Annotated in this window: 39 protein-coding genes, 1 tRNA gene and 1 pseudogene (1 of these 41 only partly in view); 15 read left to right on the forward strand and 26 right to left on the reverse strand. The window is 63.2% G+C overall.

Annotated elements, in window-relative coordinates; translation table 11 throughout:
• The 3 genes from PCJ49_RS22970 to PCJ49_RS22980 all read left to right on the forward strand — a co-directional run.
• On the forward strand, positions 1-1317 hold the 3' portion of the coding sequence (locus tag PCJ49_RS22970; RefSeq protein ID WP_269913010.1) for a DUF885 domain-containing protein. 552 nt of this gene lie to the left of the window's left edge; only the last 1317 of its 1869 coding nucleotides appear in the window; its start codon lies off the left edge, out of view; its stop codon occupies positions 1315-1317.
• A gap of 61 nt (positions 1318-1378) precedes the next feature.
• Positions 1379-2311 carry a 5'-methylthioadenosine/S-adenosylhomocysteine nucleosidase gene (locus tag PCJ49_RS22975; RefSeq protein ID WP_269913011.1) on the forward strand — a complete coding sequence of 311 codons (933 nt, stop codon included), beginning with the start codon at positions 1379-1381 and terminating at the stop codon, positions 2309-2311.
• A gap of 116 nt (positions 2312-2427) precedes the next feature.
• Positions 2428-3564 carry an ABC transporter substrate-binding protein gene (locus tag PCJ49_RS22980; protein WP_269913012.1) on the forward strand — a complete coding sequence of 379 codons (1137 nt, stop codon included), beginning with the start codon at positions 2428-2430 and terminating at the stop codon, positions 3562-3564.
• A gap of 11 nt (positions 3565-3575) precedes the next feature.
• On the opposite strand, the gene PCJ49_RS22985 is transcribed toward PCJ49_RS22980, so the two are convergent.
• The 6 genes from PCJ49_RS22985 to PCJ49_RS23010 form a co-directional block, all read right to left on the reverse strand.
• Entirely contained in the window at positions 3576-3875 is a 300-nt protein-coding gene (locus PCJ49_RS22985) for a DUF6429 family protein (RefSeq protein ID WP_269913013.1), read from the reverse strand.
• Complete coding sequence (locus tag PCJ49_RS22990) at positions 3875-4462, reverse strand: Uma2 family endonuclease (protein WP_269913014.1); 588 nt, start codon at positions 4460-4462, stop codon at positions 3875-3877. The genes PCJ49_RS22985 and PCJ49_RS22990 overlap by 1 nt, the downstream gene beginning before the upstream one ends.
• 78 nt (positions 4463-4540) lie before the next feature.
• A complete protein-coding gene (locus PCJ49_RS22995) occupies positions 4541-5446 on the reverse strand; it encodes a peptidylprolyl isomerase (protein WP_269913015.1) in 906 nt (301 codons plus the stop codon).
• 62 nt (positions 5447-5508) lie between these two features.
• Positions 5509-6783, reverse strand: a complete 1275-nt coding sequence (locus PCJ49_RS23000) for a hypothetical protein (RefSeq protein WP_269913016.1) — start codon at positions 6781-6783, stop codon at positions 5509-5511.
• Positions 6777-7580 (reverse strand): hypothetical protein, encoded by an 804-nt coding sequence (locus PCJ49_RS23005; protein WP_269913017.1) that lies wholly within the window; start codon positions 7578-7580, stop codon positions 6777-6779. Before PCJ49_RS23005 ends, PCJ49_RS23000 begins: the two co-directional genes overlap by 7 nt.
• A 39-nt stretch (positions 7581-7619) precedes the next feature.
• Positions 7620-8231: a TetR-like C-terminal domain-containing protein gene (locus tag PCJ49_RS23010; protein WP_269913018.1), complete on the reverse strand. Its 612-nt coding sequence runs from the start codon at positions 8229-8231 to the stop codon at positions 7620-7622.
• Positions 8232-8475: 244 nt separating this feature from the next.
• On the opposite strand from PCJ49_RS23010, the gene PCJ49_RS23015 reads away from it, so the two are divergent.
• The 6 genes from PCJ49_RS23015 to PCJ49_RS23040 all read left to right on the forward strand — a co-directional run bounded on the left by PCJ49_RS23015 (position 8476) and on the right by PCJ49_RS23040 (position 19041).
• Entirely contained in the window at positions 8476-11427 is a 2952-nt protein-coding gene (locus PCJ49_RS23015) for a 2-oxoglutarate dehydrogenase E1 component (protein ID WP_269913019.1), read from the forward strand.
• Between the two features lie 58 nt (positions 11428-11485).
• Positions 11486-12703 (forward strand): 2-oxoglutarate dehydrogenase complex dihydrolipoyllysine-residue succinyltransferase, encoded by a 1218-nt coding sequence (gene odhB / locus PCJ49_RS23020; protein WP_269913020.1) that lies wholly within the window; start codon positions 11486-11488, stop codon positions 12701-12703.
• 215 nt (positions 12704-12918) lie between these two features.
• Entirely contained in the window at positions 12919-15165 is a 2247-nt protein-coding gene (locus PCJ49_RS23025; RefSeq protein ID WP_269913021.1) for an ATP-binding protein, read from the forward strand.
• Between the two features lie 136 nt (positions 15166-15301).
• On the forward strand, positions 15302-15958 hold the full coding sequence (locus PCJ49_RS23030; RefSeq protein WP_269913022.1) for an OmpW family outer membrane protein: 657 nt from the start codon (positions 15302-15304) through the stop codon (positions 15956-15958).
• Between the two features lie 192 nt (positions 15959-16150).
• Positions 16151-17273 (forward strand): peptide chain release factor 2 gene (gene prfB, locus PCJ49_RS23035; protein ID WP_269913023.1). Its coding sequence is split into 2 segments (ribosomal slippage): positions 16151-16219 and positions 16221-17273, totalling 1122 coding nucleotides; the frame shifts between segments, so codons are not numbered across the junction.
• Positions 17274-17475: 202 nt separating this feature from the next.
• Positions 17476-19041, forward strand: a complete 1566-nt coding sequence (locus PCJ49_RS23040) for an ATP-binding protein (protein ID WP_269913024.1) — start codon at positions 17476-17478, stop codon at positions 19039-19041.
• A 12-nt stretch (positions 19042-19053) separates the two neighbouring features.
• Here PCJ49_RS23040 and PCJ49_RS23045 read toward each other — a convergent pair whose 3' ends face one another.
• The gene (locus PCJ49_RS23045) at positions 19054-20883 is read right to left on the reverse strand and encodes a DUF885 domain-containing protein (protein ID WP_269913025.1); all 1830 of its coding nucleotides are present in this window, start codon (positions 20881-20883) and stop codon (positions 19054-19056) included.
• A gap of 201 nt (positions 20884-21084) precedes the next feature.
• Between PCJ49_RS23045 and PCJ49_RS23050 the strand changes: the two genes are divergently transcribed.
• Positions 21085-21627, forward strand: coding sequence for a peptidoglycan-binding protein (locus tag PCJ49_RS23050; RefSeq protein WP_269913026.1), 543 nt, complete (start codon positions 21085-21087; stop codon positions 21625-21627).
• 22 nt (positions 21628-21649) lie between these two features.
• Here PCJ49_RS23050 and PCJ49_RS23055 read toward each other — a convergent pair whose 3' ends face one another.
• The 7 genes from PCJ49_RS23055 to PCJ49_RS23085 all read right to left on the reverse strand — a co-directional run bounded on the left by PCJ49_RS23055 (position 21650) and on the right by PCJ49_RS23085 (position 28729).
• Complete coding sequence (locus tag PCJ49_RS23055; RefSeq protein ID WP_269913027.1) at positions 21650-22690, reverse strand: TOBE-like domain-containing protein; 1041 nt, start codon at positions 22688-22690, stop codon at positions 21650-21652.
• A 13-nt stretch (positions 22691-22703) separates the two neighbouring features.
• The gene (cysW, locus tag PCJ49_RS23060) at positions 22704-23576 is read right to left on the reverse strand and encodes a sulfate ABC transporter permease subunit CysW (RefSeq protein WP_269913028.1); all 873 of its coding nucleotides are present in this window, start codon (positions 23574-23576) and stop codon (positions 22704-22706) included.
• 1 nt (position 23577) lies between these two features.
• Positions 23578-24432, reverse strand: coding sequence for a sulfate ABC transporter permease subunit CysT (gene cysT / locus PCJ49_RS23065; RefSeq protein WP_269913029.1), 855 nt, complete (start codon positions 24430-24432; stop codon positions 23578-23580).
• A 164-nt stretch (positions 24433-24596) separates the two neighbouring features.
• Positions 24597-25604 (reverse strand): sulfate ABC transporter substrate-binding protein, encoded by a 1008-nt coding sequence (locus PCJ49_RS23070; RefSeq protein WP_269913030.1) that lies wholly within the window; start codon positions 25602-25604, stop codon positions 24597-24599.
• Between the two features lie 354 nt (positions 25605-25958).
• Positions 25959-26945: a hypothetical protein gene (locus PCJ49_RS23075; protein ID WP_269913031.1), complete on the reverse strand. Its 987-nt coding sequence runs from the start codon at positions 26943-26945 to the stop codon at positions 25959-25961.
• A gap of 174 nt (positions 26946-27119) precedes the next feature.
• Positions 27120-28331, reverse strand: a complete 1212-nt coding sequence (locus tag PCJ49_RS23080) for a hypothetical protein (RefSeq protein WP_269913032.1) — start codon at positions 28329-28331, stop codon at positions 27120-27122.
• A 323-nt stretch (positions 28332-28654) separates the two neighbouring features.
• Positions 28655-28729: transfer RNA gene (locus PCJ49_RS23085), tRNA-Gln, on the reverse strand.
• A 243-nt stretch (positions 28730-28972) separates the two neighbouring features.
• On the opposite strand from PCJ49_RS23085, the gene rbfA reads away from it, so the two are divergent.
• On the forward strand, positions 28973-29497 hold the full coding sequence (gene rbfA, locus PCJ49_RS23090) for a 30S ribosome-binding factor RbfA (RefSeq protein WP_269913033.1): 525 nt from the start codon (positions 28973-28975) through the stop codon (positions 29495-29497).
• Positions 29487-30416 carry a tRNA pseudouridine(55) synthase TruB gene (truB, locus tag PCJ49_RS23095; protein WP_269913034.1) on the forward strand — a complete coding sequence of 310 codons (930 nt, stop codon included), beginning with the start codon at positions 29487-29489 and terminating at the stop codon, positions 30414-30416. The genes rbfA and truB overlap by 11 nt, the downstream gene beginning before the upstream one ends.
• A 170-nt stretch (positions 30417-30586) precedes the next feature.
• Here the strand turns inward: truB and PCJ49_RS23100 are convergent, their stop codons facing one another.
• The 10 genes from PCJ49_RS23100 to PCJ49_RS23145 form a co-directional block, all read right to left on the reverse strand.
• Positions 30587-31603 carry a DUF6607 family protein gene (locus PCJ49_RS23100; RefSeq protein WP_269913035.1) on the reverse strand — a complete coding sequence of 339 codons (1017 nt, stop codon included), beginning with the start codon at positions 31601-31603 and terminating at the stop codon, positions 30587-30589.
• A 17-nt stretch (positions 31604-31620) separates the two neighbouring features.
• Complete coding sequence (locus PCJ49_RS23105; RefSeq protein ID WP_269913036.1) at positions 31621-33801, reverse strand: TonB-dependent hemoglobin/transferrin/lactoferrin family receptor; 2181 nt, start codon at positions 33799-33801, stop codon at positions 31621-31623.
• Positions 33802-34080: 279 nt separating this feature from the next.
• The gene (locus PCJ49_RS23110; protein ID WP_269913037.1) at positions 34081-34437 is read right to left on the reverse strand and encodes a lysozyme inhibitor LprI family protein; all 357 of its coding nucleotides are present in this window, start codon (positions 34435-34437) and stop codon (positions 34081-34083) included.
• 224 nt (positions 34438-34661) lie between these two features.
• Complete coding sequence (gene rpmG, locus PCJ49_RS23115; protein WP_029012212.1) at positions 34662-34829, reverse strand: 50S ribosomal protein L33; 168 nt, start codon at positions 34827-34829, stop codon at positions 34662-34664.
• Between the two features lie 141 nt (positions 34830-34970).
• Complete coding sequence (locus tag PCJ49_RS23120) at positions 34971-36530, reverse strand: S41 family peptidase (RefSeq protein WP_269913038.1); 1560 nt, start codon at positions 36528-36530, stop codon at positions 34971-34973.
• A gap of 125 nt (positions 36531-36655) precedes the next feature.
• Positions 36656-38938: a ribonuclease R gene (rnr, locus tag PCJ49_RS23125; RefSeq protein WP_269913039.1), complete on the reverse strand. Its 2283-nt coding sequence runs from the start codon at positions 38936-38938 to the stop codon at positions 36656-36658.
• A gap of 116 nt (positions 38939-39054) precedes the next feature.
• A complete protein-coding gene (locus PCJ49_RS23130) occupies positions 39055-39984 on the reverse strand; it encodes an alpha/beta fold hydrolase (protein WP_269913040.1) in 930 nt (309 codons plus the stop codon).
• 170 nt (positions 39985-40154) lie between these two features.
• On the reverse strand, positions 40155-41033 hold the full coding sequence (locus PCJ49_RS23135) for an ROK family protein (protein ID WP_269913041.1): 879 nt from the start codon (positions 41031-41033) through the stop codon (positions 40155-40157).
• Between the two features lie 31 nt (positions 41034-41064).
• Positions 41065-42903, reverse strand: coding sequence for an alpha-amylase family glycosyl hydrolase (locus PCJ49_RS23140; protein WP_269913042.1), 1839 nt, complete (start codon positions 42901-42903; stop codon positions 41065-41067).
• Positions 42904-43163: 260 nt separating this feature from the next.
• Positions 43164-45623: a TonB-dependent receptor gene (locus tag PCJ49_RS23145; protein ID WP_269913043.1), complete on the reverse strand. Its 2460-nt coding sequence runs from the start codon at positions 45621-45623 to the stop codon at positions 43164-43166.
• Between the two features lie 307 nt (positions 45624-45930).
• Here PCJ49_RS23145 and PCJ49_RS23150 point away from each other — a divergent pair, with 307 nt between their 5' ends.
• Positions 45931-47523, forward strand: a complete 1593-nt coding sequence (locus PCJ49_RS23150; RefSeq protein WP_269913044.1) for a sodium:solute symporter — start codon at positions 45931-45933, stop codon at positions 47521-47523.
• A gap of 47 nt (positions 47524-47570) precedes the next feature.
• On the opposite strand, the gene PCJ49_RS23155 is transcribed toward PCJ49_RS23150, so the two are convergent.
• Both PCJ49_RS23155 and PCJ49_RS23160 read right to left on the reverse strand, forming a co-directional pair.
• Positions 47571-49775 (reverse strand): TonB-dependent receptor, encoded by a 2205-nt coding sequence (locus tag PCJ49_RS23155; RefSeq protein WP_269913045.1) that lies wholly within the window; start codon positions 49773-49775, stop codon positions 47571-47573.
• Positions 49776-50590: 815 nt separating this feature from the next.
• Positions 50591-51130, reverse strand: a pseudogene (locus tag PCJ49_RS23160) (HNH endonuclease); the annotation flags it as partial.
• Positions 51131-51463: 333 nt separating this feature from the next.
• On the opposite strand from PCJ49_RS23160, the gene gluQRS reads away from it, so the two are divergent.
• Together gluQRS and PCJ49_RS23170 are read left to right on the forward strand one after the other, a co-directional pair.
• Complete coding sequence (gene gluQRS, locus PCJ49_RS23165) at positions 51464-52360, forward strand: tRNA glutamyl-Q(34) synthetase GluQRS (protein WP_269913046.1); 897 nt, start codon at positions 51464-51466, stop codon at positions 52358-52360.
• 76 nt (positions 52361-52436) lie between these two features.
• Positions 52437-52928: a hypothetical protein gene (locus PCJ49_RS23170; RefSeq protein ID WP_089290675.1), complete on the forward strand. Its 492-nt coding sequence runs from the start codon at positions 52437-52439 to the stop codon at positions 52926-52928.
• Positions 52929-53299 lie beyond the last annotated feature (371 nt).

Here is a 53299-nt window from a genome sequence, read left to right on the forward strand (position 1 = left end):
CGGCTGATCCAGCAGACCATCGATCGTGGCTATGACAGTGCCGCCAAGGGCATCATCCCGCCTAAATTCTCCCTGACCCGGATGCGGCCGGATATCCGGTCGATCATCAGCGGCGTGCCCTTCGATGACAGCGGCGACGACAATATGCTGTTCATCGATTTCAAGGCCAAGGTGGATGCGCTGAGCATTCCCCAGGCGGAGAAAGACAAGCTGGTGGCCGATTGCCGCCGCATCCTGGTGGAAAAGGTCAAGCCCGCCTATCAGGCGCTGGATGTGGCCGCCGGCAAGCTGGAGGAACAGGCGACCCAGGAAGACGGTGTCTGGAAGCTGCCGGATGGCGATGCCTATTACCGGCTGGCCGTGAAGCTGCAGACCACCACCGACATGACGCCGGACCAGATCCACGCGCTGGGTCTGAAGCATGTCGGCCTTTTGCAGGCGGAAATGCGCGGCATCATGGAGAAGGTCGGCTTCAAGGGCAGTTTGCAGGAATTTTTCCAGCATCTGCGCACCGATCCGAAATTCTATTTCAGCAATGATGAAGCCGGCCGCGCCCTCTATCTGGCCCATTGCGAGAAGGTGCTGGCCGATTTCACCGCCCGGCTGGATGAATGGTTCATCACCAAGCCCAAGGCCCCGCTGGTGGTGAAGGCGGTGGAGCCCTACCGGGAAAAGACTTCCCCGCCGGCCTTCTATAACCAGCCCTCGCCTGATGGCAAACGGCCCGGCATCTTCTATGCCAACCTGTCCAACATGCAGGAAATGGCCAAATGGCAGTCCGATGCCATCATCTATCATGAAGGCATTCCTGGCCATCACATGCAGATCGCCATTTCCCAGGAACTGGGCGATGTGCCCAGCTTCCGCCGCTTCAGCCTCTATGGCGCCTATGTGGAAGGCTGGGGGCTCTATTCGGAAATGCTGCCCAAGGAGGTGGGGTTCTATCAGGACCCCTATGCCGATTTCGGGCGGTTGACGACGCAGATCTGGCGGGCGGTGCGGCTGGTAGTGGATAGCGGTATCCATGCCAAGAAATGGACTCGCCAGCAGGCCATCGATTATTTCGTCGCCAACACCCCGCTGAACCGCGATCAGGTGGAGCGGGAGGTGAACCGCTATATCGTCAGCCCCGGTCAGGCCACCAGCTATTATGTCGGCATGTTGCGCATCATGGAACTGCGCGAACAGGCCAAGCGGGAACTGGGCAAGAAATTCGACCTGCGCCAGTTCCACGATCTGGTCCTGCGCACCGGGGCCGTGCCGCTGGAAATATTGGCCGAACAGGTGAAAGACTGGATCAAGACGCAGAAAGCGTAAGGATTGAACCAGACGCGGCGGGCATCAGATTGCCCGCCGTTTTTCTTCTATGGGGTATGGGATGCGACGTCTGCTTGCTTCTGTTCTTCTGCTGGCGGCCCTTTTCCTGCCGACAACCGGCTTTGCCGCCCCGGCACTGGACACCACACCGCGCATCGCCGTGATGTCGGCCTATGCGCCGGAACTGGTGGTGCTGTTGGCGGCGACCCGGGACAAGCAGACCTACAGCGTCAATGGCATCGACTTCACCACCGGCACGCTGGGCGGCAAAAAGGTGGTGCTGGTGCTGTCCGGCATCAGCATGGTCAATGCCGCCATGACGACGCAGATGCTGGTGGACCGGTTCGATGTGCGGGCCCTGCTGTTCAGCGGTGTCGCCGGCGGGGTGGATGGGGGCCTGCATATTGGCGATGTGGCCGTGCCCGGCCGCTGGGGCCAGTATCTGGAAACCCATATCGTGCGACAGACGGCGGATGGTTCCCTGGCGCCGGTGCCCTGGGCCAGCCTGCCCTATCCGCCGATGGGCGTCTTCCAGCCCTCCAACGCCTATGTAAGGCGGGAAGGCAAGGCGGAACCGGAGCGCAAATTCTGGTTCGCCGTTGACCCCGCCCTGTTGGCACTGGCGGAAAAGCTGGTGCCGACGGTGGTGCTGGATCGCTGTGCCGCCAACAGAACCTGCCTGGAAACCACGCCCAAGGGTGTGGTGGGCGGCGATGCCGTCTCCGGCCCCGCCTTCATGGATAATGCGGCCTGGCGGGACTATCTTTCCCGCACCATGCAGGCGCGGGTGGTGGATATGGAGACGGCGGCCGTGGCCCTGGTGGCCGAACAAAACCGGTTGCCCTTCATCGCCTTCCGCAGCGTCTCCGACCTGGCGGGGGCAGACCCGGATACCAATCGGATCAACACCTTCCTGGGGCTGGCGGCCAGCAATGCCGCCAAGGTATTGATCAGCTTCCTGGCAGAAATGCCGCTGATAGACCGTAAGAATTAATCCGTAAAGATGTGCCTACCTATCCGATTGGGTGGGAAAACCCGGCTTCAAACCGGGCGGGAACGGTCTACAGTCAATCAACGAAGCTATGGTGACAAATAGCGAAGCTGGTTGAATTGTTGCGATCCGTCCTCTCCCGCCGTTTTTTTCTCGCCATGGGCGCTGCAGCCGGAATTTGTTCCGGTCTGCCAGCCCGGGCCAATGTGGGCCGCCTGCGGGTGGCCCTGGCTGCACCGGGCCGGCAGTCCGACCCGTTCTGGCAGATGTCCGCGTCCATCATGCGGGCGGCGGCCCGCGATCTGGATATTGACCTGATCATCGAATGGGGGGAACGCGACCGCAGCCAGATCATCGCCCTGGGCGAAGCACTGGTCGATCAGCAGCCCGATTATCTGCTGGTGGTCAATGAATATCGCACGGCCGTCCCCCTCATCCAGGCGGCCCAGCGCCGTAACATCCCCTGCCTTCTCACCTTCAGCGGCCTGATGGAAGAAGATGTTGCCATGCTGAATAATGGCGGTGGGATTCACTATCTGCTGGGCTCCCTGATGCCGGATAATCTCGGGGCTGGCCGTTTCATGGCCCGTGCCCTGATCGAAACAACACGGCGGGCCGGCCTGTCCAGGGATGGCAAGGTGCCGCTGATTGCCATCGGTGGCGCACGTTCCGCCGTTGCCGCCCTGGATCGGCTGGCCGGGCTTTATCAGGTGTTGCGCGCGGATCCCGCCGCCCAGCTGCTGGATGAGGTATCGGTGAACTGGAGCCGGGAGGAGGCCTATCAGCGCACCCTGGCCCTGCTGCGCCGCCAGCCGCAGGTCACCGCTGTTTGGGCGGCCAATGATGATATGGCGCTGGGGGCCATGCAGGCCGCCATTGATCTGGGCCGGCGCCCCGGCGGCGATATTTTCTTCGTTGGCCTGAACTGGCAGCGGGAAGCGCTGGATGCCGTGGCCGACGGGCGGATGCGCCTTTCCATGGGCGGCCATTTCCTGGTCGGCGCCTGGGCGCTGGCTTTGCTGCGCGACCATTATGACAGTGGGCAGGCCCCGATCACCGGCGTGCGTGAAGTGGTGAAGCTGGCCGTGATGGATCGGGAACGGGTGGCCCTTTACCGCCAGCATTTCGGGGGCGGCGGCTGGGAAAGGCTGGATTACCGGCGTTTCCGCCAGGGCGACGCCGCCCCCGGCTTTGCGGTGGAGCCGCTGCTGGCCCAATTGCCCCCGGCCAAACCGCTGGGCGATTTCCGCGGCTGAACGGGCTGGGGTCAGCCGCGGCGCTGAAACAGCGCCGCCACCGCCGCCTTGCCCTGTACCAATCCCTCATTGGTCAGGTACAGGCTTTTACTTTTGTTGCGGGCATCATCAATCAGCCCCATGGCGTGCAGCTTATCCAGCACCGACCAGTCATAGCCTTTCCAGGTCTGATGCAACCCCTCCCGCCCCAGATAAAGCAGGGCCAGGGCGGCCTTGGCCACCGCCTCCTCATCAATCTGGTCCCAGTCGATGCGGTGCTGATCGACCAGCGCCTGTATTTCCGGTGTCATCCAGGGCTCTGAGTGGGACATCAGGCTTCTTCCTCTGCGGTAAGCAGGCTGGTGCCTGCATAGATATCGGCCAGGGACAGCTGAACATCCAGCAGGGCCAGGGGCAGCAGCGGCTGGCGGCTTGTCACCAGATCAATATGCCAGGGGCCGCCCGCTTCGGCGCGGTGATAATGGGTGATGCGGGCAGCCTTGGTATCCAGCACCAGATAATGCCGCAGCTCCGGCATTTCCCGGTACAGTTCCCATTTCCAGCTGTAATCATCCTCTGCCGTGGATTTTGACAGAACCTCCGCCACCAGCCCGGCGCCGCCGATGAATTGGTCTTCATCGCGCACCGGGCGACAGGTGACAAATACATCCGGATAGACGACATCCTGGGCGTGATCGGGGGCCAGCTTCTGGTTCTGCTGGAACGCCTCGCAGCTGTGCTGGCGGGCGGCAGGGGCCAGCAGCAGGAACAGGTTGCCGGCGATGCGGTTATGCACCACCTGCCCACCCGCCATCATGCGGATGATGCCGCCCAGAAATTCGTAACGATCCTCCGCCTGGGCTTCCCAGGCCAGGAACTCATCACGGCTGTTGATGCGGTAGCGTCGTGCCTCGGCCATGCCAGCCTCCCTCATCCTCGCCCCATCATAGGCCGAAACCGGGCCGGGATGAAGGGAGGCTGAAGGGCGCCAGGTGCGTTACCCCGGTATCCGGCGCACCGGCGGCAGGGCGTTGCACAGGTCGATATGGCCGGCGGGGCGGATGAAGAAATCATCCTGCCGTTGCCGCCGTGCCTCCAGCCACTGGCCATAGCTGGCGCTTTGGCCGGACAGGACGTGGATTTTCTCCCGCGCTGCCGCCGGCACATCGGCGGCCAGTGTCACGGATTTGATCGGCGTGCGCTGTTCCGGCTTCTCATAGAAGCCCAGATTGCCGGTGCCGCGGGGCAGGGCCGTCAGATGTTCCATCCCCCACAGCACCCTTCCCACCACGGTGATCACCCGGTCCAGCGCGCGGGGGCTGTGGCCAATGACGGTGTAAAGCTCTGCCCCGCTGCCGCTGTCCACCGCCATGTCGCGGCCCACGCCGACAATGCCATAGCAATGGGTCATCCAGGCTTCGCCGGTCTGCCGGTCGCGGGCGGCGGGGAAAATATCGGAAATCCCAACTTCCGGGGCGAAGGCATCCGGGTCGGGCAGGGGGGTGAAGGGCAGGCTTGCCACGCCGCCGGGTACGGTGAATTCTGGCGCCAGCTTGTCCTTGGCCGTTTTCATCGGGCGCGGGGTTTCTTCCGGCATCCCCCATTGGGTGACGTAATTATCCTGCACCCGCACCACGGCGGTGCCGTCATACCAATGTTCACGCGCCAGCTTGCGCATATTCTCCACATGTGCCGGCGCGAAGCCGGGGGCCAGCTCCACCACCACCCGGCCCGTTGGCAGCTCTATATAGAAGGTGTTCTCCGGCACCGGTTCGCGCCAGTCCGCCAGGGGGGAGGCGTCCAGCACCTCCTTGGGCGTGGGGTGGCGCGTTTCGGCGGCCTGGGCGGGGGCCGCCAGTGCCAGGGCAAGGGCCAGCAGGGGCAGGCAACGGGCGAGGTGCATTTTGATTATTCTTTCCGTCGGGATTGCTGTGCTGTCCACTGTCCCAGAAGCGGCGGTTTCCCTCAAGGTTCCAGCTTCTTGCCGGTGAAGGGGTTCCAGCCCTTGGCCGCCAGCACGGCCCAGGCGGTGGCCCCCAGATGCGGTTGGCGGAAATAGAAGAAATCCGCCTCCTTGCTGTCCGGCCCGATGGCAAAACCGGTGCTGAGCTTCGCCCCGCGCGTGGCCCAGAGATAGCCGCCGGGGCTGATATCCCCGGTCAGGCTTTCCAGCAGCGCGGCCGCCTTTTCCGCCTGACCGGTGGCGCGATAGGCAAGGGCTGCCTGTGCCGTGCCCTCCACCCACACACCATCGCGGTCGGCGTTGAAATCAAACCCGCCTGCCACCCCATGGGCCTGTTCGGCATAGGTGAGCGCGCGTTGCCATTCCGCCGGCGCCTCGGCCAGCAGCAGGGGCCAGAGCTGGGCATCCAGGCCGGAATTGCCCTCATTCACTGTGGCGCCATCCTCCAGCGTGCCGGTGGGGAACCAGCCCTTGTCCGCCCGCCAGAGGACATCCAGAAAACCGCGCGCCCTGGCGGTGCCATCCGCCCAGGGGCCGGGGGTGCCGGCGCGTTGCAGCCAGCCGAACAGGGCCAGCAGATCGGTATTATGCTCGGTCGATTTCCAGGTCAGCTTCACCGGCTGGGCGTCATAGCCATGCAGCCCGCCGGTAAAACCCCCTTGGCCGCGCGTATCAGCAGCATTGTCCAGCACCCAGCGGCCCAGCTTGGCGGCCCCTTCCTGAAACCGCTGGTCGCCCGTCGATTCCGCCAGCGTCAGCAGGGCCAGCCCGGCCCAGGCGACATTGCCGGTGCTGGTGCCCACCTGATAGGCATCCTCCGCCCAGCGGCCCGGCTTTTCCTGCCACCAGCCATTGGGCGGGATGGGCCGTTCCTGCTGTGGCCCGGCGCGATAGGCGGTGCGCAGCCGCCCCGCCACCGGCCCGGCCCGGTCGTCCAGCGTGGCGGCCAGCAGCGCCTCCCCGATGCGTTTGGCCTGGGCGCGTTCACCGCAGGCGGTCAGCGCGATGACGGCCAGGGCATTGTCATAGGTGAAGGCGGCGGTTTTCAAGGCCGGTTCCGCCGGCGCGCCGCTGCCGCTGGCGGCATCATAGCTGCGCAGGAAGGCGGGGCCTTTGCCGGGGATGCTGTCCACAGCGATGGACAGCGACCCGCACAGCCGGTTGGAGAGCAGTTTGGCCGCATCCACCGGCCGTTCAGCCGCCATCACCGGCAAAGCCGCCGCCAGGCTGATGCCACAGGCCAGCGCCCGCGCCAGAGATTGCCGGAACCTCACCATGCCTCTTCCTTCTGCAAGGCTGAACTGGCGCAATCATAGTCGCGGATCGTCACGGAAATCTGCCCCTTCTGTGCCGACAGCCGATAGGTCTGGCGGATGTCCGACCCGTGATCGTCGCAGGCCCAGAAGGGGACTTCCACGGCCGACCCGCCCTTGGCCAGGGCCTGCCATGCCGCCTTGCTCATCACCAGGGCCCGGTCAGGCCGGGCGGTGGAGTGCAGCAGGTGCAGCCGGCCCGTTGCCGGGTCGATGCCGGCAGCGGCGTAATATTGTTTGGCGGTGGGCAGCACATTGGTCTGGAACAGGAATTCCAGCGCCTTGCCATCGCCGTCATAATCACCCAGCGCCATGATGCGGACCGGCGGGCGGGCCTGGACGCGGGCGGTGAAGGCGGCGATTTCCGCCGCCCCGGCCTTTGCCATATCCCCATCCCGGTCTTGCACTGGCCAGCGCTGCAGGGCGGCATTGCCACTATCCAACCCTGCTAGGTCGCTGTCCCGGAAGGCAGGGGCAAGGTCCAGCCGGTCCAGCAGGGTGCCATCCGCCCCACGCCGTTCCAGAAACAGCGCCCCTTGCTCGCCATAGGCAAAGCCGTTGCAGGGGCCGGTATCGGCCGTTGCCAGATCATCCAGCCCGCAGAAGGGCCGGGTCGGCCCGTCCCAGACCAGCCGCCATGTCTCCGATCTTCCATCCACGGAAACCTGAATTTCCTCCCGCACAGTTGGCGTCTGCGCCAGGGTGGCGGGTGCCGCCAGCAGCGACAGCAGCAGGGCAAGCCGGGTGATCATGGGGCGCATCAACGGCAATCCTTCAGCAAGGCAAGGGCCTGTCTGCCATTATCCCCGCGCCCGCAGCCCGGCGGCAAGGGTGGCGACCAGTTCTTCCATCAGCAGGTCGGGATCGGTGCGGGAGACACGGGCCAGGTTGCCGGACACGATCCCCTCGCACAGGCCATTCACGGAGGCCCAGATGGTGGTCGCCGCGCGTTCCAGCCGCGCCTCGTCCCCATCGGGGATCAGCGGCGCGATGGCGGCCTCCACCCCGCGCCGGAGTCGGGCCACTTTTTCCAGAAACCAGTCGGGTACCGGTTCGTCCGTCGTTGGTGGACGGTTATCGATCAGGGCCAGATACAGGTTCAAATGGGTAGAGGCGAAGGCCAGATAGGCCCGCGCCTGGGCCAGCAACCGCTGTTCGGGGCTGGCCTGGGGGCCGCCGGCCGCCAGATCCGCCGCCCCCACCGCCACGGCCAGCCGTTCCAGCAGCTCTGCATTCAGATGCAGCTTTACCGTGTCCAGGTTGGGATAGAGATTATACAGCGTGCCGACGGAACAGCCGACGGAGAGTGCCAGTTGCCGTGCCGTCAGGGCACCCAGACCTTGGTCGGCCACCAGACGCCTTGCCTCATGCAACACAACCTGGGCAAGTTCGGCACGCGGCTGACGGCTCATGTGATTTTTTCCTGAAAATCCTGGACCTTCTGGGAAACGATCTTATCTGTACTGCGTGACGCTGGCAGCAAGGATTAAAGAAAATTGTCGTCGCGCTGACCGTGCTACAGACAGAAGGCAGACACCGCAGAGCTGCATATTGAAGCCACGCGAACCCTGACGTAAAACCCATCGCAGAATTTTACGCTACTGCACCCGGCCCGGCATTCACGAAAAATGTCGGGCGCATCGACCGGAACTCCCAATGGCCCCCTACGATCAAGCCCCGAGCGAGCGCTATTCCTTCCTTTTCGGCGCCAACGGCACCTTCATCGCGGAACTGTACGCCCGGTATCAGCAGGACCCCAACAGCGTCGATGCCAGTTGGCAGCGCTTCTTCGCCGAACTGGGCGATGAAGGCCAGGCCATCCTGGCAGAGCTGAATGGTGCCTCCTGGGCGAAGAATACCGCCAAGGTCATCGGCGCCGCCGATCCGGATGCGCCCGTTGCCAAGCCGGGCAAGGGGGATGCGAAGGGTGACAAGGCTGCCGCTACTGCCCCGGCCCCGGCCCCGGCCCCGGTTGCCGGCATCAGCCCGGCGCAGGTCCGTCAGGCCCAGCTGGACAGCATCCGCGCCCTGATGCTGATCCGCAATTACCGCGTCCGTGGCCATCTGTTGGCCAAGCTGGACCCGCTGGGCATGGACAAGCGCGCCGAGCACGCGGAGCTGGATTACCGCCATTACGGCTTCACCGATGCCGACCTGGACCGCCCCATCTTCATCAACAACGTGCTGGGGATGGAAACGGCGACGCTGCGCCAGATCGTGGATGCGCTGCAGCGCACCTATTGCGGTCATATCGGCGTGGAGTTCATGCATATCCAGGATCCGGAGCAGAAGGCCTGGATTCAGGAACGCATCGAAGGCATCCGCAACCAGACGGATTTCACGACCCTGGGCAAGAAGGCCATTCTGCAGCGCCTGACGGCAGCGGAAGGGTTCGAGAAGTTCCTGCAGCTGAAATATACCGGCACCAAGCGTTTCGGCCTGGAAGGTGGTGAGGTGCTGGTGCCCGCCATCGAGCAGGTGATGAAGCGCGGCGGCCAGCTGGGCCTGAAGGAGATTGTGCTGGGCATGGCCCATCGCGGTCGCCTGAACGTGCTGACCAACGTGCTGGGCAAGCCGTTCAAGGCCGTGTTCAGCGAGTTCCAGGGCAACCCGGCCAACCCGGAAGATGTGCAGGGTTCCGGCGACGTGAAGTACCATATGGGGACTTCCAGCGACCGTGACTTTGATGGCAACACCATCCACCTGTCGCTGTCGCCCAACCCGTCGCATCTGGAAGTGGTGAACCCGGTCGTCTGCGGCCGCGTGCGCGCGAAGCAGTGCCAGATTTCCGGCCAGGTGCCGCCGTCGGACGAAAGCCGCAACCAGGTTCTGGGCGTGCTGCTGCATGGCGATGCCGCCTTTGCCGGCCAGGGTCTGGTGCCCGAGACGCTGTTGCTGTCCGAACTGAAGGGCTACCGCACCGGCGGTATCATCCACTTCATCATCAACAACCAGATCGGCTTCACCACCGCCCCGCAGTACAGCCGTTCCGGCCCGTACCCGACGGAAGTGGCCAAGTCGATCCAGGCGCCGATCTTCCATGTCAATGGTGACGATCCGGAAGCCGTCATCCATGTCAGCCGTATCGCCATCGAATTCCGTCAGAAGTTCCTGAAGGATGTCGTGGTCGACGTGGTCTGCTATCGCCGCCAGGGCCATAATGAAGGCGACGAGCCGGCATTCACCCAGCCGCTGATGTACAAGACCATCGCCAAGCAGGAGACGACGCGCCAGCTCTATGCCAAGCAGCTGGTCGCCGAAGGCGTGGTCAGCCAGGAAGAATCCGACGGCATGGTCAATGAATTCATGGGCCATATGGACCAGGAATTCCAGGCCAGCACCTCCTTCAAGCCCAACAAGGCCGACTGGCTGGAAGGCAAGTGGTCGGGCCTGACCGCTGCCGGTGCCCAGTATAACCGTGGCAGCACCGCCGTGCCGGTGGATGTGCTGAAGGAAGTGGGTCTGGCCATTTCCCGCACGCCGGACGGCTTCAACACCAACACCAAGGTTGCCCGCCAGCTGAAGGCCAAGCAGCAGGCGATTGAAACCGGTGAAGGCATTGACTGGGCCACCGGCGAAGCCCTGGCCTTCGGCACGCTGGCCGTGGAAGGCAACCCGGTGCGCCTGTCGGGCCAGGATGTGGGCCGTGGCACCTTCTCCCAGCGCCATTGCGTGCTGACCGATCAGGTCAACGAGGAGAAGTATGTCGCGCTGAACCATATCCGTCCGGGCGAGCAGGCGACGTTTGAGGTGCATGACAGCCCGCTGTCCGAAGCCGCCGTGCTGGGCTTCGAATATGGCTTCTCCCTGGCTGAACCGCACGCGCTGACCATCTGGGAAGCTCAGTTCGGTGACTTCGTGAACGGCGCGCAGGTCATCATCGACCAGTTCATCAGCTCGGCCGAATCGAAGTGGCTGCGCATGTCCGGTCTGGTCATGCTGCTGCCGCACGGCATGGAAGGCCAGGGTCCGGAACACAGCTCCGCCCGTCTGGAACGCTTCCTGCAAAACTCGGCGGAAGATAACTGGCAGGTCTGCAACATCACCACCCCGGCCAATTATTTCCACGCCCTGCGCCGTCAGCTGCGCCGCGATTTCCGCAAGCCGCTGATCGTGATGTCGCCGAAGTCGCTGCTGCGTCACAAGCTGTGCGTCTCCCCGCTGGCCGATTTCACTGGCGACAGCACCTTCCACCGCGTGCTGGGCGATGCCGCCCCGGATCTGGTGGCGGGCGCACAGGTGCGCCGCGTCGTGCTCTGCTCTGGCAAGGTCTATTACGACCTGTTCCAGGAACGCGAAGCGCGCGGCATCAAGGATGTGGCCATCGTCCGCCTGGAACAGCTCTATCCCTTCCCGCATGAGGCGCTGGCGGTGGAACTGGCCAAGTATCCGAACGCTGATGTGGTCTGGTGCCAGGAAGAATCGGAGAACCAGGGCGCCTGGAACTTCGCCGACCGTCGTATCGAAAAGGTGCTGACGGCCATCGGGCACAAGGCTGGCCGGCCGAAATATGCGGGCCGCGCGGAATCGGCGGCACCGGCCACCGGTCTGCTGCGCCGTCATAACCAGGAGCAGGCGAAGCTTCTGAACGACGCGCTGTCGGTCTGATCGATCCCAATCAACCTATCCAACATATTTTCACGGCAAACGACAAAGGTCCGCAGTCATGGCGACGGAAATCAAGGTGCCGACCCTCGGCGAATCGGTGACGGAAGCAACCGTCGCCCGCTGGCTGAAGAAGGTCGGCGACACGGTTCAGGTGGATGAGGCGCTGGTTGAACTGGAAACCGACAAGGTTACCCTGGAAGTCAACGCCGCCGCCGCCGGTACCCTGACGGAGATCGTGGCCGGCGAAGGTGCCAACGTCGCCGTTGGCGCCCTGCTGGGCACCATCAGCGAGGGCGGTGCCGCCGCTGCGCCGAAGCCGGCTGCCGCCGCTGCTCCGGCACCGGCCCCGGTCGCTGCCCCGGCCCCGGTTGCGGCCCCCGCCGCCGCCGGCGTGATGCCGGCCGCCCGCAAGGTGGCCGAGGATAACGGCGTCGACCCGACCACGCTTGCCGGCACCGGCAAGGATGGCCGCGTCACCAAGGGCGACGTGATCCAGCATCTGGAAACCCCGAAGGCTGCCCCGGCTCCGGCCCCGGCACCCAAGGCTGCCGCCCCGTCCGGTCCGCGCAGCAAGGCCGACCTGGAAGAGCGCGTGCGCATGAGCCGCCTGCGCCAGCGCATCGCCGAGCGTCTGAAGGAAGCGCAGAACACCGCCGCCATGCTGACCACCTTCAACGAGGTGGACATGACGAACGTGATCGCCATGCGCAACCAGTTGAAGGACGCTTTCGAGAAGAAGCATGGCGTGAAGCTGGGCTTCATGTCCTTCTTCGTGAAGGCCTGTCTGGTGGCCCTGAAGGAGCTGCCGGCGGTCAATGCGGAGATCGACGGCACCGATCTGGTCTACAAGAACTATTACGACATCGGTGTCGCCGTCGGCACGCCGCAGGGTCTGGTGGTTCCGGTGGTCCGCGATGCCGACAAGCTGTCCTTTGCCGGCGTGGAAAAGACCATTGGCGAGCTGGGCAAGAAGGCCCGTGACGGCAAGCTGTCGATGGAAGACCTGTCGGGCGGTACCTTCACCATCTCCAACGGTGGTGTCTATGGCTCCCTGATGTCCACGCCGATCCTGAATACCCCGCAGTCGGGTATCCTGGGGATGCACAAGACCATGGACCGCGCGGTTGTCGTCAATGGCAAGGTCGAAGTGCGCCCGATGATGTATCTGGCGCTGTCCTACGATCACCGCATCATCGATGGCCGCGAGGCCGTGACCTTCCTGGTGCGCGTCAAGGAATGCATCGAGAACCCGGAACGCATCCTGCTGGATGTCTGACCGGGCGCTTTGTGCCGTTGATCCTGGAAAGGGCCGCCCGCACAGGCGGCCCTTTTCTTTTGCCTCTTCTTTTATGCTGGGCTCCCGATCATTTTGTCCCCGTGACATTCATGCGTTAACATGATTGAAGCATCGATGAGGGTTAGATGGACCCGCCCGCCTTCGGGCGACCCGCTTTATCGGCAGGATGATTTCAGGGGAAGGCCAGCGGCATCATGGAACTGCTGAAGCAGCTGCATGTCCCGACATTGATGCTGGTGTTCATCGCCACCAGCCTGTCGCTGACCTTTGTCATGGCCGTCTATTGGTGGCGGCAGCGCAATATCCCCGGCCTGGGCTATTGGACCTTGTCCAGCATCGTTGGCTGTCTGGGGTTCAGCTTCCTCATCGCGCGCGGCTATATCCCGCTCTGGCTCTCGGTGATGCTGGGCAACCTGCTGGTGGGGTTCGCCCTGGTGCTGGTGCTGGTGGGCATCCGCCGTTTCTCCGGCCGACCGCCGGGCTGGGCCACACCGCTCTGGACCCTGTTCATGCTGGTGGGCGTGCTGGTTTATGATGTGCTGACGCGGGACGATCTGGTGCTGCGCTCCATCCTGGCCTCCATCTGGCTGTGTGGGATCAACAGCGCCAATGCCTGGGAAAGCTGGCGCTCCGGCCGCCGTACCCGTCAGCATCTGTGGATTTTGCCGACCGGCATTTTCGTCATCATGGCCCTGGTGATGGTGGCGCGGCTGACCGACCTTGTCTTCAGTCCCCGTCAGCTCTTCTATTTCTCACCCAGCCCCAGCAATGGGCTGAACCTGCTGCTTTCCACCGTCGGGGCCAATCTGGGCTGTCTGGCGATGATGGGGGTGACCAATGAATGGCTGCAGCGACGCCTGCAATTGCAGGTCTCGGCCTCGGCCCGCTATGCCCGCCAGCGCGATCAGGCGGCCCAGCGGGCCGAAGCGGCCAGCCGGTCCAAATCGGTGTTCCTGGCCACGGTCAGCCATGAAATCCGCACCCCGATCAATGCCATGATGGGGGGGCTGGAAATTCTGAACGGGGCCGGGGGTGACCGGCTGGCCACCCGGCGCGCGCTGTCGGTGATGGAAAAGGCCGGGCAATCCATGCTGTCACTGCTGGAGGATCTGCTGGATCTCAGCCGGATGGAAGCGGGGCATCTGTCATTGTCCAGCGAACCGGTCGACCTGCACCAGCGGCTTTATGATGCGGTGGAGCTGATGGCCGGGCGGGCGGCAACCGGCGGGCTTTCGCTGGATATCGCCATCGCGCCCGATGTACCGCGCTATGTCAGCACCGATCCGGCGCGACTGCGCCAGATTCTGCTGAACCTGATCGGCAATGCGGTGAAATTCACTGAAGAAGGCGGCATCCATGTCGCTGTGACCCGCCAGCCCCTGCCGGTGGGCGACAAGGCTGGGGCGCATGGCGTGCCGCTGCGCATCACCGTTGCCGATACCGGCATCGGCATCGCCCCGGAAAAGCTGGCCCATGTCTTCGAGCCCTTCTATCAGGCCGAAGCGGGGGACAGCCGCCGCCATGGCGGCGTCGGCCTGGGCCTGTCGATCTGCCATAAGCTGATCCGCATGATGGGGGGCAATATCAGCGTGGACAGCAGCCTTGGCCACGGCACCGTTTTCACGGTCGATCTGCCGATGCCGCTGGCCATGATGCCGCAACAGGGTGGCGCCACGGCGCGCAGCCTGCCCCGCTGGACCCGGCGGCCCCAGGTGATGCTGGTGGAAGATGATGAGGTGAACCGCTTCGTCGCCCAGCAATTGCTGAACCGGCATGGGGTGGAGGTGATCCAGGCCCCTGATGGGGAAACGGCGCTGGCGCTGCTGCGCCAGCAGCCCGTTTCCGCCGTGCTGATGGATATCGGAATGCCGGGGCTGGACGGGTTCGAAACCACGGCCCGGCTGCGGGCCGGCGGTGGGCCCATGGCGCATGTGCCGGTGATTGCGCTGACCGCCAATGTACTGCCGGAAACCGTGGCCCGCAGCCGCATTGTCGGGATGCAGGGCTTCATCGCCAAGCCGATCCGGCTGGAGGAGCTGTTGACGGCACTGGCCGGGGTGATGCCGCCGGACGGGTTGGGGCCGGTGGAGACACCGGCCCCCATGGTGGCCCCGCCACCGGCTTCCATGGCCGCCCTGCGTGGCCGTCTGGGCGATGGCGCCACCGACCAGCTGCTGGCACTCGCCGGGGAACAGGTGGCGCAGGCCCGCCGGGCACTGGCCTTCGATGCCACACCCGATCGGGTGGAACTGCAAGGCATCGCCCTGCGGCTGGCCGATGCGCTGGATGTGGTGGAACTGGCCACCGACGCCCAGGCCCTGCGCGATTGTCTGGCCCTGCTGCGCGGCGATCAGCCGCTGGGCACGGGGCAGGCCGCCATGGATGCCATCCTGGCCGGCGCCCAGGCACGGCTGCCCCGGCCGCAACAGGCAGCCGCATAAACAAACGCCGAATTGATCCAAGTCAGAGAAACAGCGTTCATGAAGTTATAGAAAAGCTCCTGTAGGACGCGCCAAGGAGAGCGCGCCGCTGGGAAGATGAAATATTCGCCCGGCACATGATATAGGAGCCTCTGTTATGAAAAAGACTGCCCTGGCTGCCGCCATTGGTGGCGCCGCCCTCCTGATGTCCGCCGCCACCCCCGCCATGGCGGAGAAGGCCGCCGGGGATTTGCTCGTTCGTGGCCGCGTGATTTTCGTGTCGCCGGATGAAAGCAGCGACCTGAAGCTGGGTAACACCGCCATTCCCGGTCATGCCTCCCTGGACCTGTCCGTCGTGCCGGAACTGGATTTCAGCTATTTCTTCACCGACAATATCGCCGCTGAGCTGATCCTGGGCACCACCCATCACCATCCGAAGGCCAAGGCCACCCCGCTGGGCGCCTCGGTTGATCTGGGCGATGTCTGGCTGCTGCCGCCGACGGTGACCCTGCAGTACCATTTCAACCCGAAGGGCCAGATCAGCCCCTATGTCGGCGCCGGCCTGAACTACACCTTCTTCTATGGCGAAGATCCGGGCCAGGCCCTGGATACCAAGTATGACAACGGCTTTGGCTATGCCCTGCAGGCCGGCGTGGATGTGGAGCTGACCAAGAAGTGGTCGCTGAACCTCGACGTCAAGAAGCTGTGGCTGAACACGGACGTGAAGGTCAATGCCGGCCTGCCGGCCCTGATCAATGCCGATGTTGATATCAACCCCTGGATCATCGGCGTCGGCGTCGGCTACCGCTTCTGATTTGGCTGGGTTAAGCCATGTGAAGGGCCGCAGGGGCTTTCCCTGCGGCCTTTTTGCATTCAGGGCAGCGGCTATGCCCGGCCACGGATGTGATAGGGCTTGGCGTGGCGGGCGTGCGCCGCTACATACAGTGCTCCCTAAATGTTGGCCGCCCCCCGGGTGGTCCACCCTTGTGATCATCAGGAGCCGCCCATGCGTGCCGAGATCCAGGCGGTGATCGAGGCTGTTGAACAGTCCTTGGTCCTGCTGAGGAGGCATCTTTGACTGGGAGAAATCCCTTTTCCGCCTCGACGAACTGACCGCCCTTTGTGAAGACCCCAACCTCTGGAACGATGCTGAGCGTGCCCAGAAGCTGTTGCGGGAAAAGAACCAACTGGATTCGGGCCTGAACGGCACCAGGCAGTTGGAACGCGACATGAAGGATAATCTGGAACTTCTGGAGATGGCCGAGGCCGAGGGCGATCAGGATATGATCACCGAGGCGGAGACCGCTCTGCTGGGCCTGAAGGACCGCGCCGCCAAGATGGAGCTGGAAAGCCTGCTTTCCGGTGAGGCGGATGCCAACGACGCCTTCCTGGAAGTCAATGCCGGTGCCGGTGGCACAGAGGCCCAGGATTGGGCCCTGATCCTGCTGCGTATGTATACGCGCTGGGCCGAACAGCATGACTATAAGGTGGATTTGCTGGACGAGACGAACGGCGAAGAAGCCGGCATCAAGTCCGCCACCATCCAGATCAAGGGGCACAATGCCTATGGCTGGCTGAAGTCGGAAACGGGCGTTCATCGTCTGGTGCGCATTTCCCCGTTCGACAGCCAGGCGCGGCGCCACACCTCCTTCTCCTCCGTGTCCGTCACCCCGGTGATCGACGACAAGATCAATGTCGAGATCAATGAGAAGGATGTGAAGGTTGATACGTTCCGCGCCAGCGGGGCCGGCGGCCAGCACGTCAACAAGACCGACTCGGCGGTGCGCTTCACCCACATTCCCACCGGGATCGTGGTGTCGTGCCAGCAGGAACGCAGCCAGCACAAGAACCGCGCCAAGGCGTGGGACATGCTGCGCGCCCGCATCTATGAGATGGAACTGCGCAAGCGCGAAGAGGCGGCCAACGCCCTGGAAGCCACCAAGACCGATATCGGCTGGGGCCACCAGATCCGCTCTTACGTGCTGCAGCCCTATCAGATGGTGAAGGATCTGCGCACGAATGTGGAAACCAGCGACAGCGCCGGCGTGTTGAACGGCGATCTGGACCGGTTCCTGCAGGCGGCCCTGGCACAGCGCATCCAGGGCCATGGGGATCAGCAGGCCGGCTGACGGTCCCTGATTCCGGCGGCCATAATCCGATATGATGGTCACCCGGCAACAAAATGTTGCCGGGTGACTGTTTTTGCCGCACAACATTTGACAGTTTCCCGGGGAATCTGTCGGTTTCCGTTCCCGGTCCGGAAAATTTCAAACGAAATTCATCGAATGTCGCCCCTGGCGGGCGTCTTCGGCTTTGCGCAGGGATTGCCGCATGATCGCAGCGGATACGAGCGGGTTTCCTGACCCGACCGGGTTCGGCCTGGGTGACGGGCGGTTGATGGCTGCCTATTTCGAATCGACCCAGCAGATGCTGATCCTGCTGGACCCGGACGGGCTGGTGCTGTCTGCCAACCGGGCTGCCCTGCGCAGCGGCGGCCTGCTGCTGCAAAGCCTGATTGGCCGCCCCCTCTGGTCTACGCCCTGGTGGCAGGGGGCGCCGTTGGAACAGGAACGGCTGCGTGCCGCCATTCTGGCCTCTGCCCGGCGCGGCGCCACCATCCGCATGGATTTGCAGACCGGCCCCGGCTTCATGGCGCCGCTGATCTTCGATCTGGCGCTGACCCCGATCCTGGATGAACGCGGGCGCGTCCATCGCCTGATGGTGGAAGGCCGCGACGTGACGGAGGCGCGGGAGATTGAGACCGCCCTGCGCACCAATGAACAGCGCCTGCGCGACATGGTGGAAGGCTCGGTGCAGGGCATTGTGGTGCATCAGGGCGGGCATATCCTGTTCGCCAACCCGGCCTTTCTGGAAATGACCGGCTATGCCGATCTGGGCGCGCTGCGGCGCGCCGGTATTTCCAGCATCATCCTGAGCAGTGAGCTGGAAACCGCGCAGATGGAATGGGATCGGCTGCTGGCGGGCGATCAACTGCCGGTGCAGCGCAACCGGATGCTGCGCTGTCAGGATGGTGCGCTGATCTTTGTCGATGTGCTGGCCCGTGCGGTGGATTGGGATGGGCATAAGGCCATCCAGGCCACGCTGGTGGATGTGACGGCGCAGACCCAGGCGGCCACGGCAGAGGCGGCGCGGCTGGCGGCGGAGGAGGCATCGCGCGCCAAATCCGCTTTCATCGCCACCATGAGCCATGAGCTGCGCACGCCGCTGAACGCCATTCTCGGCTTTGCCGGGATGATCGCCGCCGATGCCGGGCCGGATGATCCCCATGCCGAATATGCCGACGATATCATCATGGCGGCCCGGCATCTGCTGTCCCTGATCAATGACATGCTGGACCTGTCGAAGATCGAGGCGGGGCGGCTGGTGCTGGACCTGTGCTGGATTCCGCTGGAACATGAATTGCGCCAGGTGCGCCGCATCGCCCAGGGGCTGGTCCGCGCCAAGGAACTGGCCTTTGATCTGGAGATGACCGGGGCGGAGGGGGTGCAGCTGCTGGGCGATGAACGGGCGGTGCGCCAGCTGCTGCTGAATATCGTCGGCAATGCGGTGAAATTCACCCCCGATGGTGGTTCCATCCGCATCAAGGTGGGGCTGGAGGCGGATGGCGACCTGACCATCGTGGTGGCTGACAGCGGGGTGGGCATCCAGCCCGATGATCTGCACCGCATCTGGCGGCCGTTCGAACAGGTGGGCCGGGTGCAGGACCATCAGCATGGCACCGGGCTGGGGCTTTCCATCGCGCGGGCGCTGGCGGAACTGCACGGCGCCAGCGTTTCCGTGGAGAGCCGACCCAATGAAGGCACGGCCTTCAGCTTCCGCTTCCCGGCCAGCAACGTTGCCATCGCCCAACCGCCGGGCGAGCGCCCGGCGGATTGATAGAAATTTCCCTCAGGCGCTCTTGCGGCTGTCCACCCACTGCGCCACCACCTCTTCCAGGATGGGCAGGGTAACGGGGCCGTTTTTCAGCACGGTGTCGTGGAAGCCGCGGATGTCGAACTTGTCGCCCAAGGTGGCCTTGGCCTGTTCGCGCAGCTCCAGAATCTTGTTCATACCGATCTTGTAACCCAAGGCCTGACCGGGCCAGACGAAATAGCGCTCGATCTCGTTTTCATTGTCGGCAATGGGGTTGGCGGTATTCTCGCCCATCCAGGCAATGGCCTGTTCGCGCGTCCATTTCTTGGCATGGATGCCGGTATCCACCACCAGCCGGCCGGCGCGGAACAGTTCGGACACAATGCGCCCGGCCTCTGACAGCGGTTCCTTGTAGAAGCCGAAATCCTTGGTCATGCGCTCCGTATACATGGCCCAGCCTTCGCCATAGGCGGTGTCCCAGGTGAAGCGGCGGAAGGTGGGGATGCCGTCGGTTTCCTGGGCGATGGCGATCTGCATATGGTGGCCGGGCAGCGCCTCGTGGTGGCACAAAGCCTCCAGATCATGCCGCGTCTGCACCGACATGTCGGACAGGTTGGCATAGAAGACGCCGGGGCGGGAGCCATCGGGGGAGGATTGTTCATAAAAGGCGCTGGGCGTGGCCTTTTCCCGATAGGCCTCCACCGGCTTCACCACCACCTTGGCCTTGGGCAGGGTGCCGAACATCTCCGTCAGGCGGGCGGCCACACCCTCAATATAGCCGGTGGCGGTGGCCAGATACTCCTTGCGCCCCGCCTCGCTGTCGGGGAAGCGCATGGCAGGGTCGGTGCGCAGATGCTGGAAGAAATCCTGCACGCTGCCCTTGAAGCCCAGCTTGGCCATGGCCTGCTGCAGCTCGCCATGCAGGCGGGCGGTTTCCGACAGGCCCAGCGCGTGGATTTCATCCGCTGTCATCAGCAGACCGGTATGGAAGCGGATTTGGGCGCGGTAATATTCATCGCCTTCCGGCAGGGCCCAGGCGCCGTTATTGGCGGTCTGCTGCTTTTGGAACTTTTCAATGGCCGCGATGAAGCGGGCATAGGCGGGCTTCAGCTTATCAGCAAGCGCCGCGCGGCCGGCGCGGATCAGCGCTTGTTTCTCCGCGGCGGGGATGGCGAGCTTGGCCACCTTCTCCGTCAGGTCGGCCAACAGCGGGCTGTCCGGCCCCTTGGTGAAGGGGGCCCCTTCCGCCACGCTGCGGGCAGCCGTCAGGATGCGGGGGAAGCTGAAGGCGGGCGGCAGCACGCCCTTTTCCGCCTGCCGGCCCATCTGGTCGATGGTGATATCGATCAGCGTGGCGGCCCCGTTCAGGCGGGTGACATAATCCTCCGCATCCTGTTTCTTCTCCACGGCGTGATAGCCGATCAGGAAGGAGGGGATGTTGGTATGCACGCCTTCCAGATGGCTGACGGCGAACTGGTGGAAGCGCCAGCGATAAAATTCAATGCCGGTGGTCAGCTTCTGTTCGAGCAGCCGGTGGCTGATCCGGGCCGACGGCGACAGGCTGTTAATGTCAAAGCCGCGCAGTTCCTTCAGCGTCGCGGCGGCGATGCGCAGGCTTTCCTGTTGATAGCCCTCATCGGGCAGGGTCCAGGCATCGTGGCGGCCGGGCAGGCCCAACCGGGTGCGCATTTCCGGGCTGCGCGCCAGTTCATCCTGCCAGGCCTTTTCCAGAAAGGCGTTGAACGCCTTGTCCGTGGCCGGTTCCGGGGCAGCGGCAAAGGCCAGACGCGCCATCACCCCATCCAGGGCGGCAGCGGTGGCGGACAGGGCGAACAGACCGGCAAGGGTGGCGCGGCGGCTCAACATCGGCGGTTTCACTCCAAGAAACGGCGGCCAGCGGCGCCGGTGGCTGAACAGATGCCGCCCATCCTAGCCGGATCGGGTTTTACGCCAAGCCTGCTGTTGTAACGGGCCTGTAACGGCGGGGTGTTTCTTCGCCATTCTCTTGCCACCCTTGGCGGCCAGCATGGGCACCATCGGATGTCACAATATGCCGGACCCCATCCCATGCGCCGCCTCTCCCTTGCCCTGATGGCCCTGTTCGCCGCCCCCCTGCTGGCTAGCCCCGCCCTGGCCGCCCCCCAGCCGGAATGGCACCGCGCCTGCGCTGCGGATGGGGTGGTGCCGCTGCAATCGGCGCCGGTGATCAAACAGATTCAGACCGAACTGGCCATTGCCGGCTTTGATGCCGGCAAGCCCGATGGCGCCGTCGGCCGGGGCACCCGCCAGGCCATCCGGGATTATCAGAAGCTGGCGGGCCTGAAGCCGGATGGCTGCCCGTCAGAGGCGCTGTTGCAGCGCCTGTCCTTTGGCCTGCCCAAGGTCTATAGCGACCGCCGCCCGGCCATGCCGACGGAAACGGTACAGGTGCAGGAGGAATTGCTGCGCCGGGGCTATTGGGCTGGTCCGGCGGATGGGCGGCTGGGCAAGACGACGGTGGAGGCAATCCGCCAGTTCGAACTGGATAATGACCGCCCGCTGACGGGGGAGGTCAGTTCCACCCTGTTGCGGGATCTGAAGACGGGCGACCTGTCCAAACGGCGGAATTGAGCCTCATTACCACCGCCCGGTATTACCCCGCATAAACATTGGCTTGCCGCAGCCGCAGCCCCACCAGCTGGCCCGGCACCGGGGCGGTCTGGGTGCTGTCGCGGTCAAGGACGGCTTCCACCACCTGGCCCTGGAAATCCAGGTCCAGGCGCAGCTGCGGGCCGACCGGTTGCACCAGCCGGACCCGGGCCTGCAGGATATCCGGGCCGGCCTCGGCCAGTTCGATATCGTGGGCGCGGATATAGGCGATGGCCTTGCCGCCTGCCGGGGCGGCGTTGACAATCGGCACGCGGGCATTGCCGATCAGGGCGGCCCCGCCCTCCACCTGGCAGTCCAGCCGCGTGCCGCCGCCCAGGAAGTCGCAGACGAAGGCGGATGCCGGACGGTCATAGACCTCTGCCGGGGTGCCGACCTGCTCAATCCGACCCTTGTTCAGGATGGCGACGCGGTCGGCCAGTTCCAGCGCTTCTTCCTGGTCATGGGTGACGAAAACCGTCGTCACCCCCATGCCCTTATGGATATCGCGCAGCCAGCGGCGCAGTTCCTTGCGCACCTTCGCATCCAGGGCGCCGAACGGTTCATCCAGCAGCAGTACACGCGGCTCCGTGGCCAGCGCGCGGGCCAGGGCCACGCGCTGGCGCTGGCCACCGGACAGCTGGTTGGGGTAGCGCCCGGCCAGCGGGGCCAGTTGCACCAGTTCCAGCAGGTCCATCACCTTCTGCTTGATGGTGGCCTCAGCCAGCTTGGGCTTGCGCCGGGCCACCCGCAGGCCGAAGGCCACATTCTCGAACACGGTCATGTGCCGGAACAGGGCATAATGCTGGAAGACAAAGCCGACGCGCCGGGCGTGCGGTGCCGTCACTGTGGCTTCCTCGCCTTCGATCAGCAGGGTGCCCTCATCGGCGAAATCCAGCCCGCCGATCATGCGCAGCAAGGTGGTCTTGCCTGATCCGCTGGGGCCCAGCAGGGCCATCAGCTCCCCATTGGCAATATCCAGATCGATGCCGTCCACGGCGGCAAAACCACCGAAACGCTTGGTCAGGCTCTTGATTGAAATGCTCATGATGCGTTTCCGGTCAATGGCGGCGGGTGGTGGCGGCCAGCTCGGCGCCATGGCGCCATTCCAGCAGCGACTTGGCGAGCAAGGTCACCAGCGCCAGGATGGCCAGCATCGAGGCCACGGCGAAGGCGGCCACGAAATTATACTCGTTATAGAGAATTTCCACATGCAGGGGCATGGTGTTGGTCTCCCCCCGAATATGGCCGGAAACCACGCTGACGGCCCCGAATTCCCCCATGGCGCGGGCATTGCACAGCAGCACGCCATACAGCAGACCCCAGCGGATATTGGGCAGGGTGACGCGGCGGAAGGTCTGCCAGCCGGAAGCCCCCAGGGTGATCGCCGCCTCTTCCTCGTCATTGCCCTGCGCCTGCATCAGCGGGATCAGTTCGCGGGCCACGAAGGGGAAGGTGACGAACATGGTGGCCAGCACCAGTCCCGGCACGGCAAAGACGATCTGGATGCCATGGTCGCGCAGCCAGGGACCAAAAATGCCATGCGCGCCGAACAGCAGCACATAGACCAGACCGGAAATCACCGGGCTGACGGAAAAGGGCAGGTCGATCAGGGTCAGCAGCAGCGACTTGCCGGGGAATTTATGCTTGGTGATGGCCCAGGCGGCGGCGATGCCGAACACCATATTGGCCGGCACGGCGATGATGGCGACCAGCAAGGTCAGCTTGATGGCGGCCAGCGCGTCGGGCTCAATCATGGCCTCCCAATAGGTGGCAAGGCCGCGGCGCAGCGCTTCGGTAAAGACCCCCGCTAACGGCAGCAGGATGAAGAAGCCCAGGAAGCCCAGGGCCACCAGCATCACCAGCGCCTTCACCCACCAGGGTTCGGCCAGGGCAGGGCGGCCGGCCCGATTCTGTGTCACAGGTCCACTCATCTTACATCCCCGCCCAGCGACGGCTCCAGCGCTGGAGCAGGTTGATCACAAGCAGCATGATGAAGGAAATCAACAACATGGCGACGCCAATGGAGGCTGCACCAGCATAATCATACTGCTCCAGCTTGATGACGATCAGCAGGGGCGTGATTTCCGACACCATCGGCATATTGCCGGCAATGAAGATGACCGAGCCATATTCACCGACCGCGCGCGCCAAGGCCATGGCGAAACCGGTCATCAAAGCCGGCAGGATGACGGGGAAAATGACGCGGATGAAGGTTTCCAGCCGCGTTGCCCCCAGACAGGCGGCCGCCTCCTCCAGCTCCGTATCCAGTTCCTCCAGCACCGGCTGCACGGTGCGGACCACGAAGGGCAGGCCGATGAAGGTCAGCGCCACCACGATGCCCAGCGGCGTGAAGGCCACCTTGATGCCCAGCGGGTCCAGATATTGGCCGATCCAGCCATTGGGGGCATAAAGCGCCGTCAGTGCAATGCCGGCCACAGCGGTGGGCAGGGCGAAGGGCAGGTCGACAATGGCATCCACCACCTTCTTGCCGGGAAATTCATAGCGCACCAGCATCCAGGCCACAGCCAGCCCGAACACGGCATTGATGGCAGCCGCGAAGAAGGCGGTGGTGAAGCTGAGCTTCAGCGCCGCCAGCACGCGCGGCTGGGTCACCGCCGCGAAGAAGCCGGAAAAGCCCAAATCCATCGGCCGCAGGGCCAGGGCTGCCAGTGGGATCAGCACGATGATGGTGAGATAGAAAAGGGTGATACCCAGCGTCAGCCCAAAACCGGGGATGATCGACCGGTCCCGCCGGGGAAAGACGGAGAAGAAAGAACGTCCCGTCACTGGCCAAACCTTTCAAACGTCACGCTGGCACTTCCCTGTTCGTTGGGCCCAACTCTGTGGTTTTCGGCCCCGGTTGTAAAGGCAACATAGAAACGCCCGCCCCCAGTTATCTGCCGGGGGCGGGTTTGTTCAGGATGGGGCGCTGTTGCTTGCCAAGGCCCCGCTTACTGGCCGGGCTTGTAAATCTGGTCGAAGACACCGCCATCAGCGAAATGGGTCTTCTGGGCCTGCTGCCAGCCGCCGAACTTGGTGATGTCGAACAGCGTCAGCTTGGGGAAGCGGTCGGCATATTTCTGGGCCAACTGCGGCAGACGCGGGCGGTAATAATGCTTGGCCGCCAGTTCCTGGCCCTCCGGGGTGTAGAGATAGGTCAGGTAGGCTTCGGCCACCTTGCGGGTGCCCTTGCGATCGACATTCTTGTCCACCACAGCCACTGGCGGTTCCGCCAGGATGGAGACGGAGGGAACGACGATTTCCAGCTTGTCCGGCCCCAGTTCATTGATGGCCAGGAACGCCTCGTTCTCCCAGGCCAGCAGCACGTCACCAATACCGCGCTGCACGAAGGTGGTGGTGGCGCCGCGCGCCCCGGTATCCAGCACCGGCACATTCTTATAGAGCTTGGAGACGAAATCCTTGGCGGCATCCTGGCTGCCGCCGGCCTTGCCCTCGGCATAGCCCCAGGCGGCCAGATAGTTCCAGCGCGCCCCACCGGAGGTCTTGGGATTCGGGGTGATGACCTGGATACCCGGCTTGATCAGATCATCCCAATCCTTGATACCCTTGGGGTTGCCCTTGCGCACCAGGAAGACGATGGTCGAGGTATAGGGGGAGGAATTATAGGGCAGCTTGGCCTGCCATTCCTTGGACAGCAGATTGCCGTTTTCCACCAACGCATCAATGTCATAGGCCAGCGCCAGGGTCACCACATCGGCATCCAGCCCATCAATGACCGAACGCGCCTGCTTGCCCGACCCGCCATGGGAGGCCTTGATCTCCACCGCCTCGCCCGTCTGATCCTTCCAGTGCTTGGCAAAAGCGTCGTTGAATTCCTTGTAGAATTCACGGGTCGGATCATAGGAGACGTTCAACAGCTGGCTGTTGCCCCAGACGGGGCTGACCGCCAGCGTTGCCAGGGCGGCAGTGGCGATGGCGACGCGCTTGAACCATTTCATGGTGGCCAATTCCTTCGATTCCTTGGCCGGCGATGCCGGCGGGTGGCGGGCCCACGAAGGTTATTCGTGGCGCTTTAGCGTTTGGTGCGCGGCGCAAGCTGCCCGATCAAATTGCCGCGGCCGGTCGGTATTTCCTACCGGTGATATGGAGATTGTGCTAGCTTAATTTTGCTGTCAATAAAAAATTTAAACATATAAAAAATGTTAAATACCAAAACAACGGTTTGCCAGCGCAGTGCCAGGGCGTGCCGTCGCTGCCAACAGCCAGCCAAAGCACATCCTTCATCGATACCCGACGGTATGATGACACGAACTACGACGATGTGACGGTGAAATATTGCCGCGATGGGGCGGTCAGCCGCCGCGCTGCCAGACCTTGCTGATCAGGAAATTCTTGGCCAGGAACTGATAAGTGCGCTTCAGGCGGTTCTCGGTTTCGGTATCCCGTTCCGGATCGTGACCGTTCCACATGTCGATCATCTCATCCCACAGCATCAGCAGGGTGTGCAGTTCGTCGCGCATATGGCGGATGAAGGTGACCTGGGCATCAAAGGTGCTGAGCATGGCCATCACCTCGGCGGTCTGGCCGTCCACCTGATTGAACAGATCGTCAAAATGCCCCAGCGGTTGTTTGGCCAGGGCGACCATGCGGGCAATGTCATTGGCCAGTTGCTGATCGCTGCGGAAAATTCGCTTCGACTGGGCCAGCTTGACCATCATCTTCTGGATATGGCCGTAACGTTCGCGCAATGCCTCGATATAGGACATTTCGCGGGCCAGATTATCCACCTTGTCGACGATTTCCTGCTTGCGCTCCTCAGGAATACCGAACTGCTTGGCCAGCTTGCTGAAGGCTTCCTGCACGCGGACCTTGGTCTGCGGATCCTCGACGATCTTTTCCAGCTCGTAAGGATCGTTGACCATCTCCTCCTTGCCGCTGATCCAGGAGACGAGCTGCAAAGTCAACCGGCCACGGGCAATGGTCAGATGGCGTTCTTCCACCCGCCACGACGCGGTGCCATCCAGCAGTTCACGGGGGATGCTGTCGCCGGGACGGATTTCTTTGACATATTTCAGCCCCTTCTCGACGATGCCCAGCAGGCGCGCATCCTCGCTCCGGTCGTCGATATAGAAGGATTCGCGCAGGGTGCGGAACGGGATCTTGCCCCAGACATCGCCCAGATGCACGGCGAACACCGGCTCGGTATGTTCATGCAGGGAGAAATAGCCACCGGGAAGGGAGAAGACCTTGCTTTGAAACAGGAAATGGGTGCTGGTGCTCGGCTCCTCCCCAGCTCCTCCTGTTGCCCTTCCTGTGGCCGCCAATTCCCGTTCAGACACTGACCATTGCCGGATTTCCCCGGTCCCTACTGCTTGGCAACAGAGGCACCATAGCAGAAGCAGCGCCGGGTTCGCAGTAGTCCTTTATGTCCTTAAGGATGAACCGCCCCGATAGGGTGCGCGATATTCCAGGGTGCCAAGGGGAAACCCTAAGGTGCAGCCCGCGGCCCCGCCTCAATCATTCATCATTTTGGCGCTTTTGATCGCGTCGCGGATCAGCACGCCTTTGCGCAGGATATTATCGACAATCCGGCCCTGCACCAGATCAATGCCGGCCTTTTCCGCAAACATCAGGCCCGAAACGCTGCCGCAGCGGGCCAGGATGAAGCGGCAATTGCTTTGCCCCCGGATCTTGTCGGCGAACACTTCATATTCATGGTCCGACATCGCTTCCATTTCGTCGGTCCAGAAAATTTTGGCATAGTCACAGGCCATATATTCCAGGTCCATATGGGTGACCCAGAAATCATTCAGCCCGTCGATACAAATCTGGTAGCCCTTGGCGGTGGCGAAATCCACCACCTCCTTATAGGTGTCGATATTCTCCACCAGATCGGCCTTGTTGATTTCCAGCACGACATTGCCGCGCAGGTCGGCCGTCAGCTTTTCGTCGAACTTCACAAAGGATGCTGACATGATGGTGGAGAGATTGAGATTGAGGCCGATGCGGCGGCCGCGCAGGAAATCCACCCCGTAATTCAGGGCCTTCAGGACCGAATTGTCCAGATTGGCCGTGAAATAGCTGAACAGCCATTTATTGGCGGTGATGTCATATTGCGGCGACAGCCGCTCTTCCAGCGCTTTGATGGCGATATATAGCTCAAAATATTCGTAATGATTGTTGTCTGTGGCCTGGATATTCACCACCGGCTGGTTCAGCATGAAAGGCGAAAGATCGAACATCTGCACGGCACGTTCGATCTTGCCCAGTTCCTCCAGCGTGATGGGGGGCTTGGTTTCCGTCTGCGCGGTGGCTGGGTCATTCTCCCGCGCCAGCCCTTCAATGAAGCGGATCACATTCACGAAGTTCAGCGACAACTCCATGATGGAGTAGAGGCTGTCCTCCCCATAAGGATTGCGCTTCATCATGCTGGTGCGCGACAGCATCAGCTTTTCGATCTTCGAACAGACGTCGGAGATCAGGGAGAATTTGATCCCCTTGTACAGCACGATGACATCATCATTCGACAGGCTGAACACCTGCAGATAGGCCGACTGGTCGGCCGTTTCCTGCATCGCCCGTTTGATGGAGATGATGTCGAGCTGGCTCTTATCCTTCAGCAGCGACATATGCAGATGGATCAGGCGCAGGCCTTGTACTTCCCGCTTGGCCGATTGCAGCAGGGTCAGCAGCTTCTGGTCATCATATTCGGGTCTGTCCGGCATCGCGTTCGCAGACGAACGCTCGCCAGGCTTTACCCTGACCCAGTCGCGTTTCGGTGCATTCGGCTGCCGATTCATAAAACCGCCTTACGCCCTTTTCAGGTCGCCTGCACCGGCCACCATGACCGGCACATCCCTATCGCCCCGGCATATCCGCGTATCGTGCGGTTAATTTGCCGTTAGCAGTGAACTATACAAAATTTTAGCTATATCCAATACAACGAAATTCGATCTGCAATGCGATCATCGCAGATCGGCAACGGCGCGCAACCGATCTTCCGTATGTTTTTTGATTGGACTTCTGGCCGTAGATCGGCAGGGAGGGATGGCTGGGGCGCCAGGATTCGAACCTGGGAATGGCGGTACCAAAAACCGCTGCCTTACCGCTTGGCGACGCCCCAGCATCAGGGCCCGTTACCGGGCGGCGCGCACCATAGTCAAATTCATCTGCCGGTGCAACGGTATAGAAGCAGTTTTTTTACGGCCTGTTCGGCAGGGCGCGGTTTCGCGGCCGTGGCCTTGCCAAACTAGCAGGTTACGGCTTGATGACTATATGCTACCCAGCGCACCCTCGAACGGTTCGACGGTGTTTTAGCCCGGCGCCGGGGTCCGATCCCCCCGCCGGGAAGAGAGGTTTTTGAAAGATGAGCAGGAAACGTGAAGGCGGCAGCGCCGCCAAGGGCCCCACCCAACGCCAGCTGCGGGTGGGTGAAGAACTGCGCCACGTGCTGGCCGACATTCTGCGCCGGGCGGATTTCCGCGATCCCGCGCTGCTGGATATCAATGTCACGGTCACCGAGGTACGGATCAGCCCCGACCTGAAGAACGCCACCGCGTTTGTCATTCCGCTGGGCGGTGGTCACCCGGATCTGATTCCGGCGCTGAATCGCGCGGCCCTGTTCCTGCGCGGCCAGATCGCCAGCGAAGTGCGCTTGCAGCATGTGCCGCGCCTGTCCTTCCAGGCCGACAGTTCCTTTGAATATGCCAGCAAGATCGACCGTCTGCTGCATGACCCGCACGTGGCACAGGATATCGTCCGCCACCTGGATGGCGAGGGCGTGCCGATGGATGAGACGGTGGAGGAACTGCTGGAGGAGGAAGGCGACGAGGATGGTGCCGCCGACTCCGACGCCCAGGATGTGAGCGGGCAGAAGAACCATGGCGCGTAAGCGCAAGGGCGTTCCCCGCCATGGCTGGCTGGTGCTGGACAAGCCCGGCACCATGACCTCCACCCAGGCCATGGCCAAGGTGCGCTGGCTGTTGAAGGCGGAAAAGGCGGGCCATGGCGGCACGCTGGACCCGATCGCCACCGGCATCCTGCCCATCGCCTTTGGGGAGGCGACGAAGACCGTTCAATATGCCATGGACGGGCACAAGACCTACCGATTCGTGATGAAATTCGGGGAGGCGACGGACACGGACGACCGTGCCGGCACGGTCATCGCCACCGCCCCCGGCCGCCCCACCGATGCGGAGATTGAGGCGGTGCTGCCCCGCTTCACCGGGCTGATCGCCCAAGTGCCCCCGCAATATTCCGCCATCAAGGTGGATGGCGAGCGCGCCTATGATCTGGCGCGGGAGGGGGAGGTGGTGGAACTGGCCTCGCGTACCGTGCGGGTGGACCGCTATCAGCTGATCGGCCGCCCGTCTGCCGATGAGGTGGAATTTGAGGTGGCCTGTGGCAAGGGCACCTATATGCGCAGCCTGGCGCGTGACCTGGCGGTGGCGCTGGGCACCGTCGGCCATATCACCGTGCTGCGCCGCCTGTCGGTGGGGCGTTTCACCCTGGAAAATGCGGTGACGCTGGAGGAGCTGGAGCAGATTGTCGCCGCCGGGGAACGTGACCCGGACGATTTGCTGCTGCCCATCGAAACAGCCTTGGACCAGCTGCCCGCCATCGACCTGTCCGCCACGGAGGCGCAGCGCCTGCGCCATGGCCAGGGCGTCTTGCTGCTGCGTCGGGGCGATCTGGAACGGCTGGAAGCGGTGCGGGAAGGGGCCGCCCTGGCCACCGAAGCCGGCCGCCCGGTGGCCCTGGTCCGCTTGGATGGTGCAGAACTGAAGCCGGTGCGGGTGCTGCACGTTTAAGGGCCGCCCCCTTCAAACGAAAAAACACCCCGGTGGCGGCGGCCACCGGGGTGAAGATTTTCCAGGTTGAGAGAGGCAAGAGATTGTCCAAGGCCCGGGATTGGGCTTTGGATAATAGACGGACCGGGTGGGGTTGGGGGCTTCAGGTTCCACCCCCACCCGGTCCCGCGTCACCCCCGCGACGCGCCGGCCTTGGCCGGTCCCTTTGCCGTGGCATTGGCGATCAGGGCGCGTGCCTGTGCCACGGCGTCACTGCTGGCCGTCTTGCCGTCCTTCACGGCGTCGGCCAATTCCATCAAAGCCTTTCCGGTGGCAGAGCCATTCTCGGCCTCCTGCACCAGATGAATACCGCCCTGGGCCGCCATCACCGCTTCCCAGCTCTTGCGCACGGCCGCCCAATAGGTGGCGGTTTTGGCCATATAGCTGTCGGCGGCGGCGATATCGAAATCGGTGGAGGGGCGGTAGCTGTTCAGCACCACCTCATGCACGAAGGTGGCCGGTTTGCCGTCGCGGCTGCCCACCTTGGCATTATCCTGTTCATGCACCCAGCCGGCGGGCGTCAGGGCATGGCGGTTGATGCCGATATAATGGTCATAAGGCGGCTTGCGCACGGCATCGCGGCGGGCCAGCGGGCGGGCCGTTTCATCGCTGACCCAGCGGGTTTCCCCCCGGTCATAGGCCCAGCGGCCCACCCCGCCATAGCGCGGCGAATCGTCGGTCTGCCAGACGGTCTGCGACCAGGCGCCATTCCGGCTGGCGATTTCAATGGGCTTCACCACCCATTGGTCAGGCCCGCCATAGACCAGCACCGTTTCCGGCTCATAGGTCCAGTCCTGACGCCAATGCTTGACGATATAGGGCTTGTCTTCCTCATCCTTGACCACCAGCAGGTGCTGCAGGCGGATGGTGCGGCCGGTATCCTCAATCACCCGCACCGCCTCGAACCCACCGGACCGCTTGGCCTCCAGCGGCTCATAACCGGGGACGAAGGCGGCGGTTTCCTGGAAATTGAAGGTGACGCGGTAGGTACCAGCCATGGCCAGAATGGCGGCCCGGTCGCGGTTGAAGGCGGTGCAATCCGGCTTGCCACAGGCAGCGCTGTCCTGCGCCAGGGCGGTGCCGGATGCCAGAGCCAGCATGGTGCCGGTGGCGAGCGTGGCGGCGAACAGGGTACGGCGGTTCAGCATGATCTTTCCTTCCCCGCTCACAGTTTCACGGTCAGCGAGACGCTGGCATTGCGGCCGGGCTGGGTGAAGCTGTCCAGCACCTTGGAGGTGGCGGCCACGCCGCGCACATCGCTCCACCACCAATATTTCTTGTCGAACAGGTTGAAGATGCCAGCCCGCAGCGTGACGTCTTCGCTGACATTCCAATGGGCCATCAGGTCCAGAATGACGAAACTGTCCGGCGCGTAGAGGCTGGCATCGCTGATGCGGCCCCGGGATTTCTTGGCGCTGTAGGTGGCTGACAGCTCACCGCCGAAACGGTCATCCTGATCCTGCCAGGTCAGCCCGGCCACCAGCTTGAACGGGTCCACGCTGTCCAACGGGGTCTTCACGCCGGCTTCCTTCTCATCCCCCTTGGTGTAGGAGGCGGCGGCGATCAGGCCGAATTCATCGGTGAGCGCCATCTGGCCCTTGGCTTCCAGCCCTTTGATCTCCACCCGCGCCAGATTGACATATTGGTATGTTGCCGGGCGCGCGGCGGTGAAATTGCCGGACACCATCGCCTGTTCAATGAAATTCTTGTACCAGCCGGAGAAGCCGGTGAGGTTGCCGCTCCAGCCTTCGCCCCGGAAACGGAAGCCGGCTTCGACCGTGCGGCTGGTTTCCGGCTTCAGGTCGGGGTTGGAGATAGAACGGTAATTCTGCACCGGATTGGAAAAGCCGTTATTCACCTGCGACGGGGCCGGGGCCTTGAAGCCCTCGGCATAATTGGCATAGAGGCCGACCGAGGGCGCGAACCAGTAAAGCGCGCTGATCTTCGGCGACAGCCGATCATCGCTCTGCCCTGATGCCGTGCTGGGGAACAGCCGGTCCTGCTTCGGCTCCAGCTTGTAATAATCATAGCGCAGCGCCGGGAACAGGGAGAGGGCGCCATCCAGCAGGGTGACCTCATCCTGCACAAACAGCCCGGCCAACTGGTAATCGGTGGTGGGGAAGGCGCGGGTGGGGAAGCTTTCCCCGGCCGGCGGTACGGTGCCGCTGCGCGTGCCCACCTGCTTGGTGAAGGAATAATCACCGCCATAGACCAGCAGATGCTCGATCCCATCGCCCTTCAGCCGGGTGCGGGCATCGATATTCACGCCGCTGACCTTATTGTCGAAATAATTGTCACGGATACGGTCGGCCAGCACGGTGCGATCTTCGCCCGAGAACTGGCGGGTCTTGCTGTTCTGGTGATAGGCGGTCCAGTGCAGCGCCTCCAGCAACGCCAGATCGGCCTGATATTGATGGTCGAGGCTGATGCGGTTGCGCTTGGACGTGTCCTTGACCAGCAGACCGCTGACCGTGCTGGACCGCGCGGTCAGCACATCGGCGGTCATGTCGCGGTCGTCATATTCATAGGTCAGGCGCAGCTTGTGCGCGTCATTGGGCTGAAAGACGATCTTGCCCAGCACGGCATTGCTGCCAATGTCCTGCGGGTTGGGTTTGGTACGGTCGGCCGTGGCGCTGGCATTGCTGCCCTGGTTCTCCGTCTCCTTGGCGTCGCGGCGGTTATAGGCCGCCATCACCGACCAGGCGCCGCTGCTGGCGGCCACCACCATGCCCTTGGCCCAGCTTTCATCAGCACTGGCATAGCCGGCCTTGATCTGACCGCCGAACCAGTGGCCCGGTTTGATGAAATCCGACGGGTCTTTGGTGACGAAACTGACGGCACCGGCCACGCCGTCGCTGCCATAAAGTGCCGAGGCGGGGCCGCGCAGGATTTCGACCGATTTCAGCAAATCCAGATCGACATAATCACCCCGGCCCACCGACTGGCCGCCAAAGGCAAAGGCATCGGGCAAGCGGATACCATCAGTCTGGATCAGCACCCGGTTGCCTTCCAGGCCACGGATGTTGAAGCCGCTATTGCCATCGCGCCCGGTATTGGCACCGGCGGCGGTGAAACGGGCAGGCGCGGCACGGACGGAAACGCCGGGCTCATAACGGATCAAATCCTTGATATCGTTGACCATCTGATCATCGATACGCTTGGACTCGATCAGGCTGACCGTGGCGGGGGCTTCCACCGTGGTCTTCGGCGTGCGGGTGGCGATCACCGTGATTTCGCTGACCTGCGTTTCCGCCACCTGCTGTTCCGTCACCGGCACACCCTGGGCCATGGCTGTTCCAGCCATCGCCAGCATCACCAGGGGAAGCGCCGTCATACTCCGCCGCATCAGGGCCACCTTCTCGACATCTCAATTGCAAATCGTTCTCAATTGGATAATGCGAGTGTGGGTGAGAATCAATATCATTTTCAGGGGTGGGGTGATTTTGTTGGGGGGATGGCTTGATCCCACCCTGCCCTCATCCCGGCGAAGCCCGGGATGAGGGGGGGGAACGCGGCGGGCGGTTTGCTTACCAGCTTACCAAAGAGTGGAAATTAAATGCCCAAGCGTCAGAACTGGTTATTCTGGTGATATTTCAATTTTGTTGAAAATTTCTATAATGAAATTTCATTCGCTCATTGAATTTAACTGCTCTGTTCTCTTTTTCGTCTCACTCATCATGCATGAATATTGCAGCGTCGGATACATGCTTCCCCCTTCAACCACCGACGCCTCTGATTCGCAATGACTGTCACGATATTTAATCCAGGCCCGCTGTGCTTTTTTCAAGGCCGCCTGTCTGTGCGGGAGCAGCTTAGCCATGACCTGTTTATATGTCTGGTTCAGCAGTAGATCGGCTTCGTCATACATGTCGAATGCACATTGGTTAATTTGCGCCTGGGTGACGAGATCACCGCAATCAACAGCGTAGGCAGGGCTGCTAACCCACACCAAAGCGAGCAGGGCCACGGGCAACAGGCGCATTGGTTGGTCCTATCTTTGCCAAATAACAAGGTGACCCAACCTATCAAGCCATGCCGCATAATGGCAAATCTGTAATGATTTCAACCGTTCGAATGTCTGATTTTTAACTGACGGTGGCCGGCAGCACCCGGCAAACCCCCAAAACAAAAACCCCGCCGTGAGGCGGGGTTCTGTTTCAGCCGGTCCTGCGAACAGGCCGGAAAGATGGGATTGCCAGCCGGCAATCACTTCATCTTCGATTCCTTGAAAGCCACGTGCTTGCGGGCCACCGGATCGTACTTGTTGAATTCCAGCTTCTCGGTGGTCTTGCGGGGGTTCTTCTTCTTCACATAGAAGTAACCCGTGTCAGCGGTGCTCACCAGCTTGATCAGCACGGTATTCTGCTTAGCCATGATAAATCCTACCTGCGTCAGACTTGCGGCCACCGCAAGGACGCGCGGCCGATCCAATATCTTCCCACCCGCGTCGGGCGAACCAGCGCGGTACGGCAGCGGAATCTACGCATCCGCCCCCGTCTGTCAAGCGTAAAGACCCTATCGTTCCGCAACGTTGGTCTGACGCGATGCCAGGGCTTGGCGGTAAAAGGCCCCGTCGCGCAGAAGATTGCGCGCCACGGCCATGCCAAGGGCCGATTCCGGCCCTGTGGCGCTTGCCGCCGGGCATTCCTGGCGCAGACTGGCGCGCATCGATTCATCCTCTGTGGCGGCCATGCGCAGGCGCACCAGTTGGGTCTGGGCGCTCCGATCCACCCGCCCAGCCTCACCCAGCAGCGACTCCATGGTTACGCCGCTGCGGGAGAGGCAGAGATTCGGCTGAATACCCAGGCCATCGAAGCTGTAGCCGCTGGGGGCATAGATGCGTGACCAGGTGATGAACAGTTCCCCGCCATTGGGCAACTGGGTCACATGCTGCACACTGCCCTTGCCGAAGCTGGAACTGCCCACCAGCAGGGCGCGGCCGGCATCCTGCAGGGCCGCCGCGACGATTTCGGCCGAAGAGGCCGTATTGCCATCGATCAGCACCACCAGCGGCAGGTCGGGGAAGGCCGTCATCGGCTTTTGCGCCTCGAACCATTGCACCGAATTGGGGTGGCGGCCGCGTGTGGTGATGATTCGGCCCTGCGGCACGAACAGGTTCACCACCCCCACCGCCTGCACCATCACCCCGCCGGGATTGCCGCGCAGATCCATCACGACGCCCTTCAGGGGGCCTGATTTTTCCTGCGCGCGCAGCACGGCCTGGCGCACATGTTCCTGGGTGGCGTTGTTGAATCGCTCGATCTTCAGCACCAGCACGCCATCCGCCAAGCTGGCCTTCACCATATTGGGCACCAGATGGCGCCGGCGCACGGTCAGCGTGCGGGCCTGGGCCTCATTCGGGCCGATGCGCAGTTCGACAGAAGATCCCTCCGGCCCCTGGATCATGGATGACAGCGTGTCATACCCCATGGAAACGGTACGCAAGCCGGCGACGGTGAGAATCCGGTCCCCGACCTTGATGCCGGCCTGATCGGCAGGGCCGTCGGGCACCAGGTCCGACACCTCGAACCCGCCGCCTTCGACATCGCGGATGGAAATGCCGATCCCGTCATAGCCTTCGCGTTGGGATCGCTCCTTCTGTGCCTTATTGGGTTCGGCATAGCGGGAATATGGGTCCAGATCGGCCATCATGCCGTCGAACATGTCGCGGTAGACCGCCTCCGCCGGGCGGGCGGCCAGCGTGGGGGAGGCGATGCGCATGGCGCGCAGCATCTCCGACGTCAGGGCGGCCCAGCGTTCCGGGATGGTATCGCTGGGCTGGGGCAGGCGGGCCTGTTCCTTGCCATCGCGCAGCAGCAGGAACTGGCCGTCATGCTGCACCACCCACAGCGCCCCATCGGCTGTGGCCACCCGGCGCAGCCCGTCTGTCACCAGTTGCGGCATGGCAACGGGCTTCAGCCAGTTATCGGCGATGGGGCGGAAGGCGACGGTGAATAATTGTTCGGCGGTGACACTGCCGGTCTGGGCGGGTTGCTGCAGCTCTGCATGGTTGGCGGCACAGCCGCCGATCAGGCTGAACAGAAGCAGGACAGGCGCCAGCCGTCGTCTCACCATGCACATTTCCCCCGCGCGGGTGCCGGCTTCATTGGCGGCACCTCTGTAACAACAGAGAGTGCCGCAGCCGGGAGGGGGCGTAAAGCCGCCTGTTACACGCAAAGGGTCAGGCGCACAGGCTTTTTTCAGCGCCGCCGACGCGGCGGGCGGGGGGCGTCGATGGATGGGGCCGGCGCCTCCTCCCCCCGCTTGCCGCGGCCGCGATGGTTGGCCCCGGTGCCACTGCCGCGCCCGGCCGGCATCTCCGACCCGTCATCATGCAGCAGGCGGAACACCATGGAACCGGTGATGGCGTCAGCCTCCAGCAACCGCACCTTCACCCGCTCGCCCAGCTTGAACACGCGGCGGTGCCGCCGCCCGATCAGGGCGTGATGGATTTCATCATGGTCATAGAAATCATCGGGCAGGGTGGAAATGGGGATGATCCCCTCCGCCCCGGTTTCATCCAGCGTGACGAACAGGCCAAAATGGGTGACGCCGCTGGTCTTGCCGCTGAACGTCGCCCCCACCCGATCGGCCAGATAGGCGGCAATATAGCGGTCCAGCGCGTCACGCTCCGCCTCGGCGGCGCGGCGTTCGGTGCCGGAAGTCTGTTCGCCCATCTTCTCGAACCGGCCCATTTCCTCGTCGGTCAGGCCGCCATCGCCCAGCCCATAGGCACGCACCAGGGCGCGATGGACAACCAAGTCGGCATAACGGCGGATGGGGCTGGTGAAATGGGCATAACGGGCCAGGGCCAGCCCGAAATGGCCGATATTATCCGGCTGATAAACCGCCTGCGCCTGGGAGCGCAGGATGACAGTGGAGATGATTTCAGACTCCGGCGTCTCGCGCGCCTTATCCAGAATATTGGTGAAGGTGGCCGGGCGCATCACCTGACCCTTGGCCAGATTATAGCCCAGGCTTTTCAGGAATTCGCGCAGCGGCTCCAGCTTGTCCAGCGCCGGCTCGGCATGGACACGGTACATGCAGGGGCTGGATTTCGCCTCCAAGGCCTCCGCCGCCGCCACATTGGCGGCGATCATGAATTCTTCCACCAGCCGGTGGCTGTCCAGCCGGGCGCGCACGCCGATGCTGGCGACCTTGCCATCCTCCCCGATCGCCACCTTGCGTTCGGGCAGGTCCAGTTCCAGCGTGCCGCGCCGGGACCGCGCATGGGCCAGCACCGCATAGGCCTGATAGAGCGGGCGGATCACCGGGTCCAGCAGCGGGCCGGTCAGATCATCCGGTGCCCCATCCTGGGCCGCCTGCACCTGTTCATAGATCAGGCGCGCAGCCGACCGCATCAACCCGCGCACGAACTTGTGCCGCTTGATCTGGCCCGATGCGTCGATCCAGATATGCACGGCCAGACAGGCGCGGTTGACGCCGGGTTTTAGGCTGCACAGCTCATTCGACAGTGCCTCCGGCAGCATCGGCACCACCCGGTCGGGGAAATAGCAGCTATTCCCCCGCTCATAGGCCGACCGATCCAGCGCGCTGCCGGGGCGGACATAGAAGCTGACATCAGCGATGGCGACCAACAGATGGAAGCCGCCCTTATTGTTGGGGTCGGTATCCGGTTCGGCGAAGACGGCATCGTCGAAATCGCGCGCATCCGCCCCGTCTATGGTGACCAGCGGGTAATCACGCAGGTCGGTGCGCCCGGCCAGCGTCGGTTCTTCCGCCGCTGCCGCTTCTTCCAGGGCGGCGGTGGGGAACACAGTCGGGATGCCATGCTGGTGGATGGCGATCAGGCTGATGGCGCGTGGTTCATCCACCCCGCCCAGCACCTCCACCACACGCGCCTGTTTCAGGCCCAGGCGGGAGGAGGGCAGCACCTCTGCCACCACCAGATCGCCGGGTTTCGCGTCGCCGGCATTCTGCGGCAGGATGACGAATTCCGCTTTGGCGCGGCGGTCGGCCGGGCGCAGCCGCCCACCCTCACGCCCCAGCTCATAGACGCCGACTATCTGCGCCTGTTGGTTGCCATCCAGCTTGCGGATCGTTTTGCCTTCGTAATAATCGTCCCGCAGCCGGTTCAGCCGTGCCAGCACTCGGTCACCGATGGCGAAACCCGCCTGACCGCGTCGTTCCGGCATCATAACGATGCGCGGCGGATCATTTTCCGGGTCGGCCCAGTTCATTGGGCGGGCGATCACCTCGCCATCGGCATCAATATCGCTGATGATCAGCACACCCACCGGCGGCAAGCTGGCCGGCGGGGCCAGCCGGCGGCGGCCGCCCTTTTCAATGGCGCCATCGCCTTCCAGGTCGCGCAGCAGGTCTTTCAGCAGGATGCGGTTATCGCCGGTGATATGAAAGGCCCGCGCAATTTCCCGCTTCCCCACCGGCACCGGGCTTTCCCGGATGAATTCCAGTACCTGTTCCTTGGTGGGGAAGGGGGCTTCTTTCTTCGGGTTCTTCACGGGCGCGCAAATCCAGGCAGGGGACGATAAAGGGTTCATGTGGCGCGCACCATGCCACAATTCCACCCGCCCGGCCCCGCCTTTCCCGCATAGGGCTTTCGCGGAGAGGCCAGGGTTTATCCCAGATGCTTGCGGATGATGGGGACCACATCGGCGGCGCGGGTGCGGAACGGCGACTCTGTCCAGGGCAGGTCCATCACCTCGATATTGGGGGCGATGCCGCGGGCGCGGGCGGTGATGGGGGAAAGCCCTTCCTGGGGATTGAGGACCAGGATCGGTTGCTTCAGCTGGCGAAAATTGGCCGGGAAGTCGTAATTGAACGAGGCTTCGTGACCCCAGCCCACATGCAGCGGATCGCGGTTCATTTCCCAGAAAAGCTGCCAGGCCAGATCATCGCCCAACTCGGCACGCATCTTGTCGAAACGTTTCCACAGATCGGGCAGCCGGTCGGCGGCGGCTTCCAGGTTGGCCGGTACGCTGCCGACCTGTTTGGCCCGGTAATCCGCAATATCCTGGGCTGTGAACATCAAGGCGGAATGCAATATGATGCGCCGCACGGCCTTGGGCCGCTGGCGGGCCAGTTCCACCGCGGTGGCCGAACCGGTATGACTGCCGATCAAATCCACTTGTTCAATGCCAAGCGCATCCAGCAGGTCGCCCATCGCCCCGGCAAAATCGGCGATGGTGGAGGGGTTGGGCGGCCTATCCGACAGGCCATAGCCGGGATTGTCGGCGGCAACGGCCAGCCGGTCAGTCCCCATCAGCGGCAGCAGCTTGGCATAGCTGGTGCTGGAACCGGGGGAGGCGTGCAGGCAGAGCAGCGGGGTTTTGCCGCTGGTGGCAGCCGGCTTGACATAGCGATAATGGATCGACCCGAACCGGCAGGGGGCCATGCTGTGCAGCAGGGTGCCGGCGGGGCCGGCCAGCCCGGCGGGCGTTGCGGGCCCTTTGACGGGCGTTGCTGCCTGTGCCCCGGCCAGGGTCAGCCCGGCGCTGGCCAGCCCGAAAAACAGGGTCTGGCGGCGGTTGATCTGTGCGCGTGTCATGCTTGGCCCTGGTCAGCGTGGCGGCGGATCAGGACCGGCGCCGGTTGTTCGGGCCTTTGCCTTTACGCGTTGGGTTGCGGTGCCGCCATCATGTCCAGCCGCTGTATCCGCCTTGTGGTGAGGGGTGCAGGGAAAGGCGCTGTGCTGCCGCGCGATGATGCGTCCTGGCGTTAACCCGCCAACGTCCCCGCCCCCAGCACAATCGCCCCCAGCACGCCGGACAGGCTGTCCAGCCCCGGCGGCACGATCAGCTTTGCATCGCCTTCCAGGGCCGGGCTGCGCACATAGCCGGCCAGATGGCGGCGCATCGCCGCCTCCGCACTGGCGCGCACCTGTGGGCGCTGGCCCACGCCACCGCCCAGGATGATCCGGCGCGGCGAGGTGACCAGCAGCAGGGAGGCGCAGAGCTGGCCGATATAATCGCCCACCAGTTCCCAGACCGGGTGATCCTCGCCCAAGGTTTCCGCCGGCTGGCCGAGGCGGGCGGCGATGGCCGGGCCGCTGGCCAGCCCTTCCAGGCAATCGCCATGGAAGGGGCAATGGCCTTTGAACGGGTCGCGCTGGGCATCGCGGCGGACCAGCAGATGCCCGGCCTCCGGATGCAGCAGCCCATGCACCGGCGCGCCATTCACCACCAGCCCGACGCCGATGCCGGTGCCGACGGTGATATAGGCGTAATCGCGCAAGCCCTTGGCCGCCCCCCAGCGCCCTTCACCCAGTGCCGCCCCATTGACGTCGGTATCCAGCACCACCGGCACGCCGAACCGTTCGGCCAGCGGGGCCACCAGGGGCGTGTCGGTCCAGCCGGGTTTGGGTGTGTTGGTGATGCGCAAGCCGCCCGGATCGGTGGGGTCAAGGCAGAGCGGGCCGAAGCTGGCCACGCCGATGGCATCAAACGGCCCCAGCCCGGCCAGCGCGTCGATCACCGCCGCCATGGTGCTGGCCGGGTCGCGGGTGGGGATGCGGATGCCTGGGGTCAGGTCATCCGGCCCGCTGCCCGCCGCCACCACGATCTTCGTGCCACCCAACTCAATCCCTGCGATGCGCATTTTTTTGCCTCCCCGCTTTATAGCCGTTCCATCATGCCACAGAAGGCACCAGCCAGCGCAGGCCCCACGGGTCCAGTATCACGCCCTCTACCGAGACGGCTTCCCCGCTCAACAGATCGACCCAGCCGCCAGCGCCCGCCCAGGCGGACAGGTCCGCCGCGAGAGTCTGGCCGCTGAAATTGCCCAGGCAGATCAGCCGGTCGCCGCCCTGGTCCACCCGCTCAAATGCCAGCAGGGCGGGGTTGGGCAGCTCCAGCGGGCGGGCGGGGTTGCCGCCATGCATGGCTTTGCGGCCCTGGCGCAGGCGGGCGAACTGGGACAGGGCGGCATGGATCGGGCCTTCCGCCCGCTGCCAATCCATCTGCGGCCGGTGCAGCCAGCGCCCATCCAGCGCCTGATCGGGCACGCGGGCATAATCGGCATCGTTGGTCAGCGCCCGTTCATCGCCCATATAGATGGCGGGAATGCCATCCAGCGCGAAGGTGACGCCATAGGCAAGCCGCAGCCGGGCCAGTGCCGAAGCATCATCCGCCCCGCCATCCCGCAGGCCTGCCAGCGAGGCCGCCATGCCGTTGGTGGAGCGCACGGCACCCGGTTCGCCCTGGAACGCCCGCCCATCGGGCTGGAAGGGGCCGGCGGCCTGACCGGCATAGAAAGCAGAAATCCAGGCCAGCTTGTCGTCAGGGATCACGCCCTTCAGGGCGGCCCAGATAATATCATCATGGCAGCGCACATAGGTCAGCCAGCCGGCCCCCGCCGGTCGGGCCAGCGCGTCGGTCAGGCAGCGGCGCAGCGGGCCGGTATCACCGGTGGCCAAACCCGCCCACAGGGCCGTCATGGCGGTATTATTATAGGCCAGATGGCATTCCGGCTTCTCCGGCGTGCCCAGGAAGGGCAGCACCTCTGCCAGCCCGACAATCGCCTCTGCCTTCAGCGCCACGGCGGGGCAGGCGATGGCCAGCAGGGCCCGCCAGGCCCGCACCACCAGATGGGTTTCCGGCAGGCCCCGGCAATCGGTGCCGATGCGTTTCCACAGGAAGGGCGCGCTGTCCAGGCGGAACACCTCCGCCCCCTGGTTGGCCAGGAACAGCAGCACATCCAGCATTTCGATGAAGACAGCCGGGTTGGCGTAGTTCAAATCCCACTGGAACGGATAAAAGGTGGTCCAGACATAGCCCCCCATCTCCGGTACATGGGTGAAATTGCCGGGGGCCGTCTGCGGGAACACCTGCCCCAGGTGGGATTCATAGGCATCCACCAGCGCCTTGTCTTCCAGTACATGATAGAACTGGCGGAAATGCGGGTCGCCCGCCAGGGCTGCCAGCGCCCAGGGATGTTCGGCCGCCGTATGGTTGCAGACAATATCCAGGCACAGGCTGATCTGGCGGGCACGCAGGGCGGAGGCCAGATCGCGCAGATCATCCAGGCTGCCCAGCTTGGGATCGACATCGCGGAAATCGGCCACGGCAAAGCCGCCATCGCTGTCGCCTTTGCGCGGCTTCAGCAGCGGCAGCGGGTGGAAATAGCGCACGCCCAGGCGCGACAGCTCATCCAGCTTTTCTTTCGTGCCGGCCAGCGTGCCGCCGAACCGGTCGATATAGGTGCAGTACCCCACCATGTCCGGCTGCTGGAACCAGTCCGGCGTTTCCTGTCGCGCCACGTCCAGCGCCTGCAGGTCGGGGGGCCGGGCGGCGGCACTGCCCAGCAGACGGGCCGCCAGTTTCTGTTCCCACAGGGCCAGATCGGCGTGACCGGCATAAAGCGTGCGAAAGGCGGCCAGGGCGGCCGGCCAGTGACGGGCGATCCGCGCCGTCAGGCGCTGGGCCAGATCGGCATCGGCAAGGGTGACCGGCAGGGGAAAGCTGCTCATGGCAAAGGGCTTTCTTGAAAACGGTATCAAGCAATCAACAAAAAGACCCGGCCAGGGGCAGAGGTTGGAGGGGGATAGGCCCCTGGCCGGGAACCCGTTCTGATCCAGGCCGGCCGGGTTACGGGACCGGGCCGGCCTGGATGGGTGTCATACCAAGGTCAGGAAATCCTGACCTTGGTATCCGCGCCGACTGGCGCGGCGGCGGCTCGTGCCGCCGAAGTCAGTAAATTCTGACCAGTCAGAATTTACTGACACCCGTATCAGAACGTGTATTTCAGCGTGGCGGTGCTGGTGCGCCCGTTGATGGAACGGGCGCGGATGATGTTGGTCTGGCCCTGGGTGATGGACCCTTCTTCCGATTCCGTCAGGCCCTTGGCATTGAACAGGTTGTTGACATTGACCGACAGGACCAGCCCCTCGGTGATGGCGTAATCGGCGAACAGGTTGACCTGGGTATAGGCCGGCAGCACCAGTTCATTGCTGTCCTGCGCATAGGATTTGGTGGTGCCGATGATGTTCGCCCCCACCGTGAAGACGTCATAGGAATAAGACGGCGTCAGCTGATAGATGAAGTCGGCCTGACGGCGCGGTGTGTTGCCCTTCAGCGCCGGGGTCAGCGCATCCTTGGAAATTTCCGCATCCGTCCAGGTGCCGCCGGCGGTCAGCGAGAAACCTTCGTAACGATAGCTGGCTTCCAGCTCGATGCCCTTGGCCTCATAGGTGCGGTCAAAGAAGCGCTGGCTGGTTGCCTCGAAATTCTGCTCCTGCGTCTTGGCGAAGAAGCCGGTGGCAAACAGGCTGATGCCGTCGCCGCGCCACTTCACCCCGCCTTCATACTGGTTGACCATATCCACCGCATCTTCGGTGGCGACGGAGCCATCGGCCCGCACGCGGCCGAACAGCAGGCGGTCAGCATTGGCGCGCCCGCCCCGGCTGGCGCGGGCAAAGACCGACAGGTCGGGATTGATCATATAGTTGGCACCCACCGACCAGGACCAGTAACCCCAATCATAATTGATCGGCTGCGGATTGGCCGTATCGATGATGGAGACGCTGCGTTCCGGGACGGAGATGCTGCCGTCGCGGTTCACATCCACCTGTGCCTGCCGGGAGGCGGTATAGGAGCCGCGTGCCTTGCCCTCGTCACGGCGCAGGCTGGCATCGACATTCCACTGGCCCATTTCCAGCGCGGCGGAAACATAGGGCGCATCAATGTCATATTGCGCGTCATAGCGCCGGGTGCAGCAATTGCCGAAATAGGGCACGCCATAGGCCAGCAGACCGCCGGCGGTCTGCAAGGTGCCATTGGCGGCCACCACATCCAGCAGCCGGGCATTATCGCCCTTTACTTCCATGACATAGGAGTTCCAGACCCAGTCCATCTCGATATTCTGGCGCGCCTTGTAGTAACCGGCGGTCAGATCGATGGTGCTGTCACCGGCCACAATGGCGCGGGTCAACTTGAAGTCATTGGCGAAGTTGCTGAAATCATTGATATCGACATCGAACAGCGCCACGCGGCTGGCCAAGCCATTGCCATTCAGCGCCGACGGGTTGGTGATGCGGGTGCCGTCGGTATAGCGCAGGCTGGCACCGGCCCCGCCAATCTCCGTGGCCAGGGCCTGGGCGCCCGTCACCTGCATCGGGAAGATGGAGACGAAGCCGCCATCGGTCTGGGCCATGCGCACCTTGTTGAAGATGCTCCAACCCTCAGCCAGATCGAACTTGAACTCCGCCCCAACAGCGGTGGAGACGGGGTGCATCCCGTCCTTCAGGCTGTTGGTGCGCAGGTTATTATTGCCGTCCAGGCCGGTATTGGTCAGGAACAGGGCGCTGTGCAGCGTCTGGTCACGCATATCCAGGCCGGGGACGGAACGGATATCCGGATCGCTGTTGCTGCCGCTGACCAGCATGGGTTGCGGCAGGAAGGAGATGGCGCGGTCATTCAGATATTTGAAATAGACCCGCGCATAGCCCTTCTCGAACTCCCGGGTCAGGTTGGCCTTCACCTGACCGCCCGATTCGGCCGTGTAGTTGGCGTTGCGCGGGCCTTCGCCTTCCCGGTAGAAGCCGCCAATATGGAAGCGCCAATTCTCATCAATATGGCCGCCGAAGTCGAAATCGCCGCGCGTGGTGTCGTAATCCAGGCCGCGGGTGATGGCCAGCGAGCCGCCATCCTTCTCCCCGGTCTTGGAGATGAAGTTGATCACGCCGCCCGGTGAGTTGCTGGCCAGCGTGGAGGCGGAACCGCCACGGATGGCCTCCACCCGCGCCACATTGGCATCAGCGCGCAGGAAAATGTCGGCATTACCAAAGGAGATGTCGCCGAATTCCAGCACCGGCAGGCCATCTTCATGCAGTTGCAGGAACTTCGCCCCGCCCGAGGCGACCGGCAGGCCGCGCACAGCAATATTGGCATTGCCCTCGCCACCACTGGCTTCCGACCGGATGCCGGGGATATTGCGGAAAATCTCCGCCGTGTTGCGCGGGGCGACCTGCAACAGGTCGTCGGCCGACAGCGCACTGACGGAGACGGAGGAGCGCATTTTGGAGGTCTGGCTGACGACGGCGGTGACGACGATTTCGTCCATCAACAGCCCGTCTTCCTGCGGCGGGGTGGTGCCGGCCGCCGGGGCGGCATCTTGTGCAAAGGCGGCGGTGAAGGCGAACGCGCTGAGGGCGGCGCCCATCGCGGACGCGCGCAGCAAGGACTTCTTCATATTATTCCTCCCATAAGGATCACCTGCGGGGTCTTGGGTCTTACGTGCCGTCCCCTCGGTCACCTATGATGATAGAAATCTCGCAATCGTTTGCAAGATGCTAAATTAAAAATCTTCTATTCTTAGGGATAGGGCAGGGTAAACCTATCTTCGCAGTTGCAGCAACCTATGGCGAAATCGCCACATGCGGCGCCTTTTGCGCGCAGAATTTTGTATCGACAGGTAAGCAATCGATTGCAAGATTGTTTGGCTGGCGTTACCGTCCGCACAAGGTCAAAAAGCAACAATCGATATCGGGAGGAGCAGGATGCTGCAGGGTCACGTCACCCTGGCGGGGCTGGACGCCGCCATCATCGGTCTTTATCTGCTGGCCGTCGTTGCCCTGGGGCTGTTCGCCTCCCGCAAGGCGACGACGGCCACCGACTATTTCCTGGCGGCGCGCAGTTCCACCTGGCCCACCATCGGGCTGGCGCTGCTGGCTTCCAACATCTCCTCCACCACGCTGATCGGTCTGGCGGGGGCGGCCTATGCGGCGGGGATTGCCGTCTATAATTATGAATGGATGGCCAGCGTCGTGCTGGTCTTTTTCTGCCTGTTCCTGCTGCCGGTGATCCTGCGCAGTCAGGTCTATACGATGCCGGAATTCCTGGAACGCCGTTATGACGGCTCCATCCGGCTCTATTTCTCCGGCCTGACCATTTTCCTGAATATCGTGGTGGATACGGCGGGCACGCTGTTCGGCGGTGCCTTGATGTTCAAGCTGATCCTGCCCGATGTGCCGCTGTGGCAGATTGCCGGCCTGCTGGCGCTGGCGGCCGGCGCCTATACGGTGGCCGGCGGCCTGAAGGCTGTGCTGGTGACAGAGGTGGTGCAGGCGGTCATTCTGGGCGGTGCGTCGATCTTCGTGGCCATCTTCGCCTTTGACAAGGCGGGTGGCTGGGATGCGGTGATGGCCGCCGTGCCGGCCGACAAGATGAGCCTGATCCGCCCCGCCGATGACAGCAACCTGCCCTGGACGGGGTTGATTTCCGGGGTGCCGCTGATCGGGCTTTATTTCTGGTGTACCAACCAGTTCATGGTGCAGCGGGTGCTGTCGGCCAAGAATCTGGATCATGGCCGCTGGGGCAGCCTGTTTGCCGGCTTGCTGAAACTGCCGGTGCTGTTCTTGATGGTGCTGCCGGGCAGTGCCGCCATCCTGATCTATCCGCATCTGGACCGGCCGGATCTGGTCTATCCGACGCTGATTTTCGACCTGCTGCCGGTGGGCGTGATCGGGCTGGTGGTGGCGGGCTTCCTGGCGGCCATCATGTCGTCCATCGCCAGCACCTTCAATTCCGCCTCCACCCTGGTGACGATGGATTTCGTGCGGCGCTTCAACCCCGATGTCTCCCAGGCGTCGCTGGTACGAATCGGGCGGATCACCACCGTCACCTTCATGGTGCTGGCGGTGGCCTGGGTGCCGGTGGTGGAAAACCTGACCGATACGCTGTGGCAATATCTGCAGGCCGTGCTGGCCTATGCGGTGCCGCCGGTGGTGGCCCTGTTCCTGGCCGGCATCTTCTGGCGCCGCGCCAATGTGGCCGGTGCCCGGGCTGGCGTGCTGGTGGGGCTGCTGGCCGGTGGCTGGCTGTTCCATGGGGTGCAGATCGCCCACAGCATTCAGTTGCATTTCCTGCTGGCGGCGACGCTGCTGTTCTTCATCTCCCTGGCTGCCGTCATCGTGGCCAGTCTGCTGACGGCCCCGCCGCCGGCGGAGAAGACCGAAACCTTGATGTGGACGCGGGCCGATTATGATGCCGAGTCGACCGCGCTGGCCGGCCGGCCGCTCTGGCAGAATTACCGGGTGCAGGCGGTGGCCCTGCTGGCGATGACGGCGGTGATCGTCTGGCTGTTCCGGTAAGGGGAGCAGAGGGGCGGGCGGTGGTGCCCGTCCCTCTGCTCAGACACTCAGAACTTATACCCTGCCGTCAGGCTCCAGGTCCGGGGTTCGGCCACGGCGATGGCGGCGTTGGTGGGGGCAGTGGTGAAATAGGTCTTGTTGGACAGGTTCTTGCCGGCAAAGGTGATGTTCCAGCCCTCTTCCCCATCCAGCAGCGCGATGGAGGCGTTGATCAGGCCGGGCATCTTCGATTCCAGCAGGTTGGCCACGGTGGAATAATAATCCCCCTGGTGCTGATAGCTGGATGACAGGCGCAGCTTCACCCGATCCTGCCAGAAACGCGGCGTGTCATAGGTGAAACCCGTCTGCACCGTCCAGGGGGTGAGCAGCGGCAGATGCCGGGCGCCGGCCACCGCCGCATCAGAGAGCGGGTCGAGATGGGTGTATTTATCATCCATCAACCCCAGATTGGCGAACAGGTTCAGCCCTTCGACGGGCATGAAGGTGACCTCCAGCTCCGCCCCATAGACCCGCGAATCGCCGATATTCTGCACGGCATAGGAACTGGGGGCGATCTCGATCGTCTGCTGCAGGTCGGACAGATCGTTGCGATAGACCGACAGGTTGGTGCGCAGCCGTCCCTCCAGCATGGTGGCCTTCAAGCCCGCCTCATAGGCCCAGACGGTCTGCGGGCCATAGACGGTGCCGAAGACGGCCGGGTTGGCCACAGCCAGCCCGTTGAAACCGCCGGCCTTGAAGCCGCGGGAAACGGAGAGATAGCTGAACACATCGTCAGCAATCTTGAAATCCAGCCCCGCCTTGGGCGTCCAGGACTCGAAAGACGGATCGCGGTAGAGCGAGACCAGGGCCACCGCCGGGCCGGGGCTGAGCGGCAGGCGGTTCTGGATGGTGCCCTTCAATTCCTTCTCATCGCGCGTATAGCGCAGGCCGCCGGTGACCGACAGCCGTTCGGTCAGCTGATAGCTGGCCTGGGCGAAGGCGGCATAGGAATTGGTGGTGCTGTCGATGGTCTGCGGCAGCACGGGCAGGGAGAAGCCGGGGCCCAGCACCAGCACATCCTTGAAGGTCTGCTTATTCTCTTCCCGGAAATAATACAGGCCGGTGATCCAGGTCAGGTCGCCGCCGAACCCGTCGCCCTGCAATTGCAATTCCTGGCTATATTGGTTGGTGTCGCTGTTGGCATCACGGACCAGACCATTGGCGCGATAGCTGCCATCGGCATTGCGGATGCCGCCTGACATGTCGAACAGGAACCCGTCATCGGTGCGCACAAAGGCGGTGATCGACCGCAGGGTCATGTCGCCCAGCTCGGCGCTGACATCCAGCGACACGGCCGTCTGGTCGGTATAGCCATCCGGCACCACCGGGGAGAGGGTGGTATAGGCGTCACCGGCCAGCGGCCGCGCATCATCGGTGGTGACATGGTTGGCGGCCTTGGTCGGATATGTCCGCGCCCAGCCGACCGGGATCAGGTTGGCGGGGCCGTCATTATCATCCTGGGTGCGGCTGACGGTCAGGGTGGCCTTCAACCAGTCACTGCCATGGAAATGCAGCTTGCCGCGCAGGGCCAGATTGCGCTGGCCGAAGACATCACGGTCCAGCGCCTGGTTATGCACATAGCCATCCTGGTCATTATACAGCACAGAGAGCGAGGCCCCCAGGGCCCCTTCCACCACATCGCCGCCGATGGAGGCGCTGGCCTTGCGCTGATCATAGGAACCCACGCCCACCGCCGCCTCGGCCCAGCGCTTTTCCCCCGGCGTGCGGGTGACGATCTTCACCGCGCCGGAAAAGGCGTTACGGCCATAAAGCGTACCCTGCGGCCCGCGCAGCACCTCAATCCGTTCAATATCCGCCAGTTCCAGGTTCGACCCGGCCAGCCGCCCGCGATAGACATCATCGGCATAAAAGGCGACCGCCGATTCGGAGGTGACCAGCCCGCCCGACTGTTCCGACCCGCCGCGCAAGCCCACCTGCAAGGTGGAGCGGCTGGCCGTCACCGGCATCAGCACCAGATTGGGCACTACGCTGGTCAGGTCTTCGGCACTGCCGATCTGCTGGTCGGCCAGCGCGTCGGCCGTCAGGGCGGAAATGGCGACGGGGGTGGTCTGCAAGGCGGTTTCGCGCCGTTGGGCGGTGACGATGATCTCATCCAGCATCGGTCCGCCATTCTGGGCCAGGGCGGGCACGGCAAGGCTGGATAAGGCGGTCGCCAGCAGCAGCGACCGCGACAGGGGACGCGGGAAGGCCATGACAGAAGGTTCCTTGAACGCAAGATGGGAAGCGCAAAGGCGCTGAGCAGTCGGCCGGTTGCCGTTTCAATGGGGTTCCGCTTGCCGGGGAGGGAGGGCAAGGGTGGGGGCAGGGGCGGGCGCTGCGGTCACCCGGTCGGCGCGTAAAACCGCATGGTGCTATCTCCATAAAGGATGGCGACAGCCCAACGGGCGCCATGCCCGTTCGGATGACAAAATTCTTATCCAAATAGCGTGGAATTATCAGGGGCGATGCAGTCTTTATCCACACAGTGGACATGGTGCGGCTGCGCAACGCTTGCTCAATCAAAACGCTGTGTTTTCGGGCAATTCATCGGGCAATTTGCCCGAATTCATATCGTTCACCGGAAAAACTATAAGTATTATCAGTGTGTGTTCGGAGAAATTTGTATTGTTTCAATACGTTGTGCGTTTTGACTTTCCTTATCCCGTCACCCCGGCGCAGGCCGGGGTCCAGGTTCGTAGAGCGAAGCGCCTGTGGCCCCTGGACCCCGGCCTGCGCCGGGGTGACGGGGAGGATTTGGTAATATATTGATAATAAATAGAAACCTTTCAGACGGTTTCTCAGGCTCATTGGCAGATCGACTGTCCAGGGATGCAGCAGCAAGCCGCGCGTCACCGGCGCATCCGAAACCAGCGCATGAAAAAAGGGCGGTCCCAGTCGGGCCGCCCTTTTATCCCTGATCCAGTTCCGCGCCCCAATATTGGGCGCTGGTCATACGGCTGGGGAAGCCATGTCCGTTTTCCTCCTCCACCAGTTCCGCCTGCAGGTCGGCCGGTTCGGTTTCCTGGCCATAGATCAGGAAGTCGCGCCAACTGGAATGCAGGAAGGTCGGCGGGAAATGCCGGCCATTTTCCTGCAATTCATAGACGGTGGGGGCAAAGGCGGCCTGGCGCGGATGCATCCCGCATTGGTGCGGCAGCCGGCTGCCCTTGGCCAGATTGCAGGCCGAACAGGAGGTGACGACATTATCCCAGCTGGTGCGCCCGCCCCGGCAACGCGGGATCACATGGTCAAATGTCAGCTCATGCGTGGGGAAAGGCTTGCCGCAATATTGGCAGGTGAAGCGATCCCGCAGGAAGACGTTAAAGCGCGTGAAGGCCGGCCGTCGGTTGGACGGCACATATTCCTTCAGGCTGATCACACTGGGCAGCCGCATGGTGAGCTGCTGCGAACGCACGGTCCGGTCATAGTGGGAGATAATATTCACCCGGTCCAGGAACACGGCCTTCACCGTTTCCTGCCACGACCAAAGTGACAAAGGAAAGTAGCTCAGCGGACGAAAATCCGCATTCAGCACCAACGCCGGACAACCATCAAAAGGTGGTGACAATTTCCACCCCCTCTGCCGTTCCGAAAAAGTGCCAGCCGCCCCCTTTGGCCCCCGTTCCGCGCCGCCCGTCTGCCGGGGCAGGACGGGGCGCCGCATTCGGGGTCGAAGGCCGGCTGGAACGTGACGATTACATATAACGGGCCGAGCCCTTCTGACAACCCGCCCCGCGCGGTCCCTTCGTAATTGTCATGGGTCTGCAACGAAAATGCCACTCAAGCCCTTGTGTTCCTGGTGGTGGCATACCGCCATCTCTTGCGTTCTACCAATTCCGGACAGGGGGTGGTGCTGCACCTTGCCACGCCGGGCGGTTGGGTGTAGCGACGGAATAATCTTATGCTGCGCCCGCCGACCTGTCCGATGCCCACCCCCGTCACCCGTTTCGCCCCCAGCCCGACCGGCTATCTGCATCTGGGACACGCCCATTCCGCCCTGTTTGCCTGGAACGCGGCGCGGGCGGCGGGCGGGCGCTTTCTGTTGCGGGTAGAGGATATCGATCCCAACCGCTGCCGCCTGGAATATGAACAGGCGTTGCTGGAAGATCTGGCCTGGCTGGGCCTGTCCTGGCCGCAGCCGGTGCGCCGCCAGTCCGACCATATGGATGATTATGCCGCTGCCCTGGCCCGGCTGGCGGCGCTGGGCGTCACATATCCCTGTTTCTGTTCGCGCAAGGACATTGCCGATGAGATTGCGCGGGCCGGTGCCGCCCCGCATCTGCTGGCGGCCGGGCCGGACGGGCCACTTTACCCCGGTCTGTGCCGCCGGCTGGACCCAGGACAGGCCGCCGACCGCGTTGCCGCCGGGGAACCGCACGCCATCCGCCTGGATGTGGCCAAGGCACTGGCGCTGACGGGGCCATTATTCTGGCATGATCGGGGCTGCGGCCAGGTGACGGCCGATCCGGCTTTGTTGGGGGATGTGGTGCTGGCGCGGCGTGACGTGCGCACCGCCTATCACCTGGCCGTCACGGTGGATGATGCCCTGCAAGGGGTCACCCTGGTGACGCGTGGCGAAGACCTTTTTCACGCCACACATATCCATAGGCTGATACAGGCGCTGCTAGACCTGCCGACGCCGGACTATCATCATCATGGTCTGCTGGTTAACCAACAAGGCCAGCGCCTGTCAAAGCGGGATGGGGCCAAGGCCCTGCGCGCCTTGCGGGCAGAGGGGTTGGAGCCTGCGGCGGTGTGGCGGCTGGCCGGTGTGCCGGCAGAAAAGCAGCCATGCTGAAACAAGGGTAATGTATGTGAATTAGATGCAATTTTAGCGATGCTGACACAGAACAATATGGTATGGGTTACGGGCCATGCAAGATACCACCATGCTTGATCAATATCGTCTCCTCGTCCGTAACACGACCATCGATGACAGGACCCTGTTATCGACGGATTATTTCAATCATTTCAATGAAGTGATTATGTTGCTGTCCATGGTCGGCGATATGCCGGACATGCTGGACGAGATCGTGGCCTGGGCGCCCCGCACCTATAAGCAGCATTTCGAAACCTCTGGTCTGGCCTTTGCGCCGCTGGCCATTGAGGCCTATGACCATGTGCCGCCGGAATATCGGGAACCGTTTGACGAGGCGGTGAACGAGATGAACAGCCTGATCGTGGAGGCGGTGGCCACGCTGTCGCCGATGCGGGACGATCCGGACATGCTGGGCTTCACCGCCGCCGATTATTGGCAGCGCCTGCAGGCGCTGGTGGATCGGGGCAGCGCCATCGTCCATGGCTCCATCGCCGACAGCAACCCGGATGTCACCATGGACCAGAGCGAGATCGACGATCTGTTCTGAGTGTCGTCTGAAAATTTTTCCTTCATTATCAGAATCTTACTGTATCCTCGCCGTCACCCCGGCGCAGGCCGGGGTCCAGGTTCGTAGAGCAAGGCGCCTGTGATTCTGGACCCCGGCCTGCGCCGGGGTGACGGTGATGCAGAATCTTAAATTGCGTAACGCGCGAAAAAGAAATTTTGCGGATGGATTCTGAGCTTTATTCTCTGCTGTCAGCAAAAAAGCCCCGGCGTTCATCAGGAACGCCGGGGCTCAGACTGCTGACAAAGCCCTCGCCTATGGCGGGGGTTTTTGATTCACTGTGTTTATGCTTAAGCCCCAGACGCCCCAACAGACGGAACTTGAGATGGTGACGATCGCGTCGCTTGTTCCGT

Origin of the sequence: Niveispirillum sp. BGYR6 (assembly GCF_027568365.1) — a bacterium.
In the GTDB taxonomy this organism is placed as follows: domain Bacteria; phylum Pseudomonadota; class Alphaproteobacteria; order Azospirillales; family Azospirillaceae; genus Niveispirillum.

Bases quoted from the DNA above. Each gene is read 5' to 3' on its own strand.
- PCJ49_RS23120 (WP_269913038.1), bottom strand. From the start codon at position 36,530: ATGGTGAGACGACGGCTGGCGCCTGTCCTGCTTCTGTTCAGCCTGATC.
- PCJ49_RS22995 (WP_269913015.1), bottom strand. From the start codon at position 5,446: ATGCACCTCGCCCGTTGCCTGCCCCTGCTGGCCCTTGCCCTGGCACTG.
- PCJ49_RS23140 (WP_269913042.1), bottom strand. From the start codon at position 42,903: ATGAGCAGCTTTCCCCTGCCGGTCACCCTTGCCGATGCCGATCTGGCC.
- PCJ49_RS23135 (WP_269913041.1), bottom strand. From the start codon at position 41,033: ATGCGCATCGCAGGGATTGAGTTGGGTGGCACGAAGATCGTGGTGGCG.
- rbfA (WP_269913033.1), top strand. From the start codon at position 28,973: ATGAGCAGGAAACGTGAAGGCGGCAGCGCCGCCAAGGGCCCCACCCAA.
- PCJ49_RS22975 (WP_269913011.1), top strand. From the start codon at position 1,379: ATGCGACGTCTGCTTGCTTCTGTTCTTCTGCTGGCGGCCCTTTTCCTG.
- truB (WP_269913034.1), top strand. From the start codon at position 29,487: ATGGCGCGTAAGCGCAAGGGCGTTCCCCGCCATGGCTGGCTGGTGCTG.
- PCJ49_RS23025 (WP_269913021.1), top strand. From the start codon at position 12,919: ATGGAACTGCTGAAGCAGCTGCATGTCCCGACATTGATGCTGGTGTTC.
- PCJ49_RS23000 (WP_269913016.1), bottom strand. From the start codon at position 6,783: ATGGTGAGGTTCCGGCAATCTCTGGCGCGGGCGCTGGCCTGTGGCATC.
- PCJ49_RS23045 (WP_269913025.1), bottom strand. From the start codon at position 20,883: ATGTTGAGCCGCCGCGCCACCCTTGCCGGTCTGTTCGCCCTGTCCGCC.
- PCJ49_RS23005 (WP_269913017.1), bottom strand. From the start codon at position 7,580: ATGCGCCCCATGATCACCCGGCTTGCCCTGCTGCTGTCGCTGCTGGCG.
- PCJ49_RS23070 (WP_269913030.1), bottom strand. From the start codon at position 25,604: ATGAAATGGTTCAAGCGCGTCGCCATCGCCACTGCCGCCCTGGCAACG.
- PCJ49_RS23040 (WP_269913024.1), top strand. From the start codon at position 17,476: ATGATCGCAGCGGATACGAGCGGGTTTCCTGACCCGACCGGGTTCGGC.
- PCJ49_RS23015 (WP_269913019.1), top strand. From the start codon at position 8,476: ATGGCCCCCTACGATCAAGCCCCGAGCGAGCGCTATTCCTTCCTTTTC.
- PCJ49_RS23150 (WP_269913044.1), top strand. From the start codon at position 45,931: ATGCTGCAGGGTCACGTCACCCTGGCGGGGCTGGACGCCGCCATCATC.
- gluQRS (WP_269913046.1), top strand. From the start codon at position 51,464: ATGCTGCGCCCGCCGACCTGTCCGATGCCCACCCCCGTCACCCGTTTC.
- odhB (WP_269913020.1), top strand. From the start codon at position 11,486: ATGGCGACGGAAATCAAGGTGCCGACCCTCGGCGAATCGGTGACGGAA.
- cysW (WP_269913028.1), bottom strand. From the start codon at position 23,576: ATGAGTGGACCTGTGACACAGAATCGGGCCGGCCGCCCTGCCCTGGCC.
- PCJ49_RS23145 (WP_269913043.1), bottom strand. From the start codon at position 45,623: ATGAAGAAGTCCTTGCTGCGCGCGTCCGCGATGGGCGCCGCCCTCAGC.
- PCJ49_RS23155 (WP_269913045.1), bottom strand. From the start codon at position 49,775: ATGGCCTTCCCGCGTCCCCTGTCGCGGTCGCTGCTGCTGGCGACCGCC.
- rpmG (WP_029012212.1), bottom strand. From the start codon at position 34,829: ATGGCTAAGCAGAATACCGTGCTGATCAAGCTGGTGAGCACCGCTGAC.
- PCJ49_RS22990 (WP_269913014.1), bottom strand. From the start codon at position 4,462: ATGGCCGAGGCACGACGCTACCGCATCAACAGCCGTGATGAGTTCCTG.
- PCJ49_RS23080 (WP_269913032.1), bottom strand. From the start codon at position 28,331: ATGCCGGACAGACCCGAATATGATGACCAGAAGCTGCTGACCCTGCTG.
- PCJ49_RS23050 (WP_269913026.1), top strand. From the start codon at position 21,085: ATGCGCCGCCTCTCCCTTGCCCTGATGGCCCTGTTCGCCGCCCCCCTG.
- PCJ49_RS23105 (WP_269913036.1), bottom strand. From the start codon at position 33,801: ATGCGGCGGAGTATGACGGCGCTTCCCCTGGTGATGCTGGCGATGGCT.
- PCJ49_RS22985 (WP_269913013.1), bottom strand. From the start codon at position 3,875: ATGTCCCACTCAGAGCCCTGGATGACACCGGAAATACAGGCGCTGGTC.
- PCJ49_RS23030 (WP_269913022.1), top strand. From the start codon at position 15,302: ATGAAAAAGACTGCCCTGGCTGCCGCCATTGGTGGCGCCGCCCTCCTG.
- PCJ49_RS23100 (WP_269913035.1), bottom strand. From the start codon at position 31,603: ATGCTGAACCGCCGTACCCTGTTCGCCGCCACGCTCGCCACCGGCACC.
- PCJ49_RS23055 (WP_269913027.1), bottom strand. From the start codon at position 22,690: ATGAGCATTTCAATCAAGAGCCTGACCAAGCGTTTCGGTGGTTTTGCC.
- PCJ49_RS23010 (WP_269913018.1), bottom strand. From the start codon at position 8,231: ATGAGCCGTCAGCCGCGTGCCGAACTTGCCCAGGTTGTGTTGCATGAG.
- PCJ49_RS23170 (WP_089290675.1), top strand. From the start codon at position 52,437: ATGCAAGATACCACCATGCTTGATCAATATCGTCTCCTCGTCCGTAAC.
- PCJ49_RS23130 (WP_269913040.1), bottom strand. From the start codon at position 39,984: ATGACACGCGCACAGATCAACCGCCGCCAGACCCTGTTTTTCGGGCTG.
- PCJ49_RS23110 (WP_269913037.1), bottom strand. From the start codon at position 34,437: ATGCGCCTGTTGCCCGTGGCCCTGCTCGCTTTGGTGTGGGTTAGCAGC.